Here is a 55,604-nt window from a genome sequence, read left to right as displayed (position 1 = left end):
GGCGACCTGGCCGGCGGGCCAGCCCGAATTGGAGGTGAAGACCAGCCGCAGGTGGCGGGCGGAGGTGCCGGCGGGCAGGGCCAGGGTGACGGTGTTCCCGGTGGACGGGTCGAACGTACGGGCCGAGGCGCCGAGCAATTGACCGAAAGCGGCGCCGTCGGTGCTGCCCTGGACGGCGACCGTCTGCGTACGGGTCGCCCACGCGGTGGCCGGAGGGAGGGTGAGGACGATGCGGCGGACGCCGACGGAGGCGCCCAGGTCCACCTGGAGCCATTGGGGGAAGGCGTTGTTGGCGCTTTCCCAGTACGTCTTCGCCTGGCCGTCCACGGCGTTGCCCGATCCGTAGACCTGGGTGTGGCTGCTCTCGGAGGTCGGCCGGTTCAGGGCCAGGTCGGCGGTGGGGGAGCCGTCGGCCGCGGTGGTCGCGGTCACCTGCCCGGACGGCTGGGAGATGGAGCCCGCCGCGTCGAGGGCCTGCGCGTCGAAGGTGTAGGACGTCGAGGCGGTGAGCCCGGTCACCGTGAACGTGGTGGAGGACCCGGGGGCCGTGCCGATCGGGGTGGCGCCGGCGCCGGTGATCCGGCGGATCCGGTAGCCCGTCACGCCGACGTTGTCGGCGGAGGCCGTCCAGGCCAGGGTCACGGTGGTATCGGTCACGGCGCTCGCGCGCAGGCTGCCGGGGGCCGTCGGGGGGACCGTGTCCCCGCCGACGACCGGCGGGGTCGGGCGGACGGGGGTGAGGGGGATCTGCCCCTTCAGCATCCGGGCGCCGTCGCCCGTCAGCCGCAGGTAGTAGTCGGAGGAGCAGGCGGTCCCGTCCTCGTCGAGGGCGGCGAGGCCCGATCCCGTCGGCACCCACAGCTGGGACTCGGCGGTCTTGGCGATCTGGTTGCCCTCGTTGTACTCGTCGAACATGGAGATGTACGCACTGGGGACCCCGGCCCGCCCCATGTTGTAGAACTGCCGCCACATGAAGTCGCCGTGGGCACGCTGGCGTTCGGTCACCCCGCCGGGCAGGACGCACGGCTGGTAGTCGATTCCGTGGGCGCTGCATTCGGCGAGGTCGGGCACGGTCGCGACGGTGTAGAAGTTGTCGGCGTCCCCGGCGTTGCCGATCCGGCCGACCATCCACGGCGAGAGCATGTCGAAGGCGTGGTAGACCCCGGAGAAGCCGGGACGGGAGTCCCGGTCTCCCGTCCGCCACCAGGTCGGTACTCCGCCGATCACGTAACAGCCCTGCTGCTTGAACCAGCCGAGGACCTCCAGGCAGACCTCCGGGGTGAAGGGACGCTGGTTGTCGTTGAACCCGAAGCCCCAGAGGCACACCACGGGCTTGCCGTTCTGCCGGGCGTACGCGGACGAGCCGGTGTGGGCCCGCATCTTGTTCACCCAGTCGGCCTTGATGTCCGTCTGCATGGACGTCCAGTCGGAAACGTCGTACATCACGTAGAACTTGACGCCCTGGGACTCGGCCGCGCTGCGCACCTTCGCCGCCATCGCGTCGCGGGTCGGCCCCTCGCCGCCGGTGGGGTTGAAGCGCTGGAGCGCGGCGGTGTCGATGCCGTACTCCTTCATCCAGCGGAAGTGCACGTCGACGGTCGACTGGTCGTAGGAGGAGAACAGCGAAGCGGGCTGCCCGTTGCCCAGGTTCCCGAAGGCGGTGCGGTACGTGGCCGGGTAGTCGCGGACGTCGGGCCACGCCACGACGGCCCTGTTCGACGGGGACGGTGTCTGGCCCCAGTTCTGGGCCCAGTGCCACCAGCCGTTGATCGGGGCGCCGTCGCCGGCGCATGCGAACCAGCCCTGGTACCCCACGGTCACCTTGCCGACGACGTCACCGGGCGCGCTCGCCGCGCGCGCCCCGTCGGCGGGCGCGGTCCCGGCGGCTGCGGCGACTCCGGAGAATCCGGCAACTCCGGTGGCTCCGGCGGCTGTAGCGGCCTGCAGGACCGTACGACGCGTGACACCCATCTGGATCTCCTCCGACTGTTCGTCCCCCTTGACGCGGGAGAGCGTAGGGAGCCGCACATGGAGATGCAATAGAGAGGCATTCATTTGCAAAAACCAAGAAGAACCACGCAACAAAATGCACAGAGGGTCGGGCCCTCCTCCGCCTACGGGCGGAAGCCGTCGATCGCGAGGTCCAGGAGGCGGCCGACCTGGGCGGCGCCCGCCGGGCTGTCCGGCGTACGCCACAGGCAGCTGAGCAGCATGATGACGTCCACGGGGTCGATGCCGGGGCGCACCTCGCTGGCCTGCTCGGCGGCGTCGAGGAGGCGCTGGACGGCGGCGGTGACGGGGGGCCAGGAGGCGCTGACGACTTCCTGGGCGGCGGCGGAGTGCAGGGCTTCGCCGAGCCCGTGCTTGATGCGCACGTAGCCGGTGAGGGTGATGAACCAGCTGCGCAGGGCCTCCAGTGGGGGGTGGCCCGCCAGGGCGTCGGTCGCGGCGTCCGTGAGGCGGTCGATGCCCTGCCGGTGGACCTCGAGGATCAGGGCTTCGCGGGTCGGGAAGTGGCGGTAGAGCGTCCCCGGACCGACGCCCGCGCGCTTGGCGATCGAGTTGAGCGAGGCGTCCGGAGTCTCGGTGCGAAGAGGCAATTGGAGAGCTCTCCGGATCCCTTCCCTCCCACCCTAGGAGCCCCCGTGCGGTACATTCTCCCGCGCCCGGGTCTCCCTGGCCTGGCTGCGCCGCAACCCCGTCGTGGCCGCGCCGCTGGTCGGCGCCCGCACCATCGAGCAGATCGACGCCGCCGTGGCCTCCCTCGACCTCGACCTCACCGACGAGGAAGCCCGCCGCCTCGAAGCCCCGTACACCCCGCGCCACGACTTCCAGGGCGTATCCGACCCCGCCGAACTGGAACGCATCAAGGCCGCCATCCCCGGCTACGCCAACGTCTGACCACCGCGACCGGCCGGCGGGCGGGTGTCCGGCGACGCCCCGCGGGCTCACGGTCCCGCAGGGCCACGGTCCCGCAGTGCCGCCGTTCGCGGCGGAGCGGGAGTAGCGTTCTCGCCATGGACCTTCGCACCAAAGTTGAGCGCGCTCAACGACTCGCACAGCTGCACGCCGAGCACACGCCGCTCGTGCTGCCCACCGTCTGGGACGTCTGGTCGGCGAGGACGGCGGCCGACGCCGGATTCGCCGCGCTGACGATCGGCAGCCATCCGCTCGCCAATTCCCGGGGAGCCGAGGACCAGGAGGGGCAGACCTTCGAGGAGGTGCTCGCCGCGGTCAGGCCCATCATCGCGGCCGTCGACATCCCCGTGTCCGTGGACCTGGAGGCAGGGTACGGACAGGAGCCCGCGGATCTCATCGCCGGACTCGTCGAGGTCGGCGGCGTCGGACTCAACATCGAGGACACCGTCCACTCGGACGGCGGACGCCTGCGCACCACCCAGGAACACGCCCGCTACGTCACCGGCCTGCGGGCGGCTGCCGACGACGCCGGGATCCCGGTCTGGATCAACGGGCGCACCGATCTCTTCGCGCGGGCGGCGGACGCCGCGGGCGTCCTCGACGAGGCGATCGAGCGGCTGCGGGCCCTGGAGCAGGCCGGCGCCGACAGCGTCTATCCGGTGCGCATTCAGGACGACGACAAGCTGCTCGAAGCGGTGACCGGCGCCGTCGCCATTCCGGTGAACTCGACGGCCCACCCCGTCAAGCACGACCTCGAGCGCTTTCGCCGCCTGGGCGTCAGGCGGATCACCTACGGCCCGCTGCTGCAGCTCGCGATGACGGATGCGATGAAGGACATGCTCGGGCCGTGGGCCCCCTGAGCATCCTGGTGCGGCCGCCCCGGGCACCGCACCGAATCCTCGCCACGGCCGCGTGCCAGGGCCTGAATCCCGGGTAGGCGCACTGGGCAGGGCCGCAGGGGGTCTGGCACCCAGGCGGAGAAGACGAGCCCCACCGACATGCTGGAGACCTACCGATGACCACCCAACAGCCGCCCTACGTCCCGCATTCCGGCCACGACGCCGGCCCGCAAGGGTCATCGGTCGCCTTGACCGCGCACGTGAAGGCGGGCCCCGGAGGGGCGATGACGGACGAGGTGGGTGTCATCACCGGCGACGTCACCCTGACCACCGCCCCCGGCCCGGACGACACCGTCCGGTTCCGCATCCAGTACACCGGGGCGGACGAGTGGTACACCCTCACCGGCAGCCCCGTCCCCCTCCCGCCGGACGGCCTGGCCGCGTTGCACGAACGCACCGCCCAGGCCGTCCGGGCGGGCGGCGGGGCCGAGGTGCCCCGCAGCTAGTGCTGTGACCCGATGAACCTTTCCGGTCACCGCACTAGCGGTGGGACCGGCTGAACAGGTGTGCCTGCCGCACCCCGGCCCTGCGGAGTTCTTCCTTCACGATCCGCAGGGCCGTGCGGGCCATGTGCGGGTAGATCCCGTCCTTGCAGTCCATCCAGAGGCGGGGCACCGTGGCGTCGACGGCGACGAAGTTGGGGCTGTAGGGAGGGCAGAACTCGTCCCAGAGTTCCTCGGCCTCCTCCGGAGAGAGCTCGCGGCCGTCCTCGAACACGCGCACCAGCCGGGATTCCGCGGCGGTGAGTGCGGTCACCGCGGCGGCCGGCTCGTCCGACTCGACGGCGATCTCCCAGTTCTGGACCAGCGGATCGCCGTCGCCCGTAAGGATCCCGAACGCACCGGGATCGACCGTGATTCCGCCCGGCTCGCTCTCCGTGACCACGGCCCGCCGCATCCACTGCGCGGCCTCGTCGCCGTACAGACAGGCCTCCGTGACGCGCCAGAGCATCTGCGGGCCCGCACCGCGAACCGCCTCTTCGAACTGTTCCCGGGCGTGCTCCCACTGTCCTGACTCGCGGGCCAGACACCCCCGCCTGAACGCGGCCTCGGAAGGGTGGTCTGCGGACGGCGGAAGGGCTTCGGTATCCATGGCTCTTCTCTATCAGCGGGTACCGGCATGCCGTCACCGGTTTCCGGGAAGCCCCACGCCGTGGTGCGCGGACGTCAGCCCTGGCAGAGGCCGCGGGTGTGGTCGTACGTTGCGGTGGCCCGGGAGTAGCGCCACTGCGGGTCCAGCAGCTCGCTCTTCAGCTGTGCGGCCGCGGCCGGGCTCTCGATGACGTAGCCGAAGTCCTGCAGCCAGGAGGGGTAGAGGTTCTTGGAGCCGATGTAGAAGGCCGCGCCGTCCACCGAGACGAGCTTGTGGTGCTGGGCGTACGGCTTGCCGTCGGCCCAGGCCGGCAGGTCGGAGGCCCGGAACGTGGCCAGCTGGAGGTTCTCGCACAGGGCCGTCCGGGCCCGGGCGCCGTCTCCGGTCAAGGCCGTGACCCGGCCGCGCAGGGCGTCGCTCACCTCGGACAGCGACTTGATCTGTGAGTAGCCGCCGCTGCCGATCGTGCCGCGGTTCGCCGGATCGCTCACCACGATGCGGACCTTCACACCGGAGACGAGCTTCGCGGCGAGGGCGTCGTAGAGGCGGACGTCGTAGCGGGGCAGCGGCGGGCAGGTGGCGTGCACGTCCTGCTGGGAGATCTCGATGTGCGAGCTCGCGCTGGAGACGAGGGCGCGCAGCGCGCTCTCCTCCGGGTTGACCGTGTCGTAGTCCCGGTCGGCGTTGGTGTAGTCGTGCAGACCGATCCCGCACTTGGTGTCGCCGGCCGTCGGCAGCACCGGGCGGAAGGAGGAGGCGGGGTCGTTCTGGCGGATGCCCACACCGAGTCCGCCGACGGCGAGCGCGGGTACGTCGCCCACGCCCTGCGGCGAGGCGGGCCGGGGCAGGGCGGGCATGCAGTCCGCGCCGGGCGAGGCGGCGAACCACACCGCGCTCCAACTGGTCTTGTTCCGGCAGGTCCAGTCCCAGAGGGAGTCGAGGTAGCGGCCGGCCGAGCCCGCCGCGGGCCCGGAGAGCGCGAGGTCGACGTCGTTCACCGGGTGGGTGGTGTCCAGGTAGTCGTCCTTCCAGCTGTTGATGCCGCCCGTGATGACCGAACTGCTGTCCACCACGACGAGCTTGGAGTGGTTCCAGGAGAAGGCGGTCTTCGAGGTGGTCATCGAGGCCACGTTGAGCGTGATGCCGGCCGCGGCGGCCGGGCCGAGCTTCGTGAGCAGCTCGTCCCGGTAGGACGACGGGATCACCGTGGAGTGGTAGAGGGGCGCGGCGCCCACCAGGATGCGCACCGTCAGCCGGTTGCCCTTCCCCACCGATTCCCTGAGGCCGGCGACGATCGCGTCCTGGAAACCCCCGTTGGGGAAGGGGGCCAGTGTCGATATGTCCACCGTCTGGCGGGCATCGGCTATGTCCTGGCGGGTCTTCTCCAGAAGACGGCGCGATCCGGGCCGGTCGGCGCACGTGGCGTCGCCCCAGCAGCCGGGCGTCTGGAGCAGCCAGTCGCCGCTCCCCGGCGCGGACGAGCCGAGGCGGTTGCCGGAGGTGCGCTCCCACACCGAGCCCTCCAGGCCCGGCGAGACCTGGCGCAAGGTCTGCTCGACGGAGTCCAGGTGGGGCGTGGGCGCGTCGGCGGCGGACGCGGGGGCGGCGGCGCCGAAGAGGGAGAGGGCAAATGTGAGGGCGGACGTCGAGACGAGGGAGGTCGTCCGGGCGGTGCGTGCCAATGTGGTTCCTTGAGCGAGGGGTGGGCGGCGCGGGCCGGAGCATGGCCGGCCGTGGCCGCGAGCATGATCAACTCGCGCAAGTTACCAGTTGGTAGACAACTGCTCCGCGACCTCGGTCGAGTTCCGGCCACCCGCCCGCGGGCACCCTGCGGCGCGCCCCGTTCGTCAGCCGGTGCCGATCACGAGGTCGGCGCGGTGGCGGCCGCGCGCGACGAGGAGGGCGTTGGGTTCGTCCGAGCGGGCGACCCAGGCGCGGGCCGACTCAGGGTCCTTGCCGTGGCGGACGTGCCGGTCGACGAGGCGCCGCACGCGCAGGCCGTCGTCGGGCGCCACGTACCAGGCCTGGTCCAGGAGCGACCTGACGGGCGCCCATTGCGGCGCGTCGTGGAGCAGGTAGTTCCCCTCGGTGATCACCAGGGGCACGCCCGGGCCGACGGCGATGCTGCCCGCGATGGGCTCCTCGAGCGAGCGGTCGAAGGCCGGTGCGTAGACGGTGCGTTCCCCGGGCGCCCGCAGCCTTTGGAGCAGGCAGATGTATCCGGCACTGTCGAACGTGTCCGGAGCGCCCTTGCGCTCGGCCCGCCCGAGCCTGTCCAGCTCGCCCTGCGCGAGGTGGAACCCGTCCATGGGCACCACCACGGCACGCTCCGGCCCGAGCGCGTCCGCGATCACCGCCGCCAGGGTCGACTTCCCCGCACCGGGAGGCCCGGCGATGCCAAGGATCCGCCGGGTCCCCGGCTCGGCCAGTCCGGCCGCCCGCGCGATCAACTCCGAAGTCTGCACCCGGTCATCCTGCCCGAGCGCCGGCCAGGGGGCAGCCGCGACCGTGCGGAGGGGGCCGCTCCGTACGCGGGCCGAGCGGCTTTCGTCCCCGGCCCGTGGACCGGCCTCAAAGCCCCGCACCTGCGCGGCCCCCCGGTGAGACGGCAGGGTGGCCGGCTACGCCGGTCCGGACCGCCCGCCTGTCACCTGCAGTTCCCCGCCGGTGAACACGCCCTCGAAACCATCGCCGTGGAAGCGCGGCGAGATCTGGTGGTAGCGCAGGTTGCCCGCGCTGATGTCCTCCAGGCGGTCGCAGTACTCGGCGGCTCCGGGCGTGCGCGCCCAGCGCGAGCGCAGGGCCACGTACCGCCGTTCCGTTTCCTCTATCGCGCCGACGAGTCTGTCCAGGGCTTCCTGTATGCCCGGGCCGTGCATGTGCTGCAGCACCGAGACTGCCTGGACGTGCGGCTTCTTCCCGTTCCTGTCGTTCCATTCCTTCCGGAAGGAGTACAGGTCGTTGACGAGGCAGCAGTGATGAGCGGTGAGCAGGTCGAGCTGCCCCCGCTCGGCGGACTCCCATTCCTCCGCGGAGAGGCTCCGCTCCATCAGCGCGGGAAGGGTCGCGGTGAACAGCGGGACGCCGAAGTTGACGTGCCGGTACTCCAGGTACTCGCCCCACCCCATGCGCGGGGAGCGGATCACGTGGGCCTCCTGGTACTGGGCTTGCGCCATGTAGGCGATGCGCCGCAGGAAGTACCGGGCCAGCGGCTCCGGGAGCGTCTCGGCGATCGTCATGGCAGCCGTCAGGTTGTACCGGGGCAGCCCTTCACCCCAGTCGCCGGCGGCGAAGACGTCGTCGGCGTGCGACTGTTGGAAGAGCAGCGTGACCGTACGTTCCCACAGCCGTTCGGCGCTGCCGGCGCCGCTCGTCCCGTACAGGGCCTCCTGCTTGTTCTCCATGACCGTGTACAGCGCGTTGAAGCGGCACCACCGGGTCAGCAGCTCGGCGTCCACATCGGGGAAGCACAGCGCGGCCCACGTGGTGTAGTTGTCGGCATGCACCGGCGCCGGCACCCGCGGGTCGTCGCTGAACAGCGCGAACGCCCACGCGTTCGCCTCGGCGTCCATCTCGGGGGAGTGGTGGGGGTTGATGCGCCAGCGAAAGCTGGTCCGCACCGGGGGGATGGTGAACGTCTGGATGTGCATCGCTTTCCTTCTTGACGCCGATCTCCACCAAGAGCTTCCCCACGGGGCGCACGGCTCACCCGTGACACGGCGCGGGGGAGTCGGCATGACGAAACCCGGAGGCGACCGCCTCCGGGTTTCGTCATGCCGCGCGGTGAGCGGTCAGTCTGTCAGGTAAGCCCGCAGGACCGTGACTTCGGACTTGTTGCCCGCGGTGTCGACCACCGTGCCGCGCAGGGAGGCGTGGCCGCCGGCCGGCGGGGTCTGCGTGGTGACCGCCCCGTCCTGTACCGGCAGGGTCTGCCAGGTGTAGCCGTCGTCGTAGGAGACGGACACCGTCAGGGACTTCAGTCCCTTGCCGGCCGCCGGGCCCTGGACGGTGACGGGAACGCGGAGCGGGTGGCCCGCGTTGACGGTCCCGTCCAGACGGGTCGCAGGCGCGAACCGGACGACAGAGGCGGGCAGTTGCGCCGCAGTGCCGGCCGCGGTGGTTCCGGAGCGGAACCACCAGGTGGCGGTCACCTTCGACGAGGTGCGGCTGACGGTCTCGGACTGGGTGACAGAGGCCACGATCTTGTAGGAGGCCTCACCGGACGCGACGGTGATGGGATCGGCATCGCGGAGTTCGGCAGCCTGGTTCCCGACGACGACCCCGTTGCGGTACAGCACGGTCCTTCCCTTGGCGTGGAAGCCGGCGCCGTCGTGCCCGGCGCCGTCCGCGAGCAGCGGCAGCGTGCCCCACAGCCGGTCGCCCTCGCGGTAGAGGCCGAGTCCCGCCGCGGTGTCCACCCGGGGACCGGCGGCCGCCGTGTTGAAGCGTTCCTGGTGGGTGCGACCGCCCGCGTAGGCGCGTTCGACGGCGTACGAGGTCTCCGCGACCTGATAGCCGTCCCCGTCCACGCCGAACTGGGAGGCGGACAGCGCCCACTTCACGCCGTCGAGGGAGGAGAGGTACAGCGTCACCGTGTTCGGCAGGAGCCGCGGCTGCCACATGGAACTCGGCCCCTCGTTGCCCGGAAGCCGCCCGACCGCTCGTACGACGCCTTCCTTGTCCGAGGCCGACGAGCCGTGGTCGACCGTCACGGTGGCCAGGTCGGAGGCCTTCAGATGCCGGGTGTACCCGGTGGCCGGCCTCCGCACCGGGCCGCCGAGCGTGGTGTGGTACTCGTCCGTTTCGGACACCGCGTGCTTGTCCCACCGCTGGGTCAGGCTGGTTCCGGCGGCCGGCTCGGGCCCCTGGCCGTGGGTGCGCAGGGGGATTGCGGCGTAGAGCCACCAGCCGAAGGTGTAGCCGACACCGCCGACGCGCAGCTCGTAGCTGGGGGTGAGGAACCCGACGACGGCCGGGTCCGAGGGCACCGTGATGTCCACCGGCTTCGTGGTGCGGGCATCGACCGTGACCGTGGTGTCGCGGGTGATGTCGAGGCGGGGCTGGGAGATCCAGTCGAGGCCTTCCTCGGTGTTCTCCGGGTCCGCCCAGAGGTGCGAGTCGAGCATGTAGCTGCCCTTGGGAACGCGGACGGTCTGGGACTCGGAGCCCTCGTGGTTGTTGAATCTGCGGCCGGCGGCCGGTCCGCTCACGCCCTGCAGGTCGCTGAAGTAGCTTGCCGGCCGCTTGCCGTCCCGGCCGATGTGGCGGATGGTCAGCGCGTACGACTCGACCTCGCGATCGGCGACGATCGCCGTACGGACGCTCTGCCCGGCCGAGCTCGCCACCGCCTGCCCGGTGTACCGGCCGTTGACGGAGCCGCCGAGCCGGGTGTTCAGGGTGAGGTCCACCGACGCGGTCGTGCCGGCGGGGACGGTGATGCTCGGCCGGGCGAAGGCGAGGAAGCCGGTCGGGGCGGGTTTCCCGTCGGGGCCGGTGGCCGTGGCGGACAGCTTCAGGGTGACCGGAGCGGTGCCCAGATTGCGGTAGGTGACCTTGCGGGTGACGAGGGCGTCGTCCTCGTGCGGCCACAGCGCGTTGGCGAAGGCCACCGCACCCGGTTCGGCGACCACGGACTGGCCGAGCGCACGGCCGGCCGAGATGCGGCCGGTGCCCTGCTGGAAGGCGGTGTAGGGGCCGGGCTCGGCGGAGCCGGTGAGGATGCCCTTGATCTGGGCGCCGGTCCACGTCGGGTGCTGCTGCTTGAGCAGGGCGGCGGCGCCGGCCGCGTGCGGCGTGGCCATGGAGGTGCCCGAGAGGGTGAGGTAGCCCGCCGGGTTCTGGCCGACCTTGCGTTCGATGGCGCTGCCGACGGCGGCGGCCGCGGTGATGCCCACGCCCGGGGCCGTGACGTCGGGTTTGACGGCGCCGTCGTCTGCGCGGGGGCCGGTGCCGGAGAAGTCGGCGAGGACGTCGGCCTTGTCGACGGCGCCCACGGTGAGCGCGGCGTCGGCGCTGCCGGGGGAGTCGATCGTGCCCGGCCCGGACTTCCCGTCGTTGCCGGCGGCGACGGCGAAGAGGATGCCCTTGTCGGCGGAGAGCTGGTTCACGGCGGCTTCGACCGGGTCGACCCCGGGCGCGTCGGGCCCGCCGAGGCTCAGGTTGACGACCTGGGCGCCCTGCGCGGCGGCCCACTCGATGCCGGCGAGGATCCCGGAGTCGCTGCCGAAGCCGTCGTCGCCCAGCACCTTGCCGTTGAGCAGCTTGGCCCCCGGTGCGACGCCCTTGTACTTCCCTCCCGACTTGGCCCCCGTACCGGCCGCGATGGAAGCGACGTGGGTGCCGTGGCCGTAGCGGTCCGCGGTGCTGCCGGATTCGGAGAAGTCCGCCGCGGCGACCACCCGGCCGGCGAGGTCGGGATGGCCTGTGTCGATGCCGGTGTCGAGGATGGCGATCTTCACGCCGGTGCCGTCGTAGCCGGCGGCCCAGGCCTTGTCGGCGCCGATCTGACGCGTGCTCCTGTCCAGGGTGGCGGCGCGGATGCCGTCGAGCCAGACGGAGGCGATGCCGGAGGGGGCGGCCAGGGCGGCAGCGCCGCCCCGGCCGCCGGTGAGCCCGTTCCAGAGCGCGGCGGCGCTCGTCGGGGTGGCGGTGACGGCCTCGGCGTCGAGCAGGCCGTACGTACGGTCCACGCGCGGGCCGCCCGCGGAACGCAGGGCCGATCTGGCGGCCGGGGCGGAGCCGTCGTAGCGGACGATCAGCTTCAACTGGTCGCCGCGGGCCTTGCGGTACTCGGGGCGGGACAGTTCGGTGAGGTCGAAGAGGCGGGGATCGAGCCGGCCGGACTCGATCAGGTGCCGGGCGTCGAGCGGGACGAGGCTGCTGCCGCCCTGGTCCCGGCGGACCGAAACGGGTATCTTCTCCCGGCCCTTGGCCGGGGTGAAGCCGACCGGGCGGCCTTCGGAGTCCACGGTGACCTGGTCCCCCGTGATCAAGGTCAGCTCCGTGAACCCCTGCCCGGCGGAGAGCGGTTGATCCGCTTTGAAGCCGGAGCCGACGGTCATGGTTGCGGCGGCGACGGGTGTGGTGAGACCCGCCGCGAGCGCGAGGGCGGCGACGGCTGCCGAGGCGGCCGCCCCCGATCTCCGCATACGAGGTGTGCGCACGTCATTTCCCCCTGAAAGACAAGCGATCACCGACGGGAAGACGACACCGTGGTGTCCTCGCAGTATCACCGGGGGGTGGTGAGCGATCCATGACCGTTTCGCTACGGTTGACGGAGGCCGGGAATCCGGTAGGCGCCGGGGTCGTCGTACGGGTTGTCCGGACGGCACGTTCCACCGGGTCGACGGGCTGAGGCAGGCCCCGGGAAACCTCCGCGGGCCGGCCTCGCCTCCGCACCTCTCGGGCTGATCAGCCTCCCATGTCCACGCGGGCGTCATCGGCGTCGTCGGTGTCGGGGAGCCAGGAGCCGTGGAGTCCGGCGCCCACCCGGTGGGGCAGGTGGACGGTGGCGACCCGGTCCAGGCCGGAGGCGTCGAGGACCAGCAGCTGCGAGGCGTTCTGCTTGAGGTCGGAGACGACGGTCAGGAGGTAGCCGTCGTCCTCGTTGGCGGACCCGGCCGCGGGGACGAACACCGCTTCACTGGGCATCCGGGCGTCGCCGGCCTCGTGGATCCGGCGGGCCCCCGTGGCGCGGTCGTACTTGACGATTCCGTAGCCGCCGAACCCCCTCTCGTCGGGGAAGGAGACGGCGTACTGGTAGCGGTTCTCGACGCCCAGGTACTCCTCGTTCAGGGTGGGGAACTCCACGGGAAGGTCGTCCGTGACCTGCTCGTCGACCCTGCCGGAGGCCATGTCGACGACCCAGCGGCGCGAGAAGGAGCGGGAGACGGGCTCGGTGCCCCGCACGGGATTGCCGGCCCACCAGTTCCAGGACAGCCGGAACCCCTCCCGGTCCACGGTGGGACCTTCCAGCACGATGCGGCCCCGGCCGTCCTCGTAGGCGTTGGCGACGTGCAGCATGTTGCCCGGTTCGATGGTGAACCAGCGGACCCGGCCGGCGCCGTCGTTGCCGCGGGGCATGACGCCGATGCGGGAGGGCTGCTGATCGCTCCAGCCGTAGGGGATGCCTGAGTGGTCGGTCGGGTCGAAGGTCACGTTGCCCTCGACGAAGACCACGTGGTGGCGGGTGAGGGCGAAATCGTGCTTGAGGGCGGCGCTCGCTCCCGGAACCTCGGCGCTGTCGACGATCTCACCCTTGGCGTCGGCGACGTAGTAGGTCAGGAAGGGCGGGAACGGCGAGGACCCGAAGAAGTGGAGTTCCCCCGTCGCCGGGTCCTCCTTGGGGTGCGCGGTCATCGCGGTCCGCAGCTTGCCGCCGAAGTCGTGGACCCCGATGGTCTCCAGCTCGAGGGTGAGCTCGAACGGGAGGTTCGACTCGCACAGGGCCAGGAGGCGTCCGGCGTGTTCGATGACGTGCGTGCCGGCGGTGCTCGCCGTCAGGTCGGGGCCCTTCTCCGTCATGTACGGGGCACCCTCCAGCGCCGGTGTACGGACCCAGCGGTTGCGGTACCACTGCGCCCGGCCCTCGCGCAGCCGGATCCCGTGGACCATGCCGCTGCCCTTGAACCAGTGCGTCGGGGTCACCCCGGGCCTGGGGTTGTGGCCGTTGCGGAGCAGGCGGCCGGTCAGCTCGGGGGGCAGGGTGCCCTCGACGCTGAGGTCGGTGGCGGTGACCTCGTCGGTGACGGGGGTGTAGTGGCCGTTCAGGTACGGCTTGTCGGACGTCATGGTGAAACCTCTTCCGGTGGATGCGGGGTACGGATCGTGATGATGCGTCAGGCGGATTGCTCGGCGCGGATCTTGAGGTGGGTGAGCCAGCTCTCCAGCGAGTCGTGGAGGGCCTTGGCGAGCTGCTCCGTAGCGGCGTCGACGGGGGCGCCGCTCCAGGACTCCTCGGTGCGGACGTTCACTTGGCTGCCGCTCTGCTCGAAGGTCCATACGTGGACGCCGTCGATGCCGCTGGTGAAGCCGCCCCACACGCTCCGCTCGCCGGGCACCAGTTCGAGCACGGTGGAGGTGATGTCCAAGCCGTGGGTCTGCCAGCTGAAGGAACTGCCGGGCAGCAGAGGGCCGTCGAGCTCGGCCCGGGTGATGTCCGGGTTCCAGGCGGGCCAGCCTTCGACATCGGTGTGCAGGGCCCAGACCGTCGCGAGGGTGGCGTCGATCGTGGTGCTCAGGCGGACGATGACGGGGGCGGTTTCGTCGATGGTGACCATGGCGGTGCTTCCTGTCGTGACGGGGATGGTGAAGGCGGGTCTGCTCCGGCGTTGGCGCCGGAAGACGGGTGTGGTCTGTGCGGCTGGTGCGGCCGGTTCAGCCGGCTCCGCGGGTTCAGCCGGTTCGGGAGAGACGGGCGGGATCCGCGGCGTCGGTGGACGGGAGGTCGGCGGTGGTCGCCCGGGCCGGGCCCGGGTGTCCGGCCCGGCGGGCGAGGAGCAGGGCCAGGACCGCGGTGCCGGCGACGACCCAGGCGGAGATCGTGAAGGCGGTGCGGTAGCCGCTGGTGAGCGCCTCCAGATGCGGCTCGTGGACGGCGGCGTGCGCGGTGACGGAGCCCGAGAGCGTCGCCAGGGCGGCCAGCCCGATCGCGCCTCCGACCTGGCGCGTCGTGTTCACCAGGCCGCCGGCCAGCCCCGCGTCCCGCGCCGGGACGCCCTCCACGGCGAGCGCGGTGAGCAGGACGAAGGCGATGCCCAGGCCCAGCCCGACGAGGATGCTCGGGCCGAGTGCGTCCGCGGCGAAACTGCCGTCGGCGCTGATCCGGGACAGCCACAGCAGCCCCGTGGCCTCCGTGAGCAGGGCCGCGGTCAGTGTCGCGGTGGCGCCGAGGCGCCGGGAGATCCGGGGCGCCAGGGACGCGCCGATGATGTTGGCGGCGGCCAGCGGGAGTTGGCCGATCCCCGTGAGCAGGGGGCCCTGCCCGAGCACTTGCTGCTGGTAGAGCGGCAGGAAGAAGAACAGGGCGATCCACACGGAACCCAGCAGGGCCATCAGCAGGTTTCCCGCGGCGACCCGGCCGGTGGCGACCCGGCCGGTGGCGAACAGGCGCGGCGGGAGCAGCGCGTCCGGCCGGCGCATCTCGATCACGGCGAAGGCCACGAGGAGCAGGAGGGAGCCGCCGAGCGCGGCCGCCACCCGTGCATCGGTCCAGCCGGTCCCGCGTGCGGTGGTCAGACCCCAGACCAGACAGGTCAGGGCGAGGGTGACGGCGGCGGTGCCCAGCAGATCGAACCGTCCGGCCGCCCGGTCGGCCGTCCGTGGGACGAGCACCACCACGGTGACCAGGACCAGTGCCGTCCCGAGTGCCACGGAGTGGAAGATCCAGGGCCAGCCCCATGCCTGGGTCAGGGCGCCGCCCAGGAGGACACCGCCGGCGGCTCCCGCACCGGAGACGGCCCCCCATACCCCCAGCACCCTGCTCCGTCCGGGCGAGGGCGGGAACAGCGCCAGTGCCAGGGCGAGCGCCGCCGGGGCGATGGCCGCGGCCCCGACGCCCTGAACGGCGCGTGCCGCGATCAGCACGCTCGCGGAACCGGCCAGTCCCGCGACCAGTGAGGCCACGGCGAACAGTCCCAGACCGATGAGCAGCACCCGGCGGCGCCCGAGGAGATCGGCGGCCCGGCCGCCTGCGAGGAGCAGAGCCCCGAAGGCCAGCCCGTAGGCATTGACCACCCAGGTGGTGGCGCCGTCCGACAGCCCGATCCCGGCGGCGATCCGCGGGAGCGCCACGTTCACGTTCGAGGTGGCGACCATGACCGTGAACTGGGCTGCGGCGAGCGCCGCGAGTGCGGCTCCGGGCCGGGGCGCGGGCGGCGCCGGAGCGGTCGGTGCGTGGGGGAGGTTCATGCGTCACAGACTCGTGCGGAACGCTGTCCACTCTCCAGACCGGAAGCGGTCCGGTCCTGTCCACTCCTGTCCGCCGCTGCTCACCGGCCGCCTTACGGACCCGCGTTGGCGGTGAGGGGCCGTGCGTCGGCCCCGGAACGGCTCGCGCTACGGGGCCTTGCCCGGACCGTTCAGTTCCCGCTGCCACAGGGCCTCGCACAGCAGGTCGAGGCCCTGGCGCAGGTGGCGCCGGTAGGTGCCGTAGGGCAGTCCGAGGCGGCGGGCCGCGGCCTCCTGCGTGGGCGCACCCGACAAGTAGCCCGCGGTCAGCGCCTCACGGGCCCTCACGCCGCGTGGTCCGTCGCCGAGTTCCTCCACGGTCAGGCCGAGGAGGGCGCGCAACTCCTGCGGGGGATCGCCGAATCCGTCGGCGAGGCGGGCCCGCAGCAGTGCGCCCGCAGCGAAGGCGGCCGGGTTGCGCCAGTGCGCCAGCGCTTCGCGTACGGCCTGGTCGAACGCGGCGCGCGAAAGGAGCGAGCCGGGCGCGGGCCCCGCGGGGACCGGCTGCTCCGTGGCCGAGATGAAGCGCCGGAGCCAGGTCTCCACGGGTTCCAGACGCCAGTCGACGCCGAACACACCGTACGTGTACGCGCCCACCCGGGGGCGCGCGCCGGTGTCGCCGAGCGTGCCCCTGACGCGTGCACCCCAGGTCTCCGCGTCGCGGAAGACGGCGAAACCGTAGGCGCGGCCACGGGCGCGGGCGGATTCCGCCTGGGCGCGGGAACTGCTCAGGTCGATGACGCGCGAGGGGACCTGGTAGTGCTCCGGGTAGACCGAGAAACGGCTGATGCCGATGTGCTCGCCGGGGGACACCGGAGCCGTGGCTTCGGTGTGCGCCCAGGCTGCGGCCACGACCGGATCGGTGGCCACGTCCTGGGGGTCGGCGGGGGCGGACAGGGCGAGCCGGGCGGTGAACGCCACGATGCGGCCGGTGCTCACGAGCCGGTAGACGCTGAAGGCCTCCGGCTGGCGCTGCGCCCAGTAGCGGACCAGTTCCGCGGAGGCCGGCCCCTCGGTCTCCGCCGCCATGCGCAGGACGACCGCAAGGTCGCCCGGGTGCAGGGGGCGGTCGTGCACCTCGTTCTCACGGGACCAGGTGCGCAGCCTGGCCAGGGTGGCGCCGTCCCGGAAGAGGTAGAAGAGCTCGTCGGTGACCGTCCAGACCCGCTCCTCCGGCGCCTCCCGCAGAACGCGCAGGTACTCCTCCGCCATCCGCCGGCGCGTCGCCGAGAAGGTGCTGGGCGCCCGCCACCGCAGGTCCGCCGCCAAGGTCTCGCGGGCGGCGTCGTGCGGGTGGAGCCCGCGCTGCGTCGACTCCATGAAGGGCAGGTCCCGCAGCCAGGAGAAGAGGAGGTGGGCGTCCTCCTCGGGGAGCACCGCGGACAGGAGCTCCTCGGAGGTCGCGTAGGCCTGCGCCGCCACCTCCAGGGCCCGGCGGTGGGCGGCGCTGGGCACTTCGCCGATCAGCCCCGCCAGCAGGGTCCGCAGGACGTCCGCCGACGGGGTCCAGGTCTCCTCCCCGGCGGAGCCCGCCGATCCCGCGGCCGCCGCGAGGGACAGCGCCAGGGGGTTGCCTCCGGCGAAGCGCATCACCCGGCCGCGCATCTCGGGAGGGAGCGGGGACGCGGCCAGCATGCTCCGTGCCTGCTCCTCGGAGAAGGGCTCCAGTTCGGTCACGTGCAGGAGCCCGGCCCAGGCGGGGTCGGCGGTCCACTGCGGTTGCGGTGCGAGCCGGCCGCCCAGGACGACGAGGGCGCCGTCCGCCGCGCGCGGCAGGAAGTGGTGCCACAGCCAGCTCTCCAGCCACTGGCAGTGCTCGAAGGAGTCCACGACCAGAACCGTGCCGGGCACGTCGAGGAAGGCTGCGGCCGCGCGCTCGAAATCGGCCGGGTCCCTGCTGACGAAGCGGCCGTCGAGTTCGACGAGCTGCCGGCCCGCCGTACGGGCGTGGTCCGACAGCCGGCGCAGCAGCGTGGATTTCCCGATCCCGCCCGCCCCGAACACGTAGAACGCGAACGGCGCCTGCGGATCGCCCGCCAACGCCTCTCCGAAACGCGCAAGTTGCTCGTCCCGGCCGATGAAGGCCCGGACCCGCGCGTTGCTCAGTCTCTCTCCCACGGACACCATGACCGATCCCCCTGCCCTCGTGCCCGGCACGCGCACCCGCGCTGCCGGCCCTCCGCTTCCTCATCTCGTCCCCGGCCCGGCCCGTTCCGCAGGACGGGCCCGCTCCGGGTCACCGGACGTGCCCCAGGTTCTCGTCTTCGGGGTGACCGGTGACCAGCAAGGTGGTCTCCTGCACGCGCTGGAAGCGGCCGTCGGGGGCGAGTTCGGCGAAGAGGTAGACCTCGGTGCGGGAGGTGCGGCCGTTGTGCCGGGTGACCGTGACGGTGTGGCGGTCGGCGTAGCGCGATCCGTCGCGCAGTTCGTCGTGGACCTCGATGTGCCCGCTGCGGATCAGGGAGCGCAGCCGCGTCATGTGCAGGGTGAACTCCGTGCGGTCGCTCCAGACGCCGTCGGTGCGCTGGCGGTAGTCCGGGGCGAAGTGCCGGTCGAGGGCCTCGTCGAGGCCGAGGCCCGGGGTGAACAGCAGGTCGTTGATGGCCCGGGTGATGTCGGTCGGCGGCATTCTTGATCTTCTCCGTGTGCGGGGGGTGCGGGGGTGCAAGGGGTGCAGGGGGTGCGGGGCGTCAGCTGCGGCCGGAGCCGTCGGCCCCGCGGACGGGCGTGAAGTCGAGGGACAGGGAGGCGGGGCCGCGGGTGTACAGGCCGGTCTCCCGGTAGCGGAAGCCGGGGCTGTACCGGACCTCCTCCAGCAGCGGCAGGAGCAGCGCGGCGACGGTCTCGATCTCCGCGCGGGCGAAGGCGGCACCGACGCACTGGTGGAGCCCGGTTCCGAAGGCCAGGTGCTGGGCGGCGGCGGTGAAGGAGCGGGCGGTGCCCAGGTCGGGGCGGTCGATGTCGAAGGTGTCGGGGGCGGTGAAGGCGCCCGGATCGCGGTTGGCCGCGCCGATCATGCAGAAGAGCGTGGCGCCGGCCGGGACGGTGGTACCGCCGAGCACGGTCACCCGTTCCGCGCGCCGGGGAATGAGCTGGACGGGCGGCGTGTAGCGCAGGGTCTCGGCGATCGCGGCGGGCAGCAGGGCCGGGTCGCGGCGAACCCGGTCCAACTGCCCCGGGTGGTCGATCAGGTGCTTGAAGAGCAGGGCGAGCGTCTTGTCGGCGGGCTCGGTCGCCGCGACGAGAACATTGACGATCAGCGCGTTGACCTCGCCGTTGCTCATGGCGGCGCCGCCGAACTCGGAGGTGCACAGCCGGGATATGAGGTCCTCGCCCGGGTGCCGGCGCCGGTGCTCGATGACGGGGAGGAGGTAGGCCTCCAACTCCGCGGCCCGGTCCAGGCAGTGCCCGCGTCGCTCGGGGGTGAGGGCGATGCTGGTGATGAACTCCGTCACCCCGCTGTGCCATGCGGCCACCTGCCGCCAGTCCCGCTTGTCCAGGCCGAGGACGTCGAGCGTTGCGCGCACGGCGAGCGGTTTGCCGAAGTCGTGGACGAGGTCCACCCGCCCCCTCGGGAGGAAGGGGGCGATCAGCTCGGAGGCGTTCGCGCGGATGGCACGCGTCTGGTCCCGCAGCGCCTGTCCCGTGAAGCCGCGGACGAAGATCTTCTGCTTGGCGGTGTGCTCGGCCCCGGTCATCTGGGCGAGGACCGGACCGCGCATCACCGGCTCGGCGCGCACCTGCAACGTCGCGGTGGTGAAGGCCTCGTGGTCGGTGAGCACCCTCTTCACGTCTTCGTGGCGGGAGAGGAAGTAGCTGTCGATCGACGGCTCGTAGTGCACCGGCGACTCGTCGCGCAGCCGCGCGAAGTGGCGGTGGGGGGCGGCGGCGAAGTCCTCGGACAGGACGCTGAAGCCGGAACCGACCAGGGGCATGAAGGAGAGCCTCTCGAACACGGGGGTGGGGCGGAGATCCACTCGGAAGGTCAAGACGCAGGGGAGCGGCATCGGTTGTCCCGGTGTGGCCTGCCACTGCGTCGGCAACCGCGAGTGACGTCCGACCCGGCGAGAGCCTACCCCCGGGTAGCCCGGGCCCGTCCGGCACCGTGACGGATCCCACCCCGGTCGTGGCGCCGTCAGCGTCCCGGCCGGTCCGGACCGAAATGCCTTGACAGGTCAAGTAGTTAGGCGCCATATTATCTGCATGACGAGCGACGGCATCGACGGCGAGGCGCCCACCCTGGATCAGGCCAGGAAGCAGGTCGAGCACTACGGCCTGGAGGTCGATCCGCAGGCCGTGCTCGTCGCGGTGCGGCTCATCTCGGCGGGCGCCCGCGTGGGCAGGACGGCCGAGGCGCACTTCGCCCGGTTCGGCCTGTCGACGGGGCGCTACCGCGTGCTCGCCGACCTCGAAGACCACGGCGGGGAGAAGTCCCCGTCCTGCCTCGCCGCCGACCTCGGCGTCTCCAGGGCCACGGTCACCGGACTGCTCGACGGCCTCGAGCGTGAAGGCCTGATCGCGCGCCGGCCCTCCCTGGAGGACGGCCGGGGCACGGTGGCCATCCTGACCGTGCGCGGCGCGCAGCTCCTGCGCGACATGGCGCCCGAGCACTTCGGGCGGCTCGAGGCGATGGTGGGCGGGCTTTCCGCCGAGGAGCGCGCGGTGTTCCTGGATCTGCTCGCCCGGGTGGTCCGCGGCAGCGCGGCCCTGGTCGCCGACTGACCGCGCGCTCCGCCCCTTTGGCCCGTCCTGATGGCGGGCCCTTTTCCCGCCCTTGTAGTTAGCTGCCTAATCATATGGGGGCGGTGCGGGCGGCGGGGGACACCTCGGCAGCGTGACCCTGCGGCCCGCCCCGCCCTGCCCCCGCTCTTCGCCGCGATCTTTCGCTTCCCTCGCCCGTACGAGAAATGAGGCCAGCATGCCCGCAACGAAGGACAGAACCAGCAGCAACCGAGCAGCCACCCGGCCGTCCCGGCCGTTCATCCTGTGGCGTGAGGTGGCGACCGCCTACGCCGCCCCCGCGCTGACGGCCGGTACCGCCGGTCTCCTCACCGGGCAGCGGGACCTGGCCGTCGCCGCCTGCACCACCATCGCCGGCACCTCCGCCGTGGTGGCGTTCCTGGTCGGCGCCTGGCTCCGGCGCGGCGGGCGGCCCCGACGCTGGACCGTCACCACCCCGCGCCTCGTCCTGACCGCCGCACTCGTCATCACGGGCGCCGCGGCGGCGGCCCTGCTGGGATGGTTCACGGCCCAATGGCTACCCGCCCACACCCCGGTCCCCAATTCCCCCTGGCTGGAGCGGCTGCGCATCGACCTGCCGGTCTCCGCAGCCCTCGCCACCACCATCATCACCCTCCGCTGGCGCGCCACCACCCCGGCGCGGCCGGGCTCCCCGGCCTAGCCGGCCCTTCCACCGGCCCACCGGCCCACCGGGCCCACCAGCCGGCCGGGCCCACCCGCCGGGCCCCGACCCGACCGAGTCACCAAGCAACGAGCCAAGCAACGAGCAAAGGAATGAGTACGCGATGATCGTCGTCATGGGAGCCACCGGAGCCACCGGGAACGCCCTGCTCCGCAGTCTCCTCGCACTCGGCGCACCCGTCCGCGCCCTGACCCGCACTCCGCACGTCCCGATCGCCGGTGCAACCGGCACGCACCTGCTGCCCGCCGAGGTCCAGTACGCCGATGCCGCCGACCCCGGATCCCTGCGGACCGCGTTCGAGGGCGCCGACCAGCTCTTCCTCGCCATGGCCAACGGCCCCGAACAGGTCGCGCTCGAAACCCGCGTCATCGACATCGCCGCCCGAGCCGGCATCGGACACATCGTCAAGATCTCCGCACCCGCCGCCGAACCCGACTCCCCGGTCGCGGTCTCCCGCGGACACCATGCCGTGGAGGAACACCTGCGCGCCTGTGGCCTCACGCACACCGTCCTGCGCCCCTACGCGTTCATGCAGAACCTCCTGCGCCTGGCACCCGCCGTCGCCCAAGGCGTCATCCTCGGCACGATGGGCGAAGCGCCCTGCAACTACATCGACTGCCGCGACATAGGCGATGTCGCGGCAGCCGCCCTCACCGGGCCCGGCATCGCGGGTGGCACCTACACCCTGACCGGACCCGAAGCCGTCAGCTACCCCGAACTCGTCGTACGACTCAGCACACTGACGGGCCGTGAGGTGAGCTACGTCGACCTCGCGCCGGACGAATTCCGCAACAGCCTGATCCGCAACGCCCGCATGCCCGACTGGCTCGCCGACCACGTGACCGAGATCCAGCAACTGGCCGTCACCCGGCCCGAGAAGCCGACCACCACCGTCGCCGAGCTCCTGGGCCGCCCGCCCCGCACCCTCGACGCCTTCCTGCGGGAACACCAGGCACACTTCCGCTCCACGGATCCTGCGGCGGAGCGTCAGCCCGGGCCGGCCTCGGGCGTCCTTCCGCTCTGAGCAACGCGTCCGGCCCCTCCCGCCGATCGACGTCAGTCGGCAGGAGGGCCGGGCAGCCGGCGGAGTTCGAGCAGGGCCACCGAGATCTTCACCGCGGTCGAGATCGTCAGGGCCTGGAGGAAGGGCATGCCCATGAGCCACAGGGCCACCATCATGACCGTGAGGACCAGGAACGCCGGAACCAGATGGGTCTTCCTGAGAGCGGTCCGCAGATGGGCGCCGGCTCCTCCCCGGCGCTGTTGCACCGTACCGACGGGACGGGCGGCGATGTCTTCCTCCTCGGCTCGCGGCATGGGCTGCTGTCCTTCCTCGCGCTCGTCGTCTCTGGCGACGAGTCTCGGCCGAGACCCGCCGACCTGCCACCGCTGCCGCCGGACCCTGCACCCATTCGGGCGAGAACCTGCTCGGCGACCCCTTCGCGAGGAGGAGCCCGGGCTGCTCCCGGCCTCGTCACCGGGGAGCCCGAGGCGGGCCGTCCGGAGCCGTCCGGAGCCGTCCGGAGCCGAGGCCGTGAGCCGATCGGAGCAGGTCGGGGCGGTCGGGTCCGCGCGCGGAGTTCATGCCACCGTCATACTCACCCCTTGCCACGGCCGCGTCCGCCCGCCGATGATCTGCCCATGTCAGCAGACCTCCGGGCCCACCGCGCACCGGCCCCGCCCCTGCCGCGCCGCGTGCGGATCGGGTACGGCCTGGGATCCCTGTGCACGGGCACGTTCGCCACCGTGCCGGGGCTGATCCTGCTCTACTACCTGACCAACATCCTCGCGGTCCCGGCGGCCGTCGCCGGGGCGGCGGTCTTCCTGCCCAAGGCATGGGATGTCCTGATCAACCCGCTGGTCGGCGTGGTGTCCGACCGCAGCCGCCTGCGCGGCGGCCCCCGCAGGCCCTTCCTGCTCGCCGGTGCCTGCACCCTCCCCCCGCTCTTCGCCCTGCTGTTCGCGGCGCCCCCGCTGCGCGGTGCGGCCGCCGCCGGATACGTGGCCGTGGTCTTCCTGCTGGCCGCCACCGCGTACGCCGTCTTCCAGGTGCCGTACGTGACGATGCCCGCCGAGATGACCGAGGACCCCGTCGAACGCGGCCGGATCCTCGGCTGGCGCGTGGGCTTCCTGGGCGTCGCGATCCTGCTGTCCGGAGCGCTCGCCCCGGCCCTCGCGCAGGCCGACGGCGGCAGCCCGGCGAGCTACCGGCTGATGGGGGCCGCCGTCGCCGTGCTGCTGGCTGTCGGCATGTTCGGCGCCTGGTTCACCACCCGCTGGGCGCCGCGGACCGTCCGCAGCGAGTCCGAGCCCTCGCTGCGCGCCCAGTTGGCGACCGCCCGGTCCCACCGGCCGTTCCTCCACCTGGCCGGCATGTGGACCCTCCAGGCCCTCGCCGTCGGCGTGATGCTCGCCGGTGTGCAGTACTTCGCCACGTACACCCTCGGATCGCCCACTGCCGTCACCCCGCTCTTCGCCTGCCTGATCGGCCCGCTCGTCCTCTTCATGCCGCTGTGGAGCGGGCTGTCCCGGCGGTGGGGCGTGAAGAACGCCCAGTGGGCGGCCTCGCTGCTGTTCCTCGCCGGCGCCCTGCTGCTCGCCCTCACCCCGACGGCCGGCGCCGGTCTCGGCTACGCGGCGGTAGCGGTCGTCGGAGTGGCCTACGCCGGACTGCAGTTGCTCCCGCTGACCATGCTGGCGGACACCCTCGCCGCGGACGCGGCCCGCACCGGAAAGCGCCGTGCGGCGACGTTCACCGGGCTGTGGACGGCCGCCGAGACCTTGGCATTCGCGCTCGGCGCGGGGGTCTTCGCCCTGGTCCTCGCGGTCACCGGGTTCCGCTCTTCCGATGCGGACCACAGGGTGGCCCAGCCCGATGCGGCCCTCACCGGCATTACGGCGGGCATGAGCGTGCTCCCCGCCGTCCTCACCGCCGCCAGCCTGTGGCTGCTGCACCGTTACCGCGAGGACCCCGCCGGGGCCGCCGCGCCCGGCCCCGTATCCGTATCCGTACCCGTACCGTCCGAACCGCCCCGGCAGGAAGAGAACAACACCCGTGTCGACTGAACCCACCCGCGTCCTGCCGGGCGGCCGCACCCCGGACGACGTACTCGCCGAACTGCGCTCCCTGCGCGAGGGCGACGCGCCCACCCGCGGCGGCCGGACCTTCGCCTACGTCTACGACGCCGGCCTCGACGGCCTCGACGAGCTGGCCGCCGCCGCGTACACCGCGTACGCCACCGTCAACGGCCTCGACCCGACCGTCTTCCCGAGCGTGGCCCGACTGGAGAACGACCTGGTGGGCGCCGTCGCGGCGGTCCTCGGCGCACCCGGCGCCCAGGGCACCTTCACCAGCGGCGGGACGGAGAGCATCCTGCTCGCGGTGAAGACCGCACGGGACCACGCGCGGGCCGTACGGGGGATCACCGCGCCGCAGCTCGTGCTCCCGTCCACCGCGCACGCCGCCTTCCACAAGGCCGCCCACTACCTGGGCCTGGAGACCGTCGTCGTCCCCGTCGATCCGGTCACCTTCCGCGCCGACGCCGCCGCCATGGCCGCCGCCCTCACGGACCGCACGGCGCTCGTGGTCGCCTCGACGCCCTCGTACGCCCACGGGGTGATCGACCCGGTGCCCGAGATCGCCGCGGCCGCCGCCCTGCGCGGCGTCCTCTGCCACGTCGACGCCTGCATCGGCGGCTGGCTCCTGCCGCACCTGAGGCGGGCCGGACGCGAGGTCCCGCCGTTCGACCTGTCCGTGCCCGGGGTCACCTCGCTCTCCGTGGACCTGCACAAGTACGGATACGCGGACAAGGGCGCCTCCGTCGTCCTGTACCGGGATGCGGAACTGCGGCGGTACCAGTACTTCGCGCACGCGGGCTGGCCCGGCTACCCGGTGGTCAACCCGACGGTCCAGGGCACGAAGTCCGGCGGCCTGCTGGCCCAGGCCTGGGCGGTGCTCCAGTACGTTGGCGAGGACGGCTACACCGCGCTGGCCGCCCGGGTGGCCGAGGCCTCGGACCGGCTGCTCGCGGGGCTGCGCGGGATCGACGGCCTGCGCGTCCTGGGCGAACCGGCCGCCGGGCTGGTGGCGTTCACGACCGGAGCCCCCCGGCGCAGGACAGTCGAGGGCAGCGGCGCCCAGGACGCCGGCGAGCAGGACGCCGGCGAGCAGGGCGACGGCGCCCAGGGCGGCGGCCCGGAGGACGAGGCGGCACCCGACCTCAGCCTCCTCCTGCACGTGGCCGACGAGATGCGGGAGCGCGGCTGGTACCTGCAGCCCCAGCTCTCCTTCGACGGCCTGCCGCCCAACCTCCACCTCACCCTGACCCCGGCCACCGTCGGTCAGGTGGACGCCCTGGTCACGGACCTCGTCGCCGCCCTCGCCGCGGCCCGCGCGCTCCCGCCGGTGACGGTGGACCCGGGTCTCGCCGAGCTGGCCGCCGGGCTCGACCCCGAGACCCTCGGGCCCGACGAAATCGCCGGCGTCCTGGCCTTCGCGGGCCTCGGCGGCGAAGGGAAACTGCCCGCCAGGACCGCTCCCGTCCTCATGCTCCTGGACGCACTGCCGGGACCGCTGCAGGAACGCCTCCTGGCGGAGTTCGTGGGTTCGGTCTTCCACATCTGACCGACGGCTTCCGGCGGACCGGACCCGGTCCGCCGGAAGCCGGGCGGGGGAGTAGAGGTCGCCGCCTGCCGGGATTCCGGTAGGAGATGGTCATGTAGTACGGGGTGCGCGGCCGCTGTTCGCCGTCGAGTGCGAGGCCGAGACGCCCCGGGAAGGGAAACGGCCGGGCTGCGTCCCGGGGGAAGGGGGCGGCCCGGCCGTTCGCGTGAGCGGTCGTCAGTCCTTGTGGCCGAGCCGTACGTCCCGCTCGGTGCGCCCGCCGCCCGCGACCTGGAGGACCGTCGCCACCGGCGGATAGCCGGCCGTGATGACCGTGTACTCGCCCGAGGGCAGGTCGATGAACCGGAAGGTCCCGTCCGGACCGGTGGTCAGGGTGTCCACCACGTTGCCGGCCGCGTCGAGCAGGGTGACCCTGGCGTCCTCGACCGGCTTTCCCGCGCTGCCGCGCACCGTGCCGCGCAGGACCGCGCCGCCCGCGAGCTCGATGTCCTGGCGGGTTTCGCGGGAGGCCTGCACGCTCACCGGCAGTGCGGCCGGCCGGAACGCCGGGGCGCTCGCGGCCAGGGTGTATTCCCCCGCCACCAGCTCCGCGATGACGTACGTGCCCTCCCGGCCGGTCCGGGTGGAGGAGACCACCTCGCCCTGGACGTCGGTGAGGGTGACGGCCGCATCGCGGACCGGGGTGCCGTCGGCCGTGACCACCGTGCCGGCCAGCCGACCGGCGCCGCCGAGCACCACGTCCAGGTCGACCGGCCGCTCTCCCACGGTCACGCTGACCGCCTGCGGCTGATGGCCGCCCGCCGCCGCGATCAGAACGTACGAACCGGCGCCGCGCACGCTCAGCGCGTAGCGCCCGTCGGCGCCGCTCGCGCCCCGGCCGACTTGATGGCCGTTCACGTCGATCAGGGTCAGCGCGGCGCTGGGGACCGTGCTGCCGTCGGGGTGCTGGACGGTTCCGCAGACCGCCGGCCCGCCGGGCCGGGAGGTGTCGGTCGAGGTCCGCGCGGCGGGGAACTCGCCGGGGAGCGGCTGCGGGACGGCCTCGGAGAGCGGCGATTCGGCTGCGGGGGCGTTGTGGGACACCAGCGGTTTCTCCTTGAGGAAGCAGGCGATGAGCAGGCCGAGGACGAGCACCGGCACGAGGTAGAGGAAGATCCGCGGCATCGCATCGGCGTAGGCCGCGATGTACGCGTCCCTGACGGCCGGAGGCAGGGAGTGCACCAGCTGCGGGGTGATGGCGGAGGAGTCCGGGAGCCCGGCACCCGCGGGCAGCCGGTCGGCGAGGGCGTCCGTCAGCCGTCCGGCGAAGAGCGTGCCGAAGACGGCGGCCCCGATGCTGCCGCCCATCTGCCGGAAGTAGTTGTTGGCGCTGGTGGCGGTGCCGAGGTCGGCGGGCCGCACCGAGTTCTGCACCGCGAGGACCAGCACCGGCAGCACCAGCCCGATGCCGATGCCGAGGACGGCCATCCACAGGCTGTACGCGAGCTGCGTGGTGCCGGTTTCCAGCCGGGACAGCAGCCACATGCCGAGGGTGGACAGGGCCCCGCCGAGGATCGGGTAGACCTTGTAGCGGCCGGTCCGGCTGATCAGCTGGCCGGAGCCGATGGAGGCGACGACGACCCCGCCCATCATCGGCAGCATCAGCAGCCCGGACTCGGTGGCGGTGGCGCCCTCGACCATCTGGAGGTAGGTCGGCAGATAGCTGGCGGCGCCGAACAGCGCGATGCCGACGACGGCCCCGACCAGACCGGTGACCCGGAAGACCGGGTCGCGGAACAGCCGCAGCGGGATGATCGGTTCGGCCGCGCGGTGCTCGGCGAGCACGAAGAGCAGGGACGTTCCGGCAGCGCCGACGCCGAGCCCCAGGATCATCCGCGAGTCCCACGCGTACTCGGTGCCGCCCCAACTGGTGAGCAGCACCAGGCAGGTCGAGGCCGCGGCGAGGAGCACGGCGCCGACCACGTCGAGTCGGGGCCGGACGGTGCGCTTGGGGAGCTTCAGCACGACGGCGATGACGGCCATGGTGATCAGCCCGAACGGGACGTTGATGTAGAAGCACCAGCGCCACGACGCGTGGTCGGTGAAGAACCCGCCGAGCAGCGGTCCGGCGACGGACGCGAGACCGAAGGCCGCGCCGATCAGCCCCATGAAACGGCCGCGCTGCCGCGGCGGCACGATGTCCGCGATGATCGCCTGCACACCGATCATGAGCCCGCCGGCGCCGATGCCCTGCACCGCGCGGAAAGCGATGAGCTCGTTCATGGTGCGCGACCAGCCGGCCAGCGCGGAACCGATGATGAAGACCACGATGGCGAACTGGAAGACGCTCTTGCGGCCGAGGAGGTCGCCGAGCTTGCCGTAGAGCGGCAGCCCGATCGTGGAGGTCAGCAGATAGGCCGTGATGGCCCACGACATCCGGTCCAGGCCGTGGAGCTCCCCGACGATCTTCGGCAGCGCCGTGGCGACGATCATCTGTTCCAGCGCGGCGAGCAGTAGCGCCAGCATCAGCCCGAAGAACACCAGCCGGACCCGGCGCGGGCTGAACTCCTCGGCCTCCGGAACCACTTCGGCGGACGGCGGTGGCCCGCTCGCGGCATCCCGGCCGGCCGGCCCGGGTTGGTTCCCCTTCTCGAACCGGACCGGAGCCGGCCGCGGTGCGGCCTGCTCGTCCGTCACCAGAGTGATACCGCCCACGTACTGCTCCCCTCGTTGCCCCAGGCAATCGCACCTGCGCGCCCTTTTCTCGCATTCGGCAACAACAGGAGCAAACGCGCGGATTGACGCCCCGGACCTGCCCGACGGGCATAAGAGCCGGTGGGAGGGGGTGCCTTGAACGATCGGCCGGTACGGAGAACCACTCGAACCGGTGAGGGCCCGGCCCGGCCCGTGACCGGGCCCCGGCCCTCCGGCCCTACTCCCGCGGGAGTAATCCGCGCGCCGGGTCACCCCTGGCAGTACCCGCGAACTCGGCCTCAGGCGCGACGATCAGCCCCCGGCCTGCCGGGAGTCTGGGAAACGGACCAAGACATCCGGACCGGAGGGAGGCCCGAACATGGGGGCCGGACTTACACAGAGGCAGCGACGAGCAGTGCCCTGGCTGGTGCTCGCGCTGTGGGTCGCCGTGCTCGCCGTCGCCGCACCGTTCGCCGGGAAGCTCGCCGACGTCACCCGCGACCGCGTCACCGACTACCTGCCCGCGAACGCCGACTCCACCCAGGTGGCCAAGCTCCAGGAGCGGCTGCCCGGCGGCGAGAGCACCCAGCTCGTCCTCGTCTACCAGCGCGACGGGGCCCTCACCGCCGCCGACCGCGCGACCGCCGAGCGGCAGATCCGGCAGATCTCCGACGCGCACGAGCTGACCGACACCCCGCAGGGCTTGCCCTCCGAGGACGGCACGACGCTCATGTACCCGGTCACCAGCAACGAACCCGGTGACGACGACGAACGCCGCATCGAGTTCGTCGACGACATCCGGGAGACGGCCCGCTCCTCCGACGGCCTCACCGTCGAGGTGGGCGGCCCCGGCGCCGTCACCCGCGACGCCAAGAAGGTGTACGACTCCCTCGCCGGCCCCCTGCTCTACACGACGGTGGCCGTCGTCGCCATCCTGCTGATCCTCATCTACCGCAGCCCCGTGCTCTGGCTGATCCCGCTGATCGCCGCCGGCATCGCCGACTACCTGTCCATGGGTGTCGCCTACGGCCTCAACCAGGCCTTCGGCACCTCCATCTCGGGCGCGGGCACCAGCATCATGACCATCCTGGCCTTCGGTGCGGGCACCGACTACGCCCTGCTCATCGTCTCCCGCTACCGGGAGGAACTGCGCCGCATCGAGCGCCCGTACGAGGCCATGGCGGCGGCCCTGCGCGGCTGCGGGCCCGCCGTGATCGCCTCCTCCGGCACCGTCGCCGTCGGCCTCCTGTGCCTGCTCGCCGCAGACCTCAACTCCAACCGGGCCATGGGCCCCCTCGGCACCGTCGGCGTGCTGTGCGCGCTGACCGCCATGCTCAGCCTGCTGCCCGCCATCCTGGTCCTGGCCGGCCGCCGCGTGTTCTGGCCGATCATCCCGGCCTTCGGCAGCACCCCCAAGGAGCGCCGCTCGCTGTTCTCGGCGATGGGCAGCTCCGCCGGACGCCGCCCGATCACCGTCCTCATCGCCGGCGCCCTCGCCCTGGGAGCGCTCGCCCTCGGCGCCCTGAACCTGCCCGGCGACCTCAAGCAGGAGGACGCCTTCGTCGACCGGCCGGAGTCCGTCTCCGCCATGCTGACCCTGGCCGACGCCTACCCCGACAGCTCCAGCCAGCCCATCACCGTCATGACCCCGGCCGACCGCGCAGAAGCCACCCTCAAGACGGCCACCTCCACCGAGGGTGTTGCCTCCGCCCGTATCGGCCGGACGGGAGCAGGCTGGACCGAGGTGTCCGTGATCGCCTCCGCCCTGCCGCAGACGGACGCCGAGACCCGCACGATCAAGAGCCTGCGGGACGAGCTGGACGGCTCGCTCGTGGGCGGACCGAGCGCCCAGCAGATCGACCTGGAGAAGACCAACGCCCGGGACCAGAAGGTCGTCGTACCGATCGTGCTCCTCTCCGTCCTGCTCATCCTGATCGTCCTGCTGCGCTCCCTCGTCGGCCCGCTGATGCTGGTCGCCGCCGTGGTCGCGGTCTGGGGCGCCTCCCTCGGCATCGGCGGGCTGGTGTTCGAGCCGCTGTTCGGCTTCCAGGGCACCGACCCCGCCCTCGGCCTGCTGTCCTTCGTCTTCCTGGTGGCACTGGGCGTCGACTACGGCATCTTCCTGATGCACCGGATGCGGGAGGAATCCCTGGACGGCGCCGAACCCGCCGCGGCCGCGCTCACCGCCCTGCGCACCACCGGCGGTGTCATCGCCTCCGCGGGCCTCGTCCTCGCCGCCACCTTCGCCGTGCTGATGAACATGGGCCTCGTCTCGCTGGTCCAGCTCGGCTTCGTCATCGCGGTCGGCGTACTCCTCGACACCTTCCTCGTCCGCACCTACCTCGTCACGAGCGCCAGCGTCGCCCTCGGCCGGAAGGTGTGGTGGCCCGGCCCCATGTCGAAAGCGGCACCGGAGGCCGAAGCCCCGCTCCTGGAGCCGGAGCGCGTCTGACACCCACCGGACCCGGCGCGATGCCCGTGGGTGCCCCTCCCTTGCGGGAGGGGCACCCACGTGACGGAGGATGAGCCCGTGCCCGAAGCAGAACGCAAGCCCCGTCCCGGCGAGCGCATCATGGCGGTGATCAACCGCGACCCGCGCACCGCCCCGCACGCCACCCGCAAGGACGCCCTGCTCGCCCTCGCCGTCACAGCCCTGGCGGTGCTCCTCGCCCTCGTCACCGACCCGGGCCGGCGACCCGACGAACTGGGCTGGTTCCTGCTGCTCGCGGGCCAGTTGCCGATCGTGTGGCGGCGGCGCCACCCGCTGGCGGGGCTGGCCGCGGAGGCGGTCCTGCTCCTTCCGTACCACGCCCTCGACCACAACCACACCGCCCCGCTCCCGGTCTCGGTCATCGTGCTGTACAGCCTCGCCGTCACCTGTCGGCCCCTGTACACCCTGCTCACCACCAGCGTGGCCATGGCCGTGGCGCTGAGCGTCATGATGATCATCAACAAGAAGCAGGCCGTCGAGGCGCTACGGATCTCCGGGTGGGTGATCGCGGTGGTCTTCATCGGCATCGCCGTGCGCGTCTACCGGCAGTACGTCGCCGCCGTCGTCGAGCGAGCCGAACGCGCCGAACGCACCCGTGAGCAGGAGGTACGGCGGCGGGTCGCCGAGGAACGGCTGCGCATCGCCCGGGACCTGCACGACCTGCTCGCGCACAGCATCACCCTGATCGGCGTACAGACCTCCGTTGCCGCGCACATCCTGAACGCGGACCCCGAGCGCCTGGACCGCAAGGCCGTCGCGAAGTCCCTCGACGACATTGCCGAGACCTGCCGAACCGCCCGCAGCGAACTGCGCACCACCCTGGAGGTGCTGCGCGAGCACGACGCCCGCGATGCCCGTGACCCCCTGCCCGACCTGCACGGACTGGGTGGCCTCGTGGAGGCCGCCCGGGTCTCGGGGGCCGAGGTGGACCTGACGGTCACCACCGACGAGGCGCCGCCCGCCGCCGTCGGCGCGGCCGCCTACCGGATCGTGCAGGAGGCCCTCACCAACGCCGTGCGCCACGGCGGCAGGCAGGACCTCGGCATCCGGGTCGGCGTGCGCGCCGGGGAAGGCTCCCTGTGGGTCACCGTCACCGACGACGGGACCGGCACGGGCGGGGGCACACCCGGGTTCGGGCTGGTCGGCATGCGCGAGCGGGCGCGCAGTGTGGGCGGAACGCTGGACGCCGGCCCACTTCCCGGCAAGGGTTTCGAGGTCAGTGCCGTACTGCCGCTGGGAGGCAACCCGTGACGATCCGCGTTCTGCTCGCCGACGACCAGGCGCTCGTACGGGCCGCGTTCGCGATGCTCCTCGAATCGTCTCCGGACATGACGGTCGTCGGACAGGCCGGCACCGGCCGGGAAGCCGTCGCGCTGGCCCGCGAGGAACGCGCCGATCTGGTGGTGATGGACATCCGGATGCCCGACCTCGACGGCATCGAGGCCACCCGGCTGATCGCCGCGGACGAGGATCTGGCCGGGGTGAAGGTGCTCGTGCTCACCACCTACGACACGGACGAGCACATCGTCGAGGCCCTGCGCGCCGGGGCCTCCGGCTTCCTGGTCAAGGACACGCGGCCGGCCGAACTCCTGGAGGCGATCCGCACGGTGGCCGGCGGGGAGGCCCTCCTCTCGCCCGGACCGACCTCCCGCCTCATTGCCCGCTTCCTGCGCAGCCCCACCGCAGCGCCGCCGGAGGCCGGCCCCGAATGCCTCACCGAGCGCGAGCGCGAGGTCCTCACCCTCGTCGCGTGCGGCCTCAACAACACCGAGATCGGCGAGACCCTCGGCCTCAGCCCCCTGACCGCGAAGACCCACGTCAGCCGCATCATGGGTAAACTGGGAGCACGGGACAGAGCCCAACTGGTCATCGTGGCGTACGAGTCGGGCCTGGTGCGCCCGGGAGCATGAAAGCGGCGCCCGCAAGGTCATGGCCGGGGCGCCGGCCAAGCCGGCGACAGCCGACGGCCCGGCCGGCGCCGATGTTCACGGTTCGGGTCAGCGGTGCCCGCGCAGGCGGTTCAGCAGCCGGCCGGCCTGTGCGCGCTTGCGGGGGTCGGCAGCGGCCCGCCTGGCCGAGGCGGTCACCCGCTGGCCTTGCGGGCTGCGAACGAACTGCTTGATGCGGGTCAACAACGCGGACATGGCGCCTCCTTGGGTTCGTGACGCTCGTGTACCCGGGAAGGCGGCCCCCATGTGCACCCGGACCACGTCGGGCCGGTGCGGCCGTAGTCCCATCGGCCAGGACGATGGGCCGGAAGGAGGGTACGAGACGCCCGGTGCCCTCCTACCGTGGAAGAGGGGGACGCGAGCCCGACCCCGCAGCCGTGGCTCAAGGCGATGGTCCCACCACGAGGAGTACACGGTGCCTGCTCGGCTCATCGACATCCCCCTGCCCCGCACCCTCCAGGCCCCTGCGCAGGCCCGGCGCGCCTTCGACGCCTGCGCCCCGGACAGCGCGCCGGCCGACGAGGGGAACCTCCTGCTCACAGAGGCCGTGGCCAATGCCGTCGAGCACACGACCGGCGACGAGCTGCGTCTGGTGATCCAGCACGATGAGGCGGCCGGCCGTCTGGTGTGCGCGGTCCGCGACGGCAGCGCCGACCTGCCGCGCTTCGAAGGCACGCTCTACGGGTGCGCGGAGCGGGAGTCGGGCCGCGGCCTCGCACTCATCGCCGCGCTCAGCCTGTCCTGGGGGTTCAGCACGGACGGCTCCGGCAAGTGGCTGTGGTTCTCCCTCGGCTGCTGACGGCTTCCCCTGCGGGTCCTGTTTCAGCTGGAGAGCGTCCTCTCCTTCCCGGCCCGGCGAGTAGGAAACAAATAAAATCAAAGCGCATGCGCCGAGGCGGGTGGGGCAAGAGTGGCCATGGAGGTTGATAAACATGGTTCCCCTGCTTCTTGTTCTTCTGCTGATTCTGGTTCTCGTCGGTGCGGGTTTCGCACTCAAGGTTCTCTGGTGGGTCGCGATTGCGGTCCTGGTGCTGTGGCTGATCGGGTTCGTCGCCCGCCCGAAGGGTGGCAGCGGCCGCTGGTACCGGTGGTAACGGCCTGAGGCATGCGCGGCTCACAGGCTATGTGGCGGTGGCCCGCGATGGATTCGGGTGTGTAGGCGTGTAGGGCGGAAAAAGCGGGGCAGGCGCGGTTCAGGCGGAAAGCATTAATCGCCGCGCATTGCACACGTTTCAAAAAGAGGATCCGTGGGGCTAGTTTTCCCTCATTTCCTCAATTGATCGAAGGAGTTGTTTTCGCGTGACTGAGCATGTGTGGAGTTATACGTCGACCGCGGGCCACCTGGCCGGCACGGACCTGACCGGCTACAAGGTCGAAGCGACCGATGGGGACATCGGCAAGGTCGACAAGCACTCCGACGAGGTCGGTGACGCCTACCTGGTCGTGGACACCGGCGTGTGGATCTTCGGCAAGGAGGTCCTCCTGCCGGCGAGCACGGTGACCCGCATCGACCCCGATGCCAAGAAGGTCTACGTCGACCGGACGAAGGAGCAGATCAAGAGCGCTCCCGAGTTCCACCGCGACCAGCACCTCGGCAACGCCGGCTACCACGAGGAGCTGGGCACCTACTACGGTTCCGGCGCCCCCTTCGGCGGCCGCCCCGCCTGATCGACCCTTCGCGTGCGGGGCCCGGACTCAACGAGTCCGGGCCCCGCACGCGTGCGTGCCGGCCAGGGCGCTGCCGCCCTGCTGTGCCGGCGATCACTCCACGGTCAGCAGGAAGACGACCAGGTACAGGAGCATGAGGAGCGCGCCCAGGAGGGCCGCCAGCAGGAGCGTGCCGGCGACACGGGCGCTCAGCGTGCCCCAGAACTCCGCCCGCCTGCCGTCGGCGGTATCGGTGCGCAGGGCGGACGGGATGTCGACACGCCCTTCGGCGATCGCTTCCGCGGCCCGCTGCACGTCCCCGGGGTGAAAGGAGTAGAAGGTCGGCTCCGCCCCCCACGTGCCCCGGCTCGCTCCGCCGTACGTGCGGACCCGGACATCCGCGAGGTGAGCGGCCCTCGGCAGGCAGTCCTTGCGTACCGGCCACAGCCTGGCGACCTCGTCACTGCTCAGCCAGCCCTCCTCCTCGTCCGCCGACTCGCGTGCTCCCGGATCGGGCGTTCGCGCCATGATTCCCCCCTCGATGCGGCAGAGGTCCAGTAGACAGCCGCTGCCGTGCCCGCCAACAGGGGGTTGCGTCAGTCCCGGGCACGCGTCGGGGCCGGGACCACGATCGTGGTCCCGGCCCCGACGCACACCTGAGGTCAGTGCTTGAACATGTCCTTCATCTTTTCCTTGGCGTCGCGGGCGTCGCCCTTGGCCTGTTCCGCGCGGCCCTCCGCCGTCAGACGCTCGTTGCCCGTCAGGCGCCCAGCGGTCTCCTTGAGCTTGCCCTTGGCCTGCTCGCCCTTTGCCTCGGCCTTCTGCTCACCAGACACAACTGATCACTCCTCTACGGTGGAAAAGCCTTACGGAACCCGTCTGACCCCCGCGAGCCCTCTGAAACGGGGGGAGGTCGAAAGTTCTGCGGGGCTTCTGCTCCTCCGCGCGGAGCACTCGGATTCCCCATAGGCGCGGTCATAGAAAATCTGTGGTCGCTGAAGTAGACATTGAGGTGTGGTCTGGTTATGGTTTCTCTCGTAGACCAGAGAGACGGAAGGGCCTGGCCGGCGCGGTATCGGAGCCGGCGGATCATGTGGTTGGTTCCTTCGGGGCCCTGGTGCCATAGGCGCCAGGGCCCCTCCGTACGCAATGGGCCGCATCCCGCGGCCTCCCCGACAAGCAGACAAGAGGAGGCATCCATGGAACCGAGCGTGACGGTCTCACCGGACATCGGCGGTGTCCGCGTGATCACCTGCGCCGGCGAGTTCGACCAGGACACCCTGGAACCTCTTCGTCAGGCCATCGCGGAAGCCCTGGCCGACCCGGTGCGCACGATCGTGCTGGACGTCAGCGCGATCACGTTCGCCGACTCCTCCATGCTCAACGAGCTGATCCGCCTGCGGCACGCCGGCCGTCCCCTGGTCCTGGCCGGACCCCTGAACCCGCAGATGGCGCGGCTCTTCGAGCTCACGTCGACGTATCAGATCTTCACCATCGTCGACGGCGTCGACGCGGCGCTGGCCCTGTAGTCGGTCGGCTGTGGGCGCGCGCGCGAGCGTCGCCGCCCCTGTCGGGCTCGATTTTCTTCTCGCGGAGCGCTCGGATTCTTCATCGAGATGATCGCGGAAATCTATGGTGGCTGGAGTAGACATTCGCTGATCGGTTGGCTATGGTTTCGTTCGTAGCCCAGAGAGACAGAAGGGCCCGGCAGAGACGAACTGCCGGGCAGCGGTACAGCAGCACAGCAGTACCTCGGTGAAGGCGTCGGCTGCGGACGCGCGCACCGGGAGGTTCGGCAGTGGGGTTCCAAGCCAGAGCAGACGCACGATGGGCGACGGGGCTGGCTGCCGGAGCAGCGGTGCTACGACAGGCCGCCGCGCAGTTCGCACCACCCGTAGTACGCAGTACGGCAGTACCCGTAAATGATTGATCCCAGAGGGAAGAACGGAGGAGCCGAGCACCATCAGGATCGCCCGGGCCGAAGCATTGAGCCCGGGTACCGCAGGACATCGATAGTGAGGTGGTCTCCGGTCAAGCAACCGCGATCCCCGCAGCCCCGACGGCATTCAGGTCGGGCACGCGGACACAGAAGGCCGGCGCACGATCAGGGCCGGCAGATGGTGTAGCAGTTCCTTCGGGGCCCTGGCGCTATAGGCGCCAGGGCCCCTCCACGCGTTTCCACAGAGAGGTACACATGACAGCAGAAAATCCGACCGGCCCCCTCGGCGGCCACCTGGACGACGACGACTTCCCCGCCTACACCATGGGCCGGGCCGCCGAAATGCTCGGCACCACGCAGGGCTTCCTCCGCGCCATCGGCGAAGCCCGCCTCATCACCCCGCTGCGCTCGGCCGGCGGGCACCGCCGCTACTCCCGCTACCAGCTGCGCATCGCCGCCCGCGCGCGCGAGCTCGTGGACCAGGGCACCCCGATCGAGTCCGCCTGCCGGATCGTGATCCTGGAGGACCAGCTCGAGGAAGCCCAGCGCCTCAACGCCCAGTACCGCGGCGCCGCCGAGTCGGCGAGTTCACCGCCCGCGGTCTGAGACGGACGCGCCGGCCGGCCGGCCGGGCCCGGTGCACCCGTTCCGGCACCGGGCCGCCGAACGTGTCAGGTGCCCTCGTAACCGCTGGAGCGAGCTTGTACCGGCTCCTCCCGGGTCGCTGCCTCCGCACGCATCGCGGGGGAGGAGGCTCCCTGACCCCCCTGACCCCCCTGGCCCGTGCGCCCGGCCGTCAGATGGGGGAGGGTTCCGGTCAGCTCCAGGATGCGGTCCAGGCAGACGGGCCGGTCCACGATGTGCAGCTGCACTCCGGCGACGTCGGTGTGGCGGCGGATCATCAGCAGCGTCGACAGCCCGGTGGAGTCCACCGCGGTGAGGTTCCCGCAGTGCAGGTGCAGGTCCTTCAAGCCCGGGCGGTCCGCCAGGATCCGTACGACGGCGTCGAGGAGGTCGTCGGCGCGCTCGTAGTCGAAGTCGCCGTGCAGTTCGATGCGTACGGTGTCGTCCGCGTCGAGGTACGTCAAACGGAGCGGGCTCGGTGGCAGGGAGTTCATGCGGACGTCCTGGCGGCGGGGAAGGGGGTGCTGGTCAGACAGGCACGGCCGGAGCGGAGGATCGCGCCGGCGCGGGGGAAGTCCTTCAGTTCCCGGCCGAGGAGGTCCAGCACGGGGGGAAGGGACTGGGCGGGGACGCCGCGGGCGGTCAGGATTCCGGCAGTCCACTGGAGGAAGCGGGTGAAGACCTCCTCGTCGTCGATGTAGAGGGCGGTGGTGAGGAACTCCACGATGTGGGAGAGGTCCTCCGCCGTGCGCTCGCGCTGGGTCTCGCTGTAGCCGCGCATCGCCGGATAGGCGTCCTCCATCCCCTCGAACACCGCTCGTACGAGCTGGGGCCGGGTGCGGGCGACCACCGTGTACTCCTGGTCGGCCAGGTGGGGCAGGTCGTCGAGCACCTGGTGGTCCGGCCGGGGGCGGGGCAGCGGATGCAGGGCAAGGTCGCGCGCGGCCGTGCGGGCGTCGGGAGCCCAGTAGTCCGCCTTGAGGAGCCGGGCATATCTTCCGTTGGGGCCGAAGGCGGCGCCCCCGACCAGGACGGGAGTGCCGGCGGCCTGGCAGGCGGTGATCGTGGCGTGCGCGGTGGGCAGCCGGGTGGGGATCGAGCTGGAGAGCGCCACGAGTCCGGTGCCGGTGGCGTGGATGTGGGCGATGAGGTGGGGCGTGGGGACCTGGGCGCCGAGGTAGTCCACGCGCCAGCCCCGCAGCTTCAGCACCTCGGCCAGGAGCCGGGCGGGCAGGGCGTGCCACTCGCCGTCGACGCAGGCCACCGTGACCCGGCCGCGCGTGGGTGTGGTGCGCGCCGCCGGATGCTGGGCTACCGCGGCCACGGCCCGCTCGTTGATCGCGGTCGCCGCGTGCTCCTGGGCGACGCTGATGCGGTTGGCCGCCCATTCCTCGCCGACCCGTCCCTGAACGGGTGCGATCACATCGAGCAGGGCGGCCTCGGCGTCCAGCCCCTCGTCCAGCGCCCTGCGCACCGCCGAGGTCGCGGCCGCTTCGTCACCGCACAGAGCGGCATCCCACAGCTGGCCGGTGAGGAGTCCGAGTGCGGGGGGCCTCATCGTTTCGATGGTCATGCCGTGAACCTGCCCCGCGTGTGTCCGTCCACCGCGCTGAGATGGTGCGAGCGGGGAGCGGAGATCACCACGACGGCCATGTCGTCGTGGCCGCCGGTGCCCACCCACTGGGACGCGAGCATCTGCACCCGCTCCACTACGGCCTCGCCGGGCATGCCCGCGCAGTCCTCCAGGGCCCGGAACAGCCGTTCCTCGCCGAACTGGGTGCCGCCCATCGGACCGCCGCGCGCCTCGGTGATCCCGTCCGTGTAGAGGACGCAGGTCTCGCCCGGCTCCAGCGTCACGTGCACGGTTTCGGCGCTGACCCGGGGGAGCGCGCCGACCAGGGTGCCCTTGGTCCGTGCTTCCTCGACCCGGCCGTCGGAGCGCAGGATCAGCGGTGCGGGGTGGCCGGCGCTGGTCAGTCGCAATCGGACGGTGTTGCCGTCCCGTTGGGCGGAGGCCAGGACCAGGGTGGCGAAGCGGGTGTTGTGGGAGTTGAGCAGCGAGGTGTTCAGCAGGCTCAGGATCCGCTGGTGGTCCTGCGCTATGGGCAGCAGCGCGTGCAGCGTGTTGCGGATCTTCCCGGTCATCACGGCGGCTTCCAGGCCCTTGCCGCACACGTCCCCGAGGACGACGAGCGACCCGTCGCCCTCCGCGGAAGCGGGATGGACGTCGTAGAAGTCGCCGCCGATCCGCTCATGCTCCTTCGAGGGCCGGTAGCCGCCCGCGTACTCCACGCCGGAAACCTGGTGCAGCAACGGCGGCAGCAGGTCGCGCAGCAGGACGTTGGTGATGGAGGTCTGCTCGGCGTAGAGGCGGGCGGCGGACATCGCGGCCCCGGCCCGGGCGGCGAACAGCCGCGCGAACACCTCCTCCTCCGCGCTGAACCCGGTCGTGCCGACCCCGCGCAGCAGGACCAGCGCCCCCGCGGGGACGCCGTGACCGGGCAGGGGGGTGATGACGATGGACCCGACCGTGCCGAACCCGTCGGGGATCAGCCAGGACGGAGCGGTGGCGGGGTCGATCCAGCGGGAGGGGACGGGAGGGAACCCCTGCAGCGCCTCTCCGAGCCCGGGGACCTGGTCGGGATCGGCGGCGATGCGGGACGAGGAGGGCGAGCCGCCGCGCAGGCAGGTCACCACCGGCAGCTCGCGGCCGCGGGAAGGAGCGATGACCAGGGCCGCGTCCGCGAGGTGTTCCGCTGCCATGCTTGCCGTGACGTCCATGCAGCGTTCCAGGTTCAGCGAGGACAGCAGCAGGTTCGACGCCTCGGTCAGGAACGCCGTCCGTTCGCGCTCCACCAGCAGTGCTTCACGGGCGAGGCGGTGGTCCGTGTCGTCGACCAGCCACCACACCACCGTGTCGTCCTCGCGGACCGTCGGATGGGCCTCGTACGTACGGTCGGCCACGGGGCCCTGCACGGTCCCGGCGCCCTCACCGGCCGCCAGCGGCCGGGCCGAGGACAGCCAGGCGGGTACGGCGTCCCTCATGGACGAGCCGGGTCGTGCACGGGGGAAGATCAGACCGGCCGCCTCGTTGACGAACAGAAGGACCGATCGGTCGTCCGTCACGAGCACCGGGTAGGGCGCCTCACCCCACGGGCCGCCGGCCACGGAAGGGTCTGAAATCGCCTCGGTGGTATTCACCAAAAACTGAAGGCCCGCTGCGCGAACCCCTCACCCCATCACTTCGAAGAAGATAGTTGCCGTGCGGCAACTATCCTCCACATGCCCTCCGCGTGACAACCGCGCCCCCCTCCCGCCCCCTTCCCCCACATCATGCACACGGCTCGCGCACAACTTCTCCACCGGTCCCCACCGGCAGCCTCACGCCGGCGGACGACGCCGTCCGGGGGACCGATCCTCCAGCGTCCCGCCTTCCCCGAGAGCCCGTGCCCGCGGACCTACCGGTGTGCCCTGGAGCCTGACAAACGGGCTCCCGGCTGACACAGTGGTGAGATGCCCCGAGCCGTCCACTCCCTCGCCGATGACCAGGCGGTTGTTGACGCCTGCGCCGTGGCGGAGCTGCTCGGCGTCCTGTGGCATCCGATCCTGGAGACCACCGCGGGCCCGGTCCCCCCGTCGCAGCTGCGCGCTCTGACCGTGATCGAACGGCGGTCCGGGATCAACCTGCGCGACCTCGGAGAAGCACTCGGATCGGCCCCGCCCGCGGTCAGCCGTCTGTGCGACCGCCTGGAAGCGGCAGGCCTGCTCCAGCGCTCCCGCGGCAGGACCAACCGGCGGGAAGTCGAGCTGACCCTGAGCCGGAGCGGACACGCCGTCCTGGCGGACACCCGGTCCCTGCGCACGCACAAGGCAGCCGAGGTGCTCCTGCGGATGTCGCCCCGCGACCGGCGCTCCCTGGCCGAAGGCCTCGCCGCGTTCCGCGACGCGGCCGAAGCCCACATCGGGCTCGGCGAAGATCCGGGCAGCGAGGTCACCCTCCCCGATACCGCCTGAGCCCGGCCTTCTCGGCGGGCGGGCGGCCGGGCGGCGCCGGCGTACCGACCGGCATCTACTCACTGGGCGCCCCGGACGCGGTGTCCGCGGCTTCGGCGAAGGCGCGCAGGCCCTCCAGCAAGCACTGGCGCCGATCGGCGGGCATGTCACCCAACACCTGACGCAGTGCCTGGGAGCGCCGCTCGTGCAGCTCGTCGATGGTCTCCTGCCCGTGGCGCGTCAGGACCAGGCCGACCTCACGCCGGTCGTCCGCGCTCCGCCTGCGGTGCAGCAGACCAGCGGCCTCCAGCCGATCGCACAGCCTGCTGGCGGCGGGCGCCTGCGCACCGACCTCCTCGGCGAGGCGGGTCAGGCTGATGCCGGGGCGGTGGCGGGTGGCCGTCAGGGCCCGCAGCTGCAGTACGGACAACCGGGGAGAGCCGGCCCGGGAGGTACGGGCCCAGAGATCGACCAGACCCGTCGCGGCCTGCGCGACCTCCCGCGCCGTGGCGGAAAGCCGGTCCTCGGGTCCCGCGCGGTCCATGGTGGACGTCACTCCCCAATGAGCGGTGCACTCCCTCCACGCCGGACCGCCGGTGGCGGCTCGTCGCACGGAAGGGATACGTCGCGTCTGCCCTCTGAGGCGGGAGTATCCCCCCGAGGCGTCACGACTTCGCCCGCAAGGGGGCTACGACTGCGCCCCGGCCCGGCCGAACCAGTCCAGGCAGGTGACCAGCGCGTCGTCATCGGGGGCATTGTCCCGGTACGCGGCCAACTCCTCCAGGATCGCCCGCGGCACCGCGGCGGCCGGCAGGAGACCGGTCGCCTGGATGGCGCGGGCCAGCGCCCGCTCCCCGTAGGCCACCCCACCCTGGCCCGCAGCCCCGTAGACCCCGTCACTGACGAAGATCAGACGGTCCCCCGGGAGCGCGTCGAAGCGCTGCACGGAGTAGGGCGAGTCCTCGAACATGCCCAGCGGGAGCTGGGCCTCGAAGTGGACCCGCTCCACGGATCTCTCCCGGTAGCGCCACAGCTGCGGCGAGCCGGCGTCCACGACCTCGCCGTGGCCCGTGGACAGCTCCAGGCACAGCAGGAGGGTGGAGACGTACTCCCGGCCCTGGTACTGCGCGAAGACGGCCTGGTCCGCCAGCGCGGCCTGATCGGCGATGCCGACTCCGGCCCTGCGGGCGTTGCGCAGTGCGTTGATGGCGAGGTTGGTCAGGAGCGAGGCCTGGATCCCCTCGCCCATTCCGTTGGTGACGGTCATCGTGAGGGTGTCGGCGGTGGTGGACCAGTCGAAGTTGTCGCCGTGGATGTCGTACGCAGGTTCCAGCTGCGCCCCGATGGCGTACTCCGGGCGGGCGCACGCCCGCCCCGGCAGCAACTGCCACTGCATCTCTGCCGCCAGCGTCAGCCGGCTCGCCCGCCGGGCCCGCAGGTACAGATCGGTGTCCCGCTCCGCGACGACGATCTCGTGGCCCAGCAGCTCCGCGACGTCCGTCAGCTCTCCGACCACCTCGGGCGTGCACAGGTGTTCCGGCATGCGCACCGTGAGGATCCCGAGCCGGTCGCCCCGCACGGTCACGGGCAGGTGGAGGTCCAGGGCGTTGCCCTCGGCCGAGTACTGGCCGTACGGTTCCTGGCTGCCGAAGGCCCGGCCCTCCGGGGTGGCCTGGAGGGGCAGCGGCTCCGCGGTGTCCGGCAGGGCGGTGACCGGCTGCAGGACGCTCAGGCTGTAGTCCGCCATCAGGAGGTGGACTTCGAGGGCCTCGTAGTGCGCGACGAGCGCGGAGCGAACCGTACGGAGCAGGTCGTGCGGTGCGGCGGTGCGCAGCGCGCGTTCCACGGCCAGGAAGTTCGTCATGGCGAGCGTCATTTCTCACGGAGTGGTCGGAAGAGCGGTGTCGCATCGGGAAGGCTGCCCGGCCCGCAAGGTCCTACGCGACGGGCTCGTACTACCGGCTGCCGGCGGATGCCCGCCATCGCCAACCGAAGACCACTGTTCAGAACCTAAAAACTTGCCATAAAGCAACTGTGCCCTGAGACTACCGCCTGCGACCCGCCGCCAGGTCAAGGGCAGGACGGCGAGGACGCCCTCTTTTCCTCCCGGGCCGCAGATACCTCGCTCGGCCCGGGGCGTGATGAAGCCCGTACCTCTGCCTCAGCGGGTGAAGAGGCTCTTGCGGGCGAGCTGTTCGGCCTCCATGGCCCTGATGGCGTCACGGCAGGCGTTGGTGAACTTCCAGAAGTCCGTATTGGTGCTGGTGGCGCGGTTGGCAGCGCCGGAGAAGTTCGCGAAGAGGCTTTGGCGGAGTTCGGTGGTGATCTCCAGCTGGCCGCCGCCTTCACCCGTGAGGGTGCGGTTGCAGATGTTGTCGGGCAGGTCGCCGTTGAGGTCCTCCGGGTTGCCGCCCAGCACCTGGAAGCCTGCGCCGCTCAGCTTCGTGGAGAGGAGCTGACGGAAGCGGGCGTTGAGGCCGCCGACCACGACCGCCTTGGGCTGACCCGCGGCGGCGCCGGCCTGAGCCGCGGTGCAGCCGTGCAGGCTGAGCACGTTGGCGCTGCCGGCGGCCATGGACCGTGCGACCGGGTCGTCGCAGTGCGAGGCGGTGACGTGCAGGTCCGCGTTGTTGGAACTGCGCATGCCTTCGAACATCCAGTAGTCGTACACCGGGGCACTCTGAGCGACGGGTGCGAGTCCGTCGGGGTGGTAGCCGGCTATGGCCAGGCAGAGCTCGGAGGTACCCATCTCGATGCCGCCGCCGTGGATGGCCAGCACACTGGTCAGGCGGGGGAGCGGGGTGACGGTCTTGTCGTTGTCGAAGGCCTCGTGCCGCTTGAACCGGCGGGAGAAGTCCTGACCCTCGACCGCCGTCGTGTAGAGGTCGGAGTTCGAGGCGTAGAGGTCGCCGCCGGCAGCGGCGGCCGGGGTCGTGGTGAGCCCTGTCAGGATCGGGCCACCCGCCACTGCGGCGACCAGGGAGGCGAGGACGGTCCGGCGGCTCGCGCGAATCTGGGACATGCTTGTTCCTTCGGTGTGGTGAGGGGCCGGGTGGCCGATCGGCTCCCGATGAACACCATCCTGTCCGCCCTCAAGCACCCCCGGAAGGGCTGCCGACTGGCACCAAGGTGCAGACACCTTGGTGCCACCCCCGTGGCAACGGTCCTGCGGATTCCCTTCTCCTGCGGAGGGCCCGTGGCGCCCTTCCGCAACGAGCAACCGGCGAACCTCCCCGGTCACAGCACTAGCTGATGAACTTGATCGTCTGTCAGTTGGTGCCGGTCGCACACCTGATGCGCGTTGGCCTTACGCGTTGGCCGGCGAGACCCCCGTTCTCGTCCACAACACCACTCCGGTCACGGACTGCCCGATCCCGATCATGGGTCCGCACCGTCCCCTCGACCTCAAGGGCAAGCCCGGCGACAAGCCGTCCACCCACTTCGAGCTGAACCCGGACGGCAGCTACACCCTCCCTGACGAATGGTAGGCATGGACCTCGCTCTCCAGACTCACCGCGTCGACCGCGTGAGCTTCGACTACGCCCTGGTACTGCACACCGACCAGGGGGCCGAGCTGCGCATCGAAACTCCCGGTACGGTCACGGAACCCGACGGGACGCGGACCACGTTCGATCCCGAGCGACCGGGTGACAGCGCCCCCGTACTGCTGCGGCTGCTCCACGCCACGATTTCGGGCGCGGAGCGCACGGACCGTGGCACGCTCCTCGTCGCTCTCGACAACGGGCTGGAACTCGATGTTCCGCCGCATGACGACTACGAGGCGTGGGAGCTGTCCTTCACCGACGGCCGCAAGGTCGTGTGCATGCCCGGCGGTGAGTCGGCGACGTGGGGTCCGGCGTGACCGTCACGCACGACGCGCCCGCCGCGTGAACCAGGGAGCCCCTGCCGGAACTTCTCCGGCAGGGGCTCCCGCGCGTCCGGTGACGCCGTCCCATGGCCGGCCTTCCCGTGGGTGGCCGCCTCATGGGTAGGTGACGAGGTCGCCGTAGGCCGACAGGAGGCCGGGGAGGTCGCCGGGTTCGCCCCGCAAGGTGCTGTCGAGGAAGGCCAGGCTGGTTGCGGCGACGACGTGCGGGCTCCCGGCGCGGCCGAGGGAACCGACGAGGGAGGGCACAGGAGGCAGGTAGAGGGGGCCGTCCATGAAGGTGAGGTGCGCGGCGCCGGGGATCGTGAGCCGGTAGCTCGTCGCGGTGCTGTGGTCGAGGGCCTCGGAGAGGCGGGGTACGTAGCGGGGATCGGTTGCGGGCGTGATGGCCTGCGTGAGCGCGAGCGTCGGCTGGGAGAGGGAGGGTGAGGTGGCGCCGTGGGGGTAGCCGTCGAGATCGATGACGCCGTCGAACCGTTCGTCCTGCCGGGCCGCCTGCAGTGCGGCGGCGCCGCCCATGGAGTGGCCGGTGACCGCGACCCGGCCGGTGTCCAGACGTCCGGTCAGAGGGTCGCTGATCTCACCTCGGTCCAGCTGGCCGAGCCGGGTGAGGACGAAGCCGAGGTCGGCGGCCCGAATAGCCGTCCATCCGACCGCCAGTTTGTCGTCCTCCGCCCGGTCTCCGGTGGAGGCGGTCTCGGCGTGGATCGTCCGCCCGTCGCCGAGGACGACCGCGGCGGAGTCGTACGGGTGGTCGAGGGCGGCGACCGTATAGCCGTGGCTGGCCAGTTCCTCCGCCCAGGCGGTGTTCTGGGTACGCACTCCGCCCGCCCCGGGAGAGAACAGCACGACGGGGAACCGTTCGCCCCCGTCGGCCACGGGGGCGTCGAAGACCGCGTGGCTGCGGGCCTGCGGGACGCCGTCGACCAGGAAGCCGGGCAAGCCGACCCCGCGGACAAGGGCATCGGAAACGGTGCGCGCCTCGGCCCTGGTACGTCCGAGGTACTGGGCCCGCTCCGCGCCCGCGGGGCTCTCCTGCGCGGGATACCAGAGCTGGACCACGACCGTGCGCCGGTCGTTCGGATCGGGGGTGAAGCTCTCGGGGCGGAGCGGATCGGTCCACTGCACCACGCGGGTGCCGACGGCGAAAGGGCCCGACGGCTCAGGGAACACCGGTACGGGGAAGGCCCAGGCGGCCACCGGCCCCGCGGCGATCACACCGGCACAGGCCACCGACCCCGGGAGCGCCAGCCACCATCGGGCCCGCCACGCAGGCCGGCCGGTGCGGCGCGGCAGCAGCGCGCGGAGGGCGAACGGCAACACGACGGCAGCACCCGCCAGTACCGGCACCATCTGCCAACGGATCCCGACCACGCCCAGCACGATCGCGGCCGGCACGAGAACGGCCCCCGCCCCGATCGTGACGCGGGGCCGGGCGGCGGCCGGAAGCCACCGAGCCACCACGAGTCCGAAGGCGCCCAGCACGGCAAGAAGTTCCACAGGGGACACGTAGAGTCCCGCGATGATCTCGGTCACCCGGCCATCCTCAAGGAGGGCCGCGGACAGCCACATCGGTCCGGAGTCGTCCTCGCGTGCAACCCAAGTCGCAGCCCACGCCATGGTCCTGTGCGACCACGGTCGCATCCAGGTACCCCGCGCCTGGTGGACGCCCCGCGGCTGACGGGCAGACCTGCTCTCGGCAATCGGGTGATGCGCAGCCGCGCTACCCACGTGCGTCACGCCGGGCCTGGCTAGCGTGGACCAGCGACTTCCCTTTCCGTCCCCGAGCCACTGCGGAGCAGGTCCATGACCACCACCCCTCTCACCTCACTGACCGGCAACTACGCCCTCGACCCGGCCCACAGCCAGATCGGGTTCGTGGCCCGTCACGCCATGGTCACCAAGGTCCGCGGCGCGTTCAACGAGTTCGAAGGCGCCGGATACTTCGATGGCGAGGACCCCTCCAAGTCGAACGTGTCCGTCACCATCAAGGCCGCCAGCATCGACACCCGCAACGAGCAGCGCGACGGCCACCTGCGCACCAACGACTTCCTCGACGCGCCGACCTTCCCCGACATCACCTTCGTCTCCACCGGGGTGCAGCAGCTGGACGGCAGCAACTTCCGGCTGACCGGCGACCTCACCATCAAGGACGTCACCCGGCCCCTCGGCATCGACTTCGAGTTCCAGGGCAGCGCCACGGACCCCTACGGCAACCTGCGCGTCGGGTTCGAAGGCTCGGCACCGATCAGCCGCAAGGACTTCGGCATCACCTGGAACGCCGCACTGGAAGGCGGAGGCGTCCTCGTCGGCGACAAGGTGGTGCTGGAGTTCGAGATCTCCGCGATCCGCCAGCCCTGACCTGGGCCCTGCCCTGCGCGCTCGTGGCGCAGCGCGGGCCACTTCCGGCGGGCCGCGGCACGGCGCGGTGAGAGCGGCTGCCGCCGGGATCCGGGGCCCGGGGACGGTGGTCTGAGCGCCGTCGTCGGGGGCTGCCGGGAAGCCTCTTCGTGGCCGTGGCCGCGGGGAGGCGGTCGGGATTCCCGGTGCCGCGCGGATCCCGTGCGGCAGTCGTGGTGCCGGTGGCCGGGGCCGCGTGGGCATCGTTCTCCCGTACGGCCCCTGCCGGGCGGAGCCTCGCTGCAGTCCGGGCTGCGTGCTCCGCTGTCTTCGCGTCTGACCCGCTTCCGGCCGGGCAAACTCCCTCGGCAATAACGATTCTGAGTAGCTGTCAGAGTGCGCTGCTCAGAGCTCGGCGGAATCGGCGAAGGTACGTGGCCGCCACGTGGCGTTCGGCGCGACGGGCGATCGCCCGACGCGTGGTCGAGCCCGTGCTGCTCCTTGCCAGGGCCTGTCGGCCCACTCCCGTCTGCCTCGCGGCGCCCGGTACGAGTTCTCGCCGCACCGGTCGAACGCCGCGAGGCCGCCCTTCGGGCGACGACGGGAGTGTGACGACCGGTCTCAGGCCGCTTGGCCTGCCGGGTGGAAGTTGATGCGTTCGCTGATGACGGGGAAGCCGGCCTTGGCGAAGTTCGCGGCCATGGGGAAGTTGCCCTGGTCCGTTGCTCCGCTGACGAACTCCGCGCCCTGTGCGACGAGGAGGTGGGTGCACTCCGCGAGGAGGTCGTAGGCGTAGCCGAGACCGCGCTGTTCCGGGACGACTCCGATGAAGCCGATGGTCGGGCCGGAGGGGTTGTGGGCCGGGATGTGGATGCCGGCCAGGTTGCCCTCCGGGGTGTGGGCGACCTGCCACCACTCCCGCGGGGAAGGGAACCAGTGGAAGAAGTCGAGTTCCTCCTGGGCGGCCTGGTCGAGGTCCCCCTCCTCGATGGCCTTGAGCGCGTGGGCGTCCAGGGTGGCGCAGTGGATGCGGCGCAACGCGTCGAAGAACACGGTGTCGTCGGGTTCTGCGCTGAAGCGCAGGCGTCCGGGCTGCTCGGGCAGACCTCGCTCCGGGGTCCAGCGGTACAGGAAGCGTTCCACCAGGAGTTCGTACCCGGCGGCTCGTGCGGCGGCGAAGCGTGCCTCGGCGCCGGCCCGCAGGCCGGGCTCGTCACGCCAGCCGCCGGGCACGTTGATCTCCAGTTCGACCTGCCAGGGGGCGGTGCGCAGGAGCTCGGCCCCTGCCTCCTCTTCGCCCTCGGCTACGTCGAACCAGTTGATGTTGGCGGGCTCCGAGTCGTCCGGGCCGCCCCACCACGCGCCGCGTGCGACGACCTCGCCGTCACGCAGGGCGACGCGCTTCCAGTCCGGACGGAACCGGGTACGACGGTGGGCTTCACGGGCGCCCAGGGGGTCGGGGAGTGCGTCGAAGAGATGGGCGTCGCTCGCGGAGAGCGCGCGAATGACCAGATCGGTCATGGTTTCCTCCGGGATACAGGCTGCTGGGAGCGCTCCCGGTCAGAACTGGCGAACCACACCGGGATGGCGGAAAAGGGAGCGCTGGACATTCGTGAACTGCACGGCACTCGCCTCCTTCCGTCCGTCTCAGGGCGTGGAGCCACACCGTAGGTGAAACTCGGCGGGCCCGTCCACGGATTTCCCGGCCAGGCCCATGTCCGAGCGCCACCACCACGGGGTGCGCCACGTCCGGGACCAGCTCGCCACCCGGCCCCGCCTCCTCCACCTGGGCAGTGGTCGTAGCCGGCCAGGGCTCCCGCCTCGGATATCGTGTCTTCTACGGGGTGCCATATCGGATGTGACGCCCCCCACCGGAGGTAGTCAGCGTATGAGCTCAAAGCGCAGCAAGAATCCAGCCCTGCCCGTACTTGACGACGCATTCCGACTCGCGTCGGTCAAGGACGCCGAAGAGTCGACCCGTGACTTGGCGGCGCGGCTGGCCACCACCGAGCTGCGCCGAGCTTCCCACCCCGGCCGGGTCACCTGGGAGCCCATCGATCAGGCCGAGCCCGTACCGGTCCCGCCGACCGTGGTCGATGGTGACGGGGACCTGTGGCTGCGGGACCGGGGCACTGGCACCTGGACCATGCCCGAGTTCAACGCGAAGGAGTTCCCGGCCCGCTGCGGCGAGGTGCTGACGTGGAACGAGCTTGCCAGCGAGTTCGGCCCGCTGACGGCACTGGCCGACGAGCGCCGCATCGGCGGCGGCCGGCGCTGACCGCTCCAGCTCACCGCCGCGGTCGACGATGGCGGTGAGCAGGCAGCTGCCTGCGCCAGGTCCTTGCCGGTCACGGCCGGCGTCCGGTAATCGTCACTGCGGGTTCTGCGGTGGTGACGGCCGGTAGTGGCGCCGGGGGCTCACGTCACCAGGTGCAGCGACGTTCCGGAGATGCCCAGCCGTACGCTCTGGCCCCAGGTCAGCTCCAGCGCATCGCTCTCCATCCCGTCGCCGAAGACCACGATCCGGTCCGACTCCACGGTCAGCTGTAGCCCCTGCCCCCACCCCAGCTCCCCGGCGACCCTCGTCGTACCGGTCGCGGGAGAGGGCCATGCCTCCCGCACGAACCACAGCAGGCGCCGCTCGCAGGGTGCGGGCAGGCCCGCGGAGCTGCCGCGCTCCTGCCACAGGGAACGCAGCCAGCCGGTGGCGCCCGTGCCCGTGCCCACCAGCACCCCGGAGGAGGCCTGGGCCTCACCCGGGCCGTCGTCGCCGTCGGACCCCAGACGGTAGCGGGCGGTCTGGTGACCGTGCGAGCCCAGGTAGATCTCGTTCAGCGCGAGAAGGCGCTGGGTGTCGTCGGCGACGGCCTCGACCATGGTCAGCTCCTCCGCCCGGCCTCCGGCGGCGATCGCCGCACGCAGCAGTGCAGCCGTGTCGGCGCAGCGGTGACGGACCAGGACTCCCGGGTTGCGCCCCGGGTCGGTGTCGATGCCCACGACCGGCTGTCCGCGCAGATACTTCGCGGTATTGGCGACGAGGCCGTCCTGGCCGACCACGACCACCACGTCCTCCGGGGCGAACAGGAAGCGGTCCAGGTCCGCCCGCTCCACCCGGGAGCTGCGCCAGGTGAGCGGCACCGCCGCCGCCACCTCGCGCAGCGCCTGCCGGGTGCGTTCGTGGCGGCGGACCACCTCGTCGATCGACCGGCCCCGGCTGGAGAGGAAGAACGCGGCCTGCCCGTGCGTCCCGTGCCGGGCGAGCAGTTCCTCGTACTCGGTTCTGCGGTGCACGAGCACCGCCCTGGGGGCCAGGCTCACGCGCTCGCGCCGCCTTCCGGGCGTCCGAGCTTGGCGAGGAGCGCGGTGAGGACGTCAGGGGAGAGCGTGATGCTCTCGATCCGCGGCAGGTTCTCCGCCATCCGGGTCACCGCCAGGGCGTGCAGCGTGCCCGGGCCGGCCTCGTCGTGCACGCGCAGCCAGGCCGCCTGAACCTCGGCGCGGGCCGCGCCCGTCTCGCGCGCCGCCTCGGCGTCCGCGCGGGCCAGGCTGACCTTGCGGGACGCCTCGGTCTCGGTGCGGATGCCGTCCGACGCCGCCTTCTCCTCGGCCTCGCGGCGGGCGTTGGTGCCGCGCTGGTCGATCAGCTGCTCCTCGCGCCTGGCCAGTTCGATCTGACTGGCCAGCTCGTTCTCGGCGATGGCGCGCTCACGCTCGACGGCGACGGCCCGCCGTTCATAGGTGGCCCGGTCCGCCTCCTGCTGGATCTGCTCGCGGGCGGGGGTGCGCAGGGCGCGCTCGACCTCGGCCTCGGGGCGGATCGCCACGACCCGCACGGCCACCACATCGATGCCGGTGGCCGGGAGCCTGGGCTCGGCGGCGAGACCGGCGGTGACGCTTCCCCGCACGGAGGCGACGCCGTCCACCAGGGCGACGGCCAGCGGAGTCCGCGCCAGTACGTCCAGCGTGTGCTGCTGCGCGGTCTCGGTGAGGAGCGTGGCGATCTGTTCCAAGGGGGCCCCGCGCCAGCTCCCGGTGTCCGGGTCGACGGAGAAATCGAGCCGGGCCGCGGCTTCGGCCGGGTCACTGATCCGGTAGGTGACGGTGGCCTGCACGGCGACGTCCTGGAAGTCGGCCGTACGGGCGTGGAACGCCATGGCCAACTCCCTGTCGTCGACCGGGACTTCGGACAGCGCCGCCGAGAGCGACCGGTACCAGAAGCTGAGCCCCAGCCCGTCGTGGACGAGTCGGCCCCGCTTGTGGTGGCGGATGTGGGTGGTGGGCGCGGAGCGCAGATGACGCCAGCCGAAGCGCCGGGTGATGTCGGCCATGGAGAACCCCCTTTATTTCGTCAACGCGACGATAACGAGCTGCCTCGATATCGTCAAGAGGACGAAAAGGGGGTGCCGGCCGTTGACGGCCACCGGCCGGCTCGAGGTCGGGCGTGAGGGCAGCCGCATGCAAGCGGGTAACCCGGGCACCCGGTGCGGGAAGCGGCAAACCGCCGTCAACGCAATGGAGTTGGGGGACCCGATGAGGAAAGTGAACAAGTGGCTGGCCCTGCACCCGTGGGTGCAGGGTGTGCTCTTGGCCGTCATCGGTGCGGGGGTGATCCTTCTGATCAACCCGGGACGCTCGCCGCTCGGAGCTCTGCTGCGGGCCGGCTCGGGGGCCGTGGGAGCCACGGTCATGCTGTTGCTGATGCGGCGCAGGGAGCGCCGGTTGGTCAGTGCCGCGACCGAAGAGGACTACGTGTCCCTGGACGACCGTCTGCGCCACGGAGAGGTGCCCGAATCGGAAGAGGGCCGCGCTGCGATGGGACGACTGGTCCGTGATCGCCTGAACCGGTCACGCCACCGGGTCTGGGCCCTCGCCTTCCTCTTCCTGCTGTTCGCATCCATCACGACCCTCGCGGCGACCACGGCCGATGTGCGTCAGGCCGTGGCGCTCGCCCTGCTCGCGACTGCCTTCCTGGCCTGGCTGACGTGGACCAGCATCCACCAGCACCGCCTGCTGGTCCGCATGGACGGCGAACTCCGGGGTGGCGTCGCCTCCGTCCGCCGGTAGACGCACCGTGCGGTGCGGTGCCTGTTGGGAGCGGTGGCGATCGACGGGTGCGGAGCCCGCATCCTTGCTCTTCGCCCCTGTCCGGCCCGTGGATCCGCGTGAGTTGGGGGTAGGCGGGCAGGCATGGCAGCCGAACGCGAACTCCTCACATCCATGCGGGCCGCACGTCAACTGCGCCGCATCCGCTCCCTCTACGCGGCCGGGGCCCTGTTGTGGGCGGCCGCGGCAGGCTGGACCGGGTGGCTGAATCCGGGGAGCCGGCAGATGTGGGTGTGCGCGCTCCTGCTCGTCCTCTTCGGAGTCCTGCTGGCTACGGCAGCCCACCAGCTTCGTCGTCTTCGGCCGGCCAGCCTCCCGGCACACCATGCCGCACCCCGACGATCGGGCGGCCCGCGCCGGGCGAACGCCTGAACCGGCGGTCCGGGTCCGAGGCGGGGCGCACGTGCGCGTGTGCGCGTGCGGGGCGGGCGTACGGTCGTTCCGGCACCGCGCGTGGTGCCGGAACGACCGTACGCGGTGCCGGGACCGCGGTTCTCAGCCGGTGAAGCGGTCCGGGTTGGGGCCGGTCCGTTCGTCGCGGTTGAGCGCGGAGATCTCGCCCATGTCGGCCGCGGCGAGTTCGAAGTCGAAGAGGTCGAAGTTCTCCTCGATGCGCGCGCGGGTCACGGACTTGGGGAAGACGATGTCCCCGCGCTGGAGGTGCCAGCGCAGGGTCACCTGGGCGGCCGACTTGCCGACGCGCTCCGCTATGCGCCGGATGGCCGGGGCGTCGAGCACCTTGCCCTGGGCGATGGGGGACCAGGCCTCGGTGGCGATGCCGTGCTCGGCGCCGTAGGCCCTGACGCCATCCTGGGTGAGGTAGGGGTGTACCTCGATCTGGTTGACGGCGGGTACCACCAGGCTGCCCTCCATCAGCTGCCGCAGGTGGTGGGGCTGGAAGTTGGAGACGCCGATGGCCTTGGCCCGTCCGGAGCGGTAGATCTCCTCCAGGGCCTTCCAGGTCTCCACGAAGTCGCGGCGGGCGGGCAGCGGCCAGTGGATGAGGAACAGGTCGAGGTGGTCGAGGCCCATCGCATCGAGACTGCCGTCGAACGACCGCAGGGTCTCGTCGCGCGTGTGGACGTCGTTGGAGAGCTTGCTGGTCACGAAGACCTCGGCGCGGTCGAGCCCCGAGTCGCGGACCGCCCGGCCGACCTCCTTCTCGTTCCCGTACATCTGCGCCGTGTCGATGTGGCGGTAGCCGACCTCCAGGGCGGCCAGCGTCGTGTCCCGGGTCTCCTCGGGCGGGATCTGGAAGGTGCCGAAGCCCAACTGGGGGATCTTCACTGCATTGTTGAGGGTGATGGCGGGTACTGCGGTCACGTGTGCTCCAGGTGTCGGCGGTGGCATGGGAAACCCGTGCCGGTGTCGGTATCGGCTACGAGGGGAGAGCGGGGGAGGCCGGAGGGGGAGGGGCGCGAGACGGCCGGCTCGATCAGCCGGCGATCCCGCTGAGCTCCGCGTCGGGAGGAAGGATCCGGACGAGCTTGCGATTCGCGAACTCGCGCATGCCGAGATCCGAGAGCTCCCGGCCGTAACCGGACCGCTTGATGCCGCCGAACGGCAGGCCGGGCTGGGTCGAGGTCGGATGGTTGACCCAGACCATGCCGGTCTCGATGCGCTCGGCCACGCGACGGCCCCGTTCCACGTCCGCGCAGAACACGGACCCGCCGAGTCCGTACCGGCTGTCGTTGGCCAGGGCGACGGCCTCGTCCTCGTCGGCGACCCGGTAGACGACCGCGGCGGGCCCGAAGAGCTCCTCGGCGTAGGCGCGCATGCCGGGCTTGACTCCGGTCAGGATCGTGGGTTCGACGAAGGCGCCCGGCCGGTCGATCCGGTGGCCGCCGGTGAGGAGTTCCGCACCCTGCTCCACGGTCTCGCGGATCTGGTCGACGAGGTCCGAGGCTGCCTGCTCGGAGGAGAGGGGTCCCAGGGTGGTCGCCCCGTCGGCGGGGTCGCCCGGCCGCAGGGCCTCGAACGCCTGGCGCAGGCCGGCGGCGAAGTCCTCGTAGACCTCGTCCAGGACGATGAACCGCTTCGCGGCCACGCAGCTCTGCCCGGTGTTCGCCATCCGGCCCGATACGGCGGCGGTGACGGTGCGCTCCAGGTGTTCTCCGTCGAGGACGACGAAGGCGTCGCTGCCACCGAGTTCCAGGAGGCTGGGCTTCATGTTCCGCCCGGCCCGTCCGGCGACCTCGGCCCCCGCCTTCTCGCTGCCGGTCAGGGAGGCTCCGCGGACGATCGGTCCGTCGATCAGGCGCCCGACCTCCTCGTGGCTCACGAAGAGGTTCGTGTAGACGCCCTCGGGGGCGCCCGCGTCGAGGAACAGCGACTCCAGGGCGAGCGCGGACTGCGGGCAGATACCGGCGTGTTTGACCAGCACGGTGTTGCCCAGCACCAGGTTGGGCCCGGCGAAGCGGACCACCTGGTAGAGCGGGAAGTTCCACGGCATCACGCCCATCAGCACGCCGATCGGCTCGGTGACGAGGTACGCCTCGCCCTCGGCGACGTCGAGCGGTTCGGCGGCGGTGAACTCGGGCCCGCGGCGCGCGTAGTACTCGAGGATGGACGCGGCGAGGTCCACCTCTCCGCGTGCCTCGGCTATGAGCTTGCCCATCTCCAGGGTGATGAGCCTGGCCAGCTCCTCCTTGCGCTCCCGCATCAGGTCGGCCGCGCGTCCGACCACGGCCGCACGCTGCGCGATCGGACGTCCACGCCAGGCCTCGTACGCCTCGGCGGCGAGGCCGACCGCGACATCGACCTCCTCACCTTCGACGGCGGGGAACTCGGCGAGGGTCTCTCCGGTGTACGGGTTGACGGTCGCGAACGGGCTCTTGCGCGGGTCGGACATGGGGAACCTCCGGAGGAACAGGTACGGCGTGCGTGTGCGATGAGGTGTGCGGGGCTGTGGAGTGCGGGGGAGCGGGGGGCGAGGGTGTGAGGGGGCGGGGGGGGGGGCGCCCGCCCCCCCCCCCCCCCCCCCCGCCCCCCCCGGGGGCCCCCCCGGCCCCCCCCCCCCCCCCCCCCCGAACACACCCGATAGCACCAGGAGCCCC

52 protein-coding genes and 1 pseudogene (1 of these 53 running past the window's edge) are annotated in these 55,604 nt (G+C 71.8%); 23 read left to right on the top strand and 30 right to left on the bottom strand.

The window, feature by feature from the left end; translation table 11 throughout:
- Together ACIA8F_RS13575 and ACIA8F_RS13570 are read right to left on the bottom strand one after the other, a co-directional pair.
- A protein-coding gene (locus ACIA8F_RS13575; protein ID WP_399378478.1) for a discoidin domain-containing protein crosses the window boundary here: on the bottom strand, nt 1–1,971 show its 5' portion. The gene continues 24 nt to the left of window position 1, outside the view; the window shows 1,971 of its 1,995 coding nt (coding positions 1–1,971); its start codon is at nt 1,969–1,971; its stop codon lies off the left edge, out of view.
- 143 nt (nt 1,972–2,114) lie between these two features.
- Entirely contained in the window at nt 2,115–2,600 is a 486-nt protein-coding gene (locus ACIA8F_RS13570; RefSeq protein WP_399378477.1) for a TetR/AcrR family transcriptional regulator, read from the bottom strand.
- A 58-nt stretch (nt 2,601–2,658) separates the two neighbouring features.
- Between ACIA8F_RS13570 and ACIA8F_RS13565 the strand changes: the two are divergent.
- The 3 genes and pseudogenes from ACIA8F_RS13565 to ACIA8F_RS13555 all read left to right on the top strand — a co-directional run.
- Nucleotides 2,659–2,901: pseudogene (locus ACIA8F_RS13565) on the top strand (aldo/keto reductase); the annotation flags it as partial.
- A gap of 116 nt (nt 2,902–3,017) precedes the next feature.
- On the top strand, nt 3,018–3,779 hold the full coding sequence (locus ACIA8F_RS13560) for an isocitrate lyase/PEP mutase family protein (RefSeq protein ID WP_399378476.1): 762 nt from the start codon (nt 3,018–3,020) through the stop codon (nt 3,777–3,779).
- A gap of 155 nt (nt 3,780–3,934) precedes the next feature.
- Nucleotides 3,935–4,264 (top strand): hypothetical protein, encoded by a 330-nt coding sequence (locus ACIA8F_RS13555; protein ID WP_399378475.1) that lies wholly within the window; start codon nt 3,935–3,937, stop codon nt 4,262–4,264.
- Between the two features lie 34 nt (nt 4,265–4,298).
- Here ACIA8F_RS13555 and ACIA8F_RS13550 read toward each other — a convergent pair whose 3' ends face one another.
- The 11 genes from ACIA8F_RS13550 to ACIA8F_RS13500 form a co-directional block, all read right to left on the bottom strand.
- Entirely contained in the window at nt 4,299–4,910 is a 612-nt protein-coding gene (locus ACIA8F_RS13550) for a tetratricopeptide repeat protein (protein ID WP_399378474.1), read from the bottom strand.
- Nucleotides 4,911–4,984: 74 nt separating this feature from the next.
- Entirely contained in the window at nt 4,985–6,592 is a 1,608-nt protein-coding gene (locus tag ACIA8F_RS13545; protein WP_399378473.1) for a phospholipase, read from the bottom strand.
- A 165-nt stretch (nt 6,593–6,757) separates the two neighbouring features.
- The gene (locus ACIA8F_RS13540) at nt 6,758–7,375 is read right to left on the bottom strand and encodes a nucleoside/nucleotide kinase family protein (RefSeq protein WP_399378472.1); all 618 of its coding nucleotides are present in this window, start codon (nt 7,373–7,375) and stop codon (nt 6,758–6,760) included.
- A gap of 156 nt (nt 7,376–7,531) precedes the next feature.
- Entirely contained in the window at nt 7,532–8,560 is a 1,029-nt protein-coding gene (locus ACIA8F_RS13535; protein ID WP_399378471.1) for a terpene synthase family protein, read from the bottom strand.
- Nucleotides 8,561–8,701: 141 nt separating this feature from the next.
- Nucleotides 8,702–12,073, bottom strand: coding sequence for a S8 family peptidase (locus ACIA8F_RS13530; RefSeq protein WP_399378470.1), 3,372 nt, complete (start codon nt 12,071–12,073; stop codon nt 8,702–8,704).
- Between the two features lie 247 nt (nt 12,074–12,320).
- On the bottom strand, nt 12,321–13,700 hold the full coding sequence (locus tag ACIA8F_RS13525; RefSeq protein WP_399378469.1) for a carotenoid oxygenase family protein: 1,380 nt from the start codon (nt 13,698–13,700) through the stop codon (nt 12,321–12,323).
- A 47-nt stretch (nt 13,701–13,747) separates the two neighbouring features.
- On the bottom strand, nt 13,748–14,188 hold the full coding sequence (locus ACIA8F_RS13520) for an SRPBCC family protein (protein ID WP_399378468.1): 441 nt from the start codon (nt 14,186–14,188) through the stop codon (nt 13,748–13,750).
- Between the two features lie 115 nt (nt 14,189–14,303).
- Entirely contained in the window at nt 14,304–15,818 is a 1,515-nt protein-coding gene (locus tag ACIA8F_RS13515; protein WP_399378467.1) for an MFS transporter, read from the bottom strand.
- A gap of 147 nt (nt 15,819–15,965) precedes the next feature.
- On the bottom strand, nt 15,966–17,975 hold the full coding sequence (locus ACIA8F_RS13510) for an ATP-binding protein (RefSeq protein WP_399378466.1): 2,010 nt from the start codon (nt 17,973–17,975) through the stop codon (nt 15,966–15,968).
- A gap of 118 nt (nt 17,976–18,093) precedes the next feature.
- Complete coding sequence (locus tag ACIA8F_RS13505; protein ID WP_399378465.1) at nt 18,094–18,486, bottom strand: nuclear transport factor 2 family protein; 393 nt, start codon at nt 18,484–18,486, stop codon at nt 18,094–18,096.
- 61 nt (nt 18,487–18,547) lie between these two features.
- Nucleotides 18,548–19,792: a cytochrome P450 gene (locus ACIA8F_RS13500; protein ID WP_399378464.1), complete on the bottom strand. Its 1,245-nt coding sequence runs from the start codon at nt 19,790–19,792 to the stop codon at nt 18,548–18,550.
- Nucleotides 19,793–20,060: 268 nt separating this feature from the next.
- Here ACIA8F_RS13500 and ACIA8F_RS13495 point away from each other — a divergent pair, with 268 nt between their 5' ends.
- The 3 genes from ACIA8F_RS13495 to ACIA8F_RS13485 all read left to right on the top strand — a co-directional run bounded on the left by ACIA8F_RS13495 (nt 20,061) and on the right by ACIA8F_RS13485 (nt 22,303).
- Nucleotides 20,061–20,579, top strand: a complete 519-nt coding sequence (locus tag ACIA8F_RS13495; protein ID WP_399378463.1) for a MarR family winged helix-turn-helix transcriptional regulator — start codon at nt 20,061–20,063, stop codon at nt 20,577–20,579.
- A 196-nt stretch (nt 20,580–20,775) separates the two neighbouring features.
- Complete coding sequence (locus ACIA8F_RS13490; protein ID WP_399378462.1) at nt 20,776–21,258, top strand: hypothetical protein; 483 nt, start codon at nt 20,776–20,778, stop codon at nt 21,256–21,258.
- A 124-nt stretch (nt 21,259–21,382) separates the two neighbouring features.
- Nucleotides 21,383–22,303: an NmrA family NAD(P)-binding protein gene (locus tag ACIA8F_RS13485; RefSeq protein ID WP_399378461.1), complete on the top strand. Its 921-nt coding sequence runs from the start codon at nt 21,383–21,385 to the stop codon at nt 22,301–22,303.
- A gap of 32 nt (nt 22,304–22,335) precedes the next feature.
- On the opposite strand, the gene ACIA8F_RS13480 is transcribed toward ACIA8F_RS13485, so the two are convergent.
- Complete coding sequence (locus ACIA8F_RS13480) at nt 22,336–22,596, bottom strand: hypothetical protein (RefSeq protein ID WP_399378460.1); 261 nt, start codon at nt 22,594–22,596, stop codon at nt 22,336–22,338.
- 324 nt (nt 22,597–22,920) lie between these two features.
- On the opposite strand from ACIA8F_RS13480, the gene ACIA8F_RS13475 reads away from it, so the two are divergent.
- On the top strand, nt 22,921–24,345 hold the full coding sequence (locus ACIA8F_RS13475) for an MFS transporter (protein ID WP_399378459.1): 1,425 nt from the start codon (nt 22,921–22,923) through the stop codon (nt 24,343–24,345).
- Nucleotides 24,335–25,903, top strand: a complete 1,569-nt coding sequence (locus ACIA8F_RS13470) for a pyridoxal phosphate-dependent decarboxylase family protein (protein ID WP_399378458.1) — start codon at nt 24,335–24,337, stop codon at nt 25,901–25,903. The genes ACIA8F_RS13475 and ACIA8F_RS13470 overlap by 11 nt, the downstream gene beginning before the upstream one ends.
- 216 nt (nt 25,904–26,119) lie before the next feature.
- Here ACIA8F_RS13470 and ACIA8F_RS13465 read toward each other — a convergent pair whose 3' ends face one another.
- A complete protein-coding gene (locus ACIA8F_RS13465; protein WP_399378457.1) occupies nt 26,120–28,597 on the bottom strand; it encodes an MFS transporter in 2,478 nt (825 codons plus the stop codon).
- 358 nt (nt 28,598–28,955) lie between these two features.
- Here ACIA8F_RS13465 and ACIA8F_RS13460 point away from each other — a divergent pair, with 358 nt between their 5' ends.
- The 3 genes from ACIA8F_RS13460 to ACIA8F_RS13450 all read left to right on the top strand — a co-directional run bounded on the left by ACIA8F_RS13460 (nt 28,956) and on the right by ACIA8F_RS13450 (nt 32,977).
- Nucleotides 28,956–31,028 carry an MMPL family transporter gene (locus ACIA8F_RS13460; protein ID WP_399378456.1) on the top strand — a complete coding sequence of 691 codons (2,073 nt, stop codon included), beginning with the start codon at nt 28,956–28,958 and terminating at the stop codon, nt 31,026–31,028.
- A gap of 120 nt (nt 31,029–31,148) precedes the next feature.
- Nucleotides 31,149–32,318, top strand: coding sequence for a sensor histidine kinase (locus tag ACIA8F_RS13455; RefSeq protein WP_399378505.1), 1,170 nt, complete (start codon nt 31,149–31,151; stop codon nt 32,316–32,318).
- On the top strand, nt 32,315–32,977 hold the full coding sequence (locus ACIA8F_RS13450; protein WP_399378455.1) for a response regulator: 663 nt from the start codon (nt 32,315–32,317) through the stop codon (nt 32,975–32,977). The genes ACIA8F_RS13455 and ACIA8F_RS13450 overlap by 4 nt, the downstream gene beginning before the upstream one ends.
- A gap of 87 nt (nt 32,978–33,064) precedes the next feature.
- Here the strand turns inward: ACIA8F_RS13450 and ACIA8F_RS13445 are convergent, their stop codons facing one another.
- Nucleotides 33,065–33,211 carry a hypothetical protein gene (locus ACIA8F_RS13445; protein WP_399378454.1) on the bottom strand — a complete coding sequence of 49 codons (147 nt, stop codon included), beginning with the start codon at nt 33,209–33,211 and terminating at the stop codon, nt 33,065–33,067.
- A 220-nt stretch (nt 33,212–33,431) separates the two neighbouring features.
- Between ACIA8F_RS13445 and ACIA8F_RS13440 the strand changes: the two genes are divergently transcribed.
- From ACIA8F_RS13440 to ACIA8F_RS13430, 3 genes are all read left to right on the top strand, one after another.
- Nucleotides 33,432–33,815 carry an ATP-binding protein gene (locus tag ACIA8F_RS13440; RefSeq protein WP_399378453.1) on the top strand — a complete coding sequence of 128 codons (384 nt, stop codon included), beginning with the start codon at nt 33,432–33,434 and terminating at the stop codon, nt 33,813–33,815.
- 133 nt (nt 33,816–33,948) lie between these two features.
- Nucleotides 33,949–34,110, top strand: a complete 162-nt coding sequence (locus tag ACIA8F_RS13435; RefSeq protein ID WP_383941388.1) for a hydrophobic protein — start codon at nt 33,949–33,951, stop codon at nt 34,108–34,110.
- Nucleotides 34,111–34,315: 205 nt separating this feature from the next.
- Complete coding sequence (locus ACIA8F_RS13430) at nt 34,316–34,684, top strand: PRC-barrel domain-containing protein (protein WP_399378452.1); 369 nt, start codon at nt 34,316–34,318, stop codon at nt 34,682–34,684.
- Nucleotides 34,685–34,777: 93 nt separating this feature from the next.
- Here the strand turns inward: ACIA8F_RS13430 and ACIA8F_RS13425 are convergent, their stop codons facing one another.
- Both ACIA8F_RS13425 and ACIA8F_RS13420 read right to left on the bottom strand, forming a co-directional pair.
- Nucleotides 34,778–35,191: a hypothetical protein gene (locus tag ACIA8F_RS13425; RefSeq protein WP_399378451.1), complete on the bottom strand. Its 414-nt coding sequence runs from the start codon at nt 35,189–35,191 to the stop codon at nt 34,778–34,780.
- A 134-nt stretch (nt 35,192–35,325) separates the two neighbouring features.
- The gene (locus ACIA8F_RS13420) at nt 35,326–35,499 is read right to left on the bottom strand and encodes a CsbD family protein (RefSeq protein WP_399378450.1); all 174 of its coding nucleotides are present in this window, start codon (nt 35,497–35,499) and stop codon (nt 35,326–35,328) included.
- A gap of 363 nt (nt 35,500–35,862) precedes the next feature.
- On the opposite strand from ACIA8F_RS13420, the gene ACIA8F_RS13415 reads away from it, so the two are divergent.
- Complete coding sequence (locus tag ACIA8F_RS13415) at nt 35,863–36,192, top strand: STAS domain-containing protein (protein WP_399378449.1); 330 nt, start codon at nt 35,863–35,865, stop codon at nt 36,190–36,192.
- Between the two features lie 665 nt (nt 36,193–36,857).
- Nucleotides 36,858–37,208: a MerR family transcriptional regulator gene (locus tag ACIA8F_RS13410; RefSeq protein ID WP_399378448.1), complete on the top strand. Its 351-nt coding sequence runs from the start codon at nt 36,858–36,860 to the stop codon at nt 37,206–37,208.
- A 65-nt stretch (nt 37,209–37,273) separates the two neighbouring features.
- Here ACIA8F_RS13410 and ACIA8F_RS13405 read toward each other — a convergent pair whose 3' ends face one another.
- From ACIA8F_RS13405 to ACIA8F_RS13395, 3 genes are read right to left on the bottom strand one after another with little or no spacing between them, the layout of a single operon-like run.
- Nucleotides 37,274–37,720, bottom strand: coding sequence for an STAS domain-containing protein (locus tag ACIA8F_RS13405; RefSeq protein WP_399378447.1), 447 nt, complete (start codon nt 37,718–37,720; stop codon nt 37,274–37,276).
- Complete coding sequence (locus tag ACIA8F_RS13400) at nt 37,717–38,799, bottom strand: B12-binding domain-containing protein (RefSeq protein WP_399378446.1); 1,083 nt, start codon at nt 38,797–38,799, stop codon at nt 37,717–37,719. The genes ACIA8F_RS13405 and ACIA8F_RS13400 overlap by 4 nt, the downstream gene beginning before the upstream one ends.
- Nucleotides 38,796–40,352: a PP2C family protein-serine/threonine phosphatase gene (locus tag ACIA8F_RS13395; RefSeq protein ID WP_399378445.1), complete on the bottom strand. Its 1,557-nt coding sequence runs from the start codon at nt 40,350–40,352 to the stop codon at nt 38,796–38,798. Before ACIA8F_RS13395 ends, ACIA8F_RS13400 begins: the two co-directional genes overlap by 4 nt.
- 387 nt (nt 40,353–40,739) lie before the next feature.
- Here ACIA8F_RS13395 and ACIA8F_RS13390 point away from each other — a divergent pair, with 387 nt between their 5' ends.
- Nucleotides 40,740–41,240, top strand: coding sequence for a MarR family winged helix-turn-helix transcriptional regulator (locus ACIA8F_RS13390; RefSeq protein ID WP_399378444.1), 501 nt, complete (start codon nt 40,740–40,742; stop codon nt 41,238–41,240).
- Nucleotides 41,241–41,295: 55 nt separating this feature from the next.
- Here ACIA8F_RS13390 and ACIA8F_RS13385 read toward each other — a convergent pair whose 3' ends face one another.
- From ACIA8F_RS13385 to ACIA8F_RS13375, 3 genes are all read right to left on the bottom strand, one after another.
- Entirely contained in the window at nt 41,296–41,763 is a 468-nt protein-coding gene (locus tag ACIA8F_RS13385; RefSeq protein ID WP_399378443.1) for a MarR family winged helix-turn-helix transcriptional regulator, read from the bottom strand.
- Nucleotides 41,764–41,907: 144 nt separating this feature from the next.
- A complete protein-coding gene (locus tag ACIA8F_RS13380) occupies nt 41,908–43,083 on the bottom strand; it encodes a PP2C family protein-serine/threonine phosphatase (RefSeq protein WP_399378442.1) in 1,176 nt (391 codons plus the stop codon).
- A 297-nt stretch (nt 43,084–43,380) separates the two neighbouring features.
- Nucleotides 43,381–44,241 (bottom strand): poly-gamma-glutamate hydrolase family protein, encoded by an 861-nt coding sequence (locus tag ACIA8F_RS13375; RefSeq protein ID WP_399378441.1) that lies wholly within the window; start codon nt 44,239–44,241, stop codon nt 43,381–43,383.
- Between the two features lie 292 nt (nt 44,242–44,533).
- On the opposite strand from ACIA8F_RS13375, the gene ACIA8F_RS13370 reads away from it, so the two are divergent.
- Both ACIA8F_RS13370 and ACIA8F_RS13365 read left to right on the top strand, forming a co-directional pair.
- A complete protein-coding gene (locus ACIA8F_RS13370) occupies nt 44,534–44,707 on the top strand; it encodes a hypothetical protein (protein WP_399378440.1) in 174 nt (57 codons plus the stop codon).
- A gap of 2 nt (nt 44,708–44,709) precedes the next feature.
- A complete protein-coding gene (locus tag ACIA8F_RS13365; protein WP_399378439.1) occupies nt 44,710–45,081 on the top strand; it encodes a DUF6188 family protein in 372 nt (123 codons plus the stop codon).
- Nucleotides 45,082–45,201: 120 nt separating this feature from the next.
- Here ACIA8F_RS13365 and ACIA8F_RS13360 read toward each other — a convergent pair whose 3' ends face one another.
- Nucleotides 45,202–46,641 carry an alpha/beta hydrolase gene (locus tag ACIA8F_RS13360; protein WP_399378438.1) on the bottom strand — a complete coding sequence of 480 codons (1,440 nt, stop codon included), beginning with the start codon at nt 46,639–46,641 and terminating at the stop codon, nt 45,202–45,204.
- A gap of 270 nt (nt 46,642–46,911) precedes the next feature.
- Here ACIA8F_RS13360 and ACIA8F_RS13355 point away from each other — a divergent pair, with 270 nt between their 5' ends.
- On the top strand, nt 46,912–47,466 hold the full coding sequence (locus tag ACIA8F_RS13355; protein WP_399378437.1) for a YceI family protein: 555 nt from the start codon (nt 46,912–46,914) through the stop codon (nt 47,464–47,466).
- Nucleotides 47,467–48,066: 600 nt separating this feature from the next.
- Here ACIA8F_RS13355 and ACIA8F_RS13350 read toward each other — a convergent pair.
- Entirely contained in the window at nt 48,067–48,966 is a 900-nt protein-coding gene (locus ACIA8F_RS13350) for a GNAT family N-acetyltransferase (RefSeq protein ID WP_399378436.1), read from the bottom strand.
- A gap of 367 nt (nt 48,967–49,333) precedes the next feature.
- On the opposite strand from ACIA8F_RS13350, the gene ACIA8F_RS13345 reads away from it, so the two are divergent.
- A complete protein-coding gene (locus tag ACIA8F_RS13345; RefSeq protein WP_399378435.1) occupies nt 49,334–49,723 on the top strand; it encodes a hypothetical protein in 390 nt (129 codons plus the stop codon).
- A gap of 140 nt (nt 49,724–49,863) precedes the next feature.
- Here ACIA8F_RS13345 and ACIA8F_RS13340 read toward each other — a convergent pair whose 3' ends face one another.
- A complete protein-coding gene (locus ACIA8F_RS13340; RefSeq protein ID WP_399378434.1) occupies nt 49,864–50,763 on the bottom strand; it encodes a hypothetical protein in 900 nt (299 codons plus the stop codon).
- Nucleotides 50,760–51,773, bottom strand: a complete 1,014-nt coding sequence (locus ACIA8F_RS13335; protein ID WP_399378433.1) for an SPFH domain-containing protein — start codon at nt 51,771–51,773, stop codon at nt 50,760–50,762. The genes ACIA8F_RS13340 and ACIA8F_RS13335 overlap by 4 nt, the downstream gene beginning before the upstream one ends.
- Nucleotides 51,774–51,975: 202 nt before the next feature.
- On the opposite strand from ACIA8F_RS13335, the gene ACIA8F_RS13330 reads away from it, so the two are divergent.
- On the top strand, nt 51,976–52,509 hold the full coding sequence (locus tag ACIA8F_RS13330; protein ID WP_399378432.1) for a hypothetical protein: 534 nt from the start codon (nt 51,976–51,978) through the stop codon (nt 52,507–52,509).
- Between the two features lie 123 nt (nt 52,510–52,632).
- Nucleotides 52,633–52,920, top strand: a complete 288-nt coding sequence (locus ACIA8F_RS13325) for a hypothetical protein (RefSeq protein ID WP_399378431.1) — start codon at nt 52,633–52,635, stop codon at nt 52,918–52,920.
- 123 nt (nt 52,921–53,043) lie between these two features.
- On the opposite strand, the gene ACIA8F_RS13320 is transcribed toward ACIA8F_RS13325, so the two are convergent.
- Together ACIA8F_RS13320 and ACIA8F_RS13315 are read right to left on the bottom strand one after the other, a co-directional pair.
- Nucleotides 53,044–53,871: an aldo/keto reductase gene (locus ACIA8F_RS13320; protein WP_399378430.1), complete on the bottom strand. Its 828-nt coding sequence runs from the start codon at nt 53,869–53,871 to the stop codon at nt 53,044–53,046.
- A gap of 112 nt (nt 53,872–53,983) precedes the next feature.
- Nucleotides 53,984–55,399, bottom strand: a complete 1,416-nt coding sequence (locus tag ACIA8F_RS13315; protein WP_399378429.1) for an NAD-dependent succinate-semialdehyde dehydrogenase — start codon at nt 55,397–55,399, stop codon at nt 53,984–53,986.
- Nucleotides 55,400–55,604 lie beyond the last annotated feature (205 nt).

This window comes from Streptomyces sp. NPDC051563, assembly GCF_044454225.1.
GTDB lineage: Bacteria > Actinomycetota > Actinomycetes > Streptomycetales > Streptomycetaceae > Streptomyces.
The sequence above is the reverse complement of the archived record's forward strand: the minus strand, read 5'-3'. Positions and strand labels throughout refer to the sequence as shown.

Coding starts and splice junctions, on each gene's coding strand:
- ACIA8F_RS13560 (WP_399378476.1), top strand. CDS start 3,018: ATGGACCTTCGCACCAAAGTTGAGCGCGCTCAACGACTCGCACAGCTG.
- ACIA8F_RS13555 (WP_399378475.1), top strand. CDS start 3,935: ATGACCACCCAACAGCCGCCCTACGTCCCGCATTCCGGCCACGACGCC.
- ACIA8F_RS13550 (WP_399378474.1), bottom strand. CDS start 4,910: ATGGATACCGAAGCCCTTCCGCCGTCCGCAGACCACCCTTCCGAGGCC.
- ACIA8F_RS13535 (WP_399378471.1), bottom strand. CDS start 8,560: ATGCACATCCAGACGTTCACCATCCCCCCGGTGCGGACCAGCTTTCGC.
- ACIA8F_RS13525 (WP_399378469.1), bottom strand. CDS start 13,700: ATGACGTCCGACAAGCCGTACCTGAACGGCCACTACACCCCCGTCACC.
- ACIA8F_RS13520 (WP_399378468.1), bottom strand. CDS start 14,188: ATGGTCACCATCGACGAAACCGCCCCCGTCATCGTCCGCCTGAGCACC.
- ACIA8F_RS13515 (WP_399378467.1), bottom strand. CDS start 15,818: ATGAACCTCCCCCACGCACCGACCGCTCCGGCGCCGCCCGCGCCCCGG.
- ACIA8F_RS13505 (WP_399378465.1), bottom strand. CDS start 18,486: ATGCCGCCGACCGACATCACCCGGGCCATCAACGACCTGCTGTTCACC.
- ACIA8F_RS13500 (WP_399378464.1), bottom strand. CDS start 19,792: ATGCCCCTGGTCGGTTCCGGCTTCAGCGTCCTGTCCGAGGACTTCGCC.
- ACIA8F_RS13495 (WP_399378463.1), top strand. CDS start 20,061: ATGACGAGCGACGGCATCGACGGCGAGGCGCCCACCCTGGATCAGGCC.
- ACIA8F_RS13490 (WP_399378462.1), top strand. CDS start 20,776: ATGCCCGCAACGAAGGACAGAACCAGCAGCAACCGAGCAGCCACCCGG.
- ACIA8F_RS13485 (WP_399378461.1), top strand. CDS start 21,383: ATGATCGTCGTCATGGGAGCCACCGGAGCCACCGGGAACGCCCTGCTC.
- ACIA8F_RS13480 (WP_399378460.1), bottom strand. CDS start 22,596: ATGCCGCGAGCCGAGGAGGAAGACATCGCCGCCCGTCCCGTCGGTACG.
- ACIA8F_RS13475 (WP_399378459.1), top strand. CDS start 22,921: ATGTCAGCAGACCTCCGGGCCCACCGCGCACCGGCCCCGCCCCTGCCG.
- ACIA8F_RS13460 (WP_399378456.1), top strand. CDS start 28,956: ATGGGGGCCGGACTTACACAGAGGCAGCGACGAGCAGTGCCCTGGCTG.
- ACIA8F_RS13455 (WP_399378505.1), top strand. CDS start 31,149: ATGGCGGTGATCAACCGCGACCCGCGCACCGCCCCGCACGCCACCCGC.
- ACIA8F_RS13445 (WP_399378454.1), bottom strand. CDS start 33,211: ATGTCCGCGTTGTTGACCCGCATCAAGCAGTTCGTTCGCAGCCCGCAA.
- ACIA8F_RS13435 (WP_383941388.1), top strand. CDS start 33,949: ATGGTTCCCCTGCTTCTTGTTCTTCTGCTGATTCTGGTTCTCGTCGGT.
- ACIA8F_RS13425 (WP_399378451.1), bottom strand. CDS start 35,191: ATGGCGCGAACGCCCGATCCGGGAGCACGCGAGTCGGCGGACGAGGAG.
- ACIA8F_RS13415 (WP_399378449.1), top strand. CDS start 35,863: ATGGAACCGAGCGTGACGGTCTCACCGGACATCGGCGGTGTCCGCGTG.
- ACIA8F_RS13410 (WP_399378448.1), top strand. CDS start 36,858: ATGACAGCAGAAAATCCGACCGGCCCCCTCGGCGGCCACCTGGACGAC.
- ACIA8F_RS13405 (WP_399378447.1), bottom strand. CDS start 37,720: ATGAACTCCCTGCCACCGAGCCCGCTCCGTTTGACGTACCTCGACGCG.
- ACIA8F_RS13400 (WP_399378446.1), bottom strand. CDS start 38,799: ATGACCATCGAAACGATGAGGCCCCCCGCACTCGGACTCCTCACCGGC.
- ACIA8F_RS13390 (WP_399378444.1), top strand. CDS start 40,740: ATGCCCCGAGCCGTCCACTCCCTCGCCGATGACCAGGCGGTTGTTGAC.
- ACIA8F_RS13385 (WP_399378443.1), bottom strand. CDS start 41,763: ATGGACCGCGCGGGACCCGAGGACCGGCTTTCCGCCACGGCGCGGGAG.
- ACIA8F_RS13380 (WP_399378442.1), bottom strand. CDS start 43,083: ATGACGAACTTCCTGGCCGTGGAACGCGCGCTGCGCACCGCCGCACCG.
- ACIA8F_RS13375 (WP_399378441.1), bottom strand. CDS start 44,241: ATGTCCCAGATTCGCGCGAGCCGCCGGACCGTCCTCGCCTCCCTGGTC.
- ACIA8F_RS13365 (WP_399378439.1), top strand. CDS start 44,710: ATGGACCTCGCTCTCCAGACTCACCGCGTCGACCGCGTGAGCTTCGAC.
- ACIA8F_RS13355 (WP_399378437.1), top strand. CDS start 46,912: ATGACCACCACCCCTCTCACCTCACTGACCGGCAACTACGCCCTCGAC.
- ACIA8F_RS13350 (WP_399378436.1), bottom strand. CDS start 48,966: ATGACCGATCTGGTCATTCGCGCGCTCTCCGCGAGCGACGCCCATCTC.
- ACIA8F_RS13345 (WP_399378435.1), top strand. CDS start 49,334: ATGAGCTCAAAGCGCAGCAAGAATCCAGCCCTGCCCGTACTTGACGAC.
- ACIA8F_RS13335 (WP_399378433.1), bottom strand. CDS start 51,773: ATGGCCGACATCACCCGGCGCTTCGGCTGGCGTCATCTGCGCTCCGCG.
- ACIA8F_RS13330 (WP_399378432.1), top strand. CDS start 51,976: ATGAGGAAAGTGAACAAGTGGCTGGCCCTGCACCCGTGGGTGCAGGGT.
- ACIA8F_RS13325 (WP_399378431.1), top strand. CDS start 52,633: ATGGCAGCCGAACGCGAACTCCTCACATCCATGCGGGCCGCACGTCAA.
- ACIA8F_RS13315 (WP_399378429.1), bottom strand. CDS start 55,399: ATGTCCGACCCGCGCAAGAGCCCGTTCGCGACCGTCAACCCGTACACC.